Genomic DNA, 55,063 nt, shown 5'->3' on the forward strand with positions numbered 1-55,063 from the left:
CTGCGCGGCCGCCGGGGCGTGATCCGCTGGACGTACCAGGAGTCGTCGATCCGGTTCGCCCGGCCGTCGATCCATCCGAAGCAGAGCAGCACCTCGACCATCCCGGCCCAGTCGACCGAGGGCACGCCCGTGCCCTTCTTCGCGATCTTCACGTACAGGCCGGGCGCGGTGGCGTGGTGCTCCTCCAGCCAGGTCTCCAGGGCGGCCTGGTCGGCGAACGCGAGGACGGGCAGGTCCGTGGGCTCGGTCACGCCGGTGATCATCCGCTCGGGGTCCGACGGTTTGGCCGTCCCCGCGCGCGGCTACCGGCGTCCGGGTGAGTGATCGTGCCCCGGGGCCCTCCGTGCTGTGGTTGGTCCGGCACGGCGAGAGCACGGGCAACCTCGCCGACGCCCAGGCGCAGCTCGCCGGGGCGGGCCGGCTGGAGCTCGACGTCCGCGACCCCGACGTCCCGCTGTCGGCCACCGGCCGGGCGCAGGCCGTGGCGCTCGGTCGCCGTCTCAGCAGCCTGCCCGAGGACCGTCGCCCGACCGTCGCCCTCAGCTCGCCGTTCGCCCGGGCGCTGACGACCGCGCAGCTGGCCACCGCGGACCTCGGCGTCCCGGTGCGTACCGACGAGCGGCTGCGCGAGCGCGACTTCGGCGCCTTCGACGGGATGACCGGGGCCGGGATCCGGGAGCAGTTCCCCGACGAGGCGCGCCGGCGCGACCTGCTCGGGAAGTTCTACTACCGCCCGCCGGGCGGGGAGAGCTGGGCGGACGTCGCGCTGCGACTGCGCAGCCTGCTGGCGACCGAGGCGCTCCGGCACGACGGCGAGCGGCTGTTGGTCGTGGCCCACCAGGCAGTGATCATGGTGTTCCGCTACGTCCTGGAGGGGCTGACCGAGCAGGAGCTCCTGGCCGTCGACCGGGCGGAGCAGGTCGCCAACGCCTCGCTCACCCGCTACGAGCGGAGCGACGCGGGCGAGCTCGTGCTCGCCGAGTTCAACGCCGTCGACCACCTGGTCGCCGCCGACGAGGACATCACCGAGGAGCCCGATGCCGCGCGGTCGGCCTGACCCCACGCTCGTCACGCCCGAGGTGCTGCGCCACTGGCCGCTGCCCGAGCCGGGCGGCGACAAGAACACCCGCGGCTCGATCCTCGTCATCGGGGGCAGCACGGAGACCCTCGGCGCGGTGCTGCTCGCGGCCGAGGCAGCGATGCGGGCGGGTGCGGGCAAGCTGCAGGTGGCCACCGTGGCCTCGCTCGCCCCCTTCGCCGCCGCGGCGCTGCCCGAGGCGCTGGTCCGCGGCCTGCCCGAGACCGACGGCGGAGTGATCCACCCGGACGCCGCCGACGACGTCCAGGAACTGGCCGGGTCGGCCGGTGCCGTGCTCATCGGACCGGGGATGACCGACCAGGAGGCGGCCCGGGCGTTCGGCGAACGGTTGCTCCCGCACCTGGCCGGCCCCGTGGCCCTCGACGCCCTCGGGCTGGCCGCCGTCACGGCGGACCCCGCATGCCTGCACCACCTCGACGGACGCGCCGTCCTGACCCCGAACCCGACCGAGCTGGCGATCGCCCTGCACGTCGAGGACGACGAGGTCGACGCCGATCCCGCGCGGGCCACGGCTTCCCTCGCCGAGCGGGCACGGGCCGTGGTGGGGATGGGCGGGACGACGTCGTGGATCGCCACCCCCGACGGCCGCACGTGGCAGGACGAGAGCGGCAACGCCGGGCTGGGGGTGTCCGGCTCCGGTGACGTCCGTGCGGGCATCACCGGCGGACTGCTCGCCCGGGGCGCCGAACCCGCCCAGGCGGCGGTGTGGGCGGCCTGGCTGCACGGCCGGGCAGGGGAGCGGCTGGCGTCGTCGGTGGGTCGGGTCGGTTTCCTGGCCCGCGAGCTGCCGGCGGAGATCCCGCGTGCGCTCGCCGAGGTCGTCCCCTGATCCGGTAGGAAGGTCGCCGTGGACAGCTTCATCGGTGCCCTGGACTCCGGCAGCCCCCAGATCGCCGACTCGGCGTTCGTCGCGCCCACGGCGGTCGTGGTGGGCGCCGTGACGATGGGGCCGCGCTCGAGCATCTGGTACGGCGCGGTCGCCCGGGCCGACGCCGAGGCGATCTCGATCGGCGCCGACTCCAACATCCAGGACGGCTGCGCCCTGCACTCCGACCCGGGGTTCCCGCTGCTCGTGGGGGAGCGGGTGTCCGTCGGCCACCGCGTGGTCCTGCACGGCTGCCGCATCGACGACGACGTCCTGGTCGGCATGGGCAGCATCGTCATGAACGGCGCGCACATCGGCTCGGGGTCGATCATCGCGGCGGGCGCGGTGGTCACCCAGGGCAAGGTGTTCCCGCCCCGCTCCCTGATCGCCGGCGTGCCGGCCAAGGTGCTCCGAGAGGCGACCGACGACGACCAGCTGCACATCCAGGGCAACGCGATCAGCTACACCGGCCGGCTCGACTCGGCGCGGCAGGTGCGGCGCCTCTAGCCCGCCAGTGCCGCGACGGCCGCGCGGATCTCCTGCACGGTCAGCGCCAGCGTCGCGTCGCCCACCGGCAGCTCGACCCGCACCACGCCCGGGTCGCCGGTGCGCATCGGCTGCGGCCAGGTCCAGAGGCCCTCGTGGGCGGCCAGTCCACGGGCGGCGGCCGCGAAGGACTCGGGCGGGGTGCGCAGCAGCAGGTGCAGCATCGGCGTCTGCGGCGGGTCCGGGACGACGGTGACGCCGGGCAGGTCGCGCACCGCGCCCGCGATCTCGCGGGCGCGGTCCAGGTAGGCGGGCATGAGCGGCAGCCGGCGGCGCAGGCAGCCCAGTGCCGAGGCCGCGCCCGGCCACATGCCGAAGAGGGTGCCGCCCAGCCGACGCCGCCACTCGCGGACCTCGGCGACGACGTCCTCCGGGCCGGCCAGGCAGCAGCCGGCCAGCGCGCCCAGCCCCTTGTAGAAGCTGACGTACACGGTGTCGAACAGCCCGGCGATCTCGGCGGGTGTGCGGTCGTAGCCGGCCGACGCCTCCCACAGCCGGGCGCCGTCGAGGTGGGCGGCCGCCCCGCGCTGCCGTGCCCAGGTCGTCTGCTCGACCAGATCGGCCCAGGGCGGCAGCTGCCCGCCCAGGTCGCGCTGCGGCAGCTCCACCAGCAGCGCGGCGGGGTGCTCGGCGACGGCATCGAGGTCGGCGCGGAGCAGCAGCCGGTACCGGTCGCCGACCGGGCGCAGCACCATGGCGTGCAACCGCTCGAACGCCTGCTCCTCGTGCCGGATGAGGTGGCTCTCGGGGTGGCAGACGACCGTGCGGCGCGCCCGCCGGTCGGCGTGCACCCTCAGCGCCGCCTGCTGGGCCATGACCCCGCTGGGCAGGTACACGGCGGCGGGCAGGCCCAGGGACCCGGCGACCTCCGCCTCCAGCTCGGTGACAACACCCCCGGCGCCGTACCGGTCGGGCGCGGTGTCGGCGGGGACACCGGCCAGCAGCGTGTCCGCGCGCCACTCCCCGTGGCCGGTCAGGGAGCGGGTGCAGGCGGCCCGGAGCGCGAGGAGGTCGTCGTCCACGGGGGCAGTCTGCCTGCGCCCCCTTGACCTGGAGCGCGCTCCACGTCCTAGCGTCACCGGCGATGGATGACGACGAGGAGATGCCGCTCGCCGTGGTGACGGCTCGGACGGGCCTCTCCGCCGACACGCTCCGCTACTACGAGCGGGAAGGGCTGCTGCCCCCGGTCGCCCGCAACGGGGGCGGGCAGCGGCGCTACCGGCAGGTGGACCTGGACCGGCTGTCCTTCCTGCTCCGCCTCCGGGCCACCGGCATGCCCATCGCCACGATGCGCCGGTTCGCCGAACTGCGGATGCAGGGGGAGACGGGTCGGGCCGGCCGGCTGGCCGTGCTCCTGCAGCACCGTGCCGACGTGCGCCGTCGCGTGGCACTGCTCGTCGAGAACCTGTCTGCCATCGACCGGAAGGTCGACCGCCATCGGCGCATCCTGCGTCAGCGAGGAGAGAACCCCGTGCCCGACGCCTCCCCGGCCGCGTTCGAGCTCCTGCCCCTGCACCACGTCCAGCTGGCCATCCCGCCCGGCGGGGAGGACGCCTGCCGGGCCTTCTGGCGCGACGTCCTGGGGATGACCGAGCTGGAGAAGCCGCCGGTGCTCGCGGCGCGGGGCGGCTGCTGGTTCCGCGGCGGGGGCCTGGAGGTGCACCTGGGCGTCGAGGACCCGTTCGTGCCGGCGGAGAAGGCGCACCCGGGCCTGCTGGTCTCGGGGCTGCGGGAGCTGGCGGGGGTGCTCGAGCGCGCCGGTCACCCGGTCACCTGGGACGATGACTTCCCCGGCCACGACCGCTTCTACGCCGCCGACCCCTTCGGCAACCGCCTCGAGTTCCTGGAGCCCTCCGACCGGGGCTGAGCCGGGTCAGGCCCCCAGCAGCTCGCGGATCAGCCCGCCCACCGTGGCCGTCTCGATCAGGAAGCCGTCGTGGCCGTAGGGGGAGGAGATCAGCCGCAGGGGGACGCCGAGGGCGTCGGCGACCCGCTGCTGCTGCTCCGGCGGGTAGAGCCGGTCGGTGTCCACGCCCGCGACGAGGGCCCGGGCGGTGACCCGGCCCAGCGCCGCCTCCACGCCACCGCGGTGCCGGCCGACGTCCCAGCTGTTCATGGCCTCGGTGAGCACCAGGTAGCTGCCGGCGTCGAACCGGGCGGCCAGCTTCTCCGCGTGGTGGTCGAGGTAGGAGGCGACGGCGTAGCGCCCGTCCTCCTGCACGGAGCTGCCGAACCGCGCCTCGAGCTCCAGCCCGCTGCGGTAGGTGAGGTGTGCGATCCGGCGGGCCACCCCGAGCCCGGCGACCGGAGGATCGGCCGGGTCGGCGCGGATGGCGGCCTGCTGCGTGGTCTGGGTGCCGATCTGGTCGGCGGAGGCGACGGCGGCCGAGGCGAGGAAGAACAGCGCGTCCACGCGCTCCGGCTCGGCGACCGCCCACTCCAGCGCCCGCATGCCGCCCATCGACCCGCCGACGACGCACGCCCACCGGTCGACCCCGAGCGCATCGGCCAGCGCCGACTCCACCCGCACCTGGTCGCCGACGGTGATCTCGGGGAACCGGGACCCCCACGGGCGCCCGTCCGGTGCCGCGGAGGACGGGCCGGTCGTGCCCTGGCAGCCGCCGAGCACGTTGGCGCAGACGACGAACCAGCGGTCGGTGTCCAGCGGCGCGCCGGGGCCGACGATGCCGCTCCACCACCCGGCGGTCGGATGGCCGGGGCCGGCATCGCCCACCACGTGGCTGTCCCCGGTGAGCGCGTGCTCGACCAGCACGGCGTTCCCGCCGTCGGGTTCGAGCGTTCCCCAGGTCTCGTAGGCCACCCGCACCGCGGGCAGCTCCCCGCCCCGCTCGAGGGCGAGCGGGCCGGGCAGGTCGAGGAACCGGCGGTCGCCCGCCGGATCGCCCTCGGCCCACCCGGCCACCTGCTCAGCGCTCCCCGTACCTAGGCGGACTTGGCCGCGCGGAAGCCCGCCTCGAGGTCGGCGAGGATGTCCTCGATGCCCTCCAGGCCGACGGCCAGGCGCACCAGCCCCGGCGTGACGCCGGTGGTCAGCTGCTCCTCCGGGGTGAGCTGCGAGTGCGTCGTCGACGCGGGGTGGATGACCAGGCTGCGCACGTCGCCGATGTTGGCCACGTGGCTGTGCAGCTCGAGGGCCTCGACGAACTTCTGCCCGGCCTCGCGCCCGCCGTGCAGCTCGAAGGTGAGCACCGCACCGGCACCCCGCGGCGCGTACTTCTGCTGTGCCGCGTGCCAGGGGGAGGACTCCAGCGCCGGGTAGTTCACCCGGTCGACCGCGTCGTGCGCCTCGAGGAACTGCGCGACGCGGGTGGCGTTCTGCACGTGCCGCTCCATGCGCAGCGACAGTGTCTCGATCCCCTGCACCACCAGGAAGGCGTTGAACGGCGAGATGGCCGGGCCGAGGTCGCGCAGCAGCTGCACCCGGGCCTTGAGTGCGTAGGCGGGCGCACCGAGGTCCGTGTAGACGACGCCGTGGTAGGTCGGGTCCGGGACGGTGAAGCCGGGGAACTTCCCGCTGCCCCAGTCGAACGAGCCGCCGTCGACGATGATGCCGGCGATCGCGGTGCCGTGGCCGCCGAGGTACTTCGTCGCCGAGTGGACGACGACGTCCGCGCCGAACTCCAGCGGCCGGATCAGGAACGGCGTCGCGATGGTGTTGTCGACGATCAGCGGGACGCCGTTGCGGTGCGCGACGGCCGCGACCTGCTCGATGTCGAGGATGTCGCCCTTGGGGTTGCCGATGGTCTCGCCGAAGAACGCCTTGGTGTTGTCCCGGACCAGGGCCTGCCAGGCCTCCGGGTCGTCCGGGTCCTCGACGAAGGAGACGGTGATCCCGAGCTTGGGCAGCGAGTGGTGCAGCAGGTTGTACGTGCCGCCGTAGAGCGAGGCGGAGGCGACGACGTGGTCACCGGCCTCGGCGATGTTGAGGATCGCCAGCGTCGTCGCCGACTGGCCGCTGGCCACCGCGAGCGCGGCCACACCGCCCTCGAGAGAGGCCACGCGCTGCTCCAGCGCGTCCTGCGTCGGGTTCATGATCCGCGTGTAGATGTTGCCCAGCTCGGCGAGCGAGAACAGGTCCGCGGCGTGCTGGCTGTCGCGGAACTGGTACGCCGTCGTGGCGTAGATCGGCAGCGCGCGGGCGCCGGTCGTCGGGTCGGGGCTCGTGCCGGCGTGGATCTGCCGGGTCTCGAAGCTCCAGCTCTGCGGGTCGGTCATGCGCCGTCTCCTCTTCGCTCGCGGAGAGCCCGCGGCGCGCAGGAACTCCGTCCTTGCCGGTCGGCGGGCGCCGATCGGCCGGCTCTTCCCCTGGGAGCACCTCAGACGGAGTAGAGGTTGCCGGGCAGCAAGCCAGGTGCTTGTCGCTGCCTCTCGTGAGCCAGGGCGATCATAGAGGGGAGGTTGTCCCACGTGAAACATGCGTCCCGCGGAGTGGACGCGGGAGCTCAGCCGGGCGGGCTGACCGTCGTCGGTGCGGTGGCGCCGCCGGGCGCGTCGGTGCTCGTCGTCGTGGTGGGCAGCTCCGGCTCGATCGAGGGCTCCGGCTCGCTCGTGGGCGCCGAGGTCCGGGTCGGAGGGGGAGTGCTGGTCGGGCTCTCGTCCTCCTCCTCGGTCGTGGGCTCGGGCTCGGTGGTCGACGGCGGGGTGGTCGTGCTCGGTGCCGGCACCACCGGCTGGTCGACGCCGGTCTCCTCCGTGACCGAACCCTCGACCGGCGGCTTCACCTCGAGGTAGAGGAAGAAGATCCCCACGAAGAGGACGGCGAGCACGACCGTCGAGGTGCGGGCCCGGCCCAGGTGCGACGGGATGGCGGACCACCAGCGGTGCGTGGGCGGGGCCGCGGGCGCGGTGCTGACCGTGGGCTTCGCGACCTCCTCGGCGTGCCGGCCGCCGGCGTCCTGCTCCGGCGCGCTCATCGGGCGCTCTCCTGGACCTTCGTCGCGGCGTCGCCGTCGTGCGCCGTGGGGGCAGGCACCTGCACGCCCTGGGCGCGGAAGGCCAGCACCACGCGGGCCCGCAGGTCGCGGCCCACCTCGAACTGCTTGCCCGGCAGGGTGCGGGCGACCACCCGCACGTTCACCTCGTCCAGGCCGAGCGTCTCCACGCCCATGACGGTCGGCGGGTCCAGCAGCAGCGGGCGCATCCCCGGGTCGCGGAACGCCTCGCGGCCCACCTCGCGGAGGATCTCGTTCACCCGGTTGACGTCCACCGTCGACGGGACCGGCACGTCGACGACCGCCCGCGCCCAGTCGCGCGACAGGTTCACGACCTTGACGATCTGCCCGTTCGGCACCGTCACCACCTCGCCGTTGGGCGAGCGGACGCGGGTGACCCGCAGGGTCACGTCCTCGACGGTCCCGGTGGCCGGGTCCCCGCCGCCCACCACCTGGATGGAGACGACGTCGCCGAAGCCGTACTGCCGCTCGGTGATGATGAAGAAGCCGGCGAGCACGTCCCCCACGATCCGCTGCGCGCCGAAGCCCAGCCCGACGCCGAGCACCGTGGCCGGCGCGACCAGGCCGGTCACCGGGACGCCGAGCCGGTCGAGCACGAAGAAGACCGCGATCGAGTAGATGAGCACGATCGCGGCCCACTGCAGCACCTGGGTGAGCGAGTGCCGGTGCTTGGCCGCCTCCGAGCGCACCAGGGCGTCGCCGCCGGTCGCGTTGCGGTCGATCCGGTCGGTGATCCGGTTGCCGGCCCAGGAGACGAACCGGGCCAGCAGGACCGAGCCCAGGATGATGAGCACGACCTCGAGGCCCCTCCCGGACAGCCAGTCCAGCAGGTCGTCGAACGCGTCCACGGGTGCAGCACTCCGATCGTCGGGGGAAGGCGACCCCTCCACCCTCCCCGACGGCGGCCGGACCGTGCCAGCCGGATCGCCGGGTTCCGGGCGAGATGGATCACTCCGCCGCGCGCGGCTCCACGAACAGCGACTGGGTCGACCGGCCCACCGCGCCGTCGGCGTCGAACAGGACCGCGGAGCACTGGGCCGCGCCGGTGCCGCCCAGCACGGTGGTGGCGGCCATCCCCAGCCACTCGCCGCGCGGCGGGCGGTGCAGGGCCAGGGTCAGGTCGACGTTGGCGAACGTCGCCTCCGTCCAGTCCAGGGTGGCCGAGATGCCGCTGGCCGCGTCGGTCATCACCAGCAGGTGCTGCAGCGGGGTCATCGGCTCGCCGGCGACCAGCTCGCACTCCGGACGGGTCCACGCGGTGGCGGGCCCCGCGGCGTTGAAGGTGCCCTCGGCGAACCGCCAGTCCAGCGCGCGGTGGTAGGCGACGTCGGTGGTGAAGAACGCCGCCGTCTCCGGCCGGCTCCGCTCGGGGCCGCGCGGGCACGGGTGCGGCTGCTCGGTCGCCTCGGCGCCGTCGCGCACCCGCATCCGCCACGCGGACAGGCGCATCAGCGGCCGGCCGTCCCCGGCGTCGAGCACCGACTCGACCAGCTCCACCCGCCGTCCCGGGCGGACGACGGAGCTGCGCAGGCGCACCGGGCCCACCGGGACCGGGCCGAAGATGTCGTAGGCCAGCCGCACCGCCTGGCCGCCCTCGATGCCGCCGGCGCGCTCCACCTCGCGCAGCAGCAGCGCCGCCGGAGGGCCGGCGTGCTGGAGGCCGACGTCCCACGGGCCGATGGTCAGCGCGGTGGCGGTGAAGCTCGTGCCGGTCGGGTCGCCGTCGGGCAGGTAGAGGGCGGAGGGCAGCTCCATGCCCGGCAGTCTGACCGACCGCTCAGCCCTCGGTGCGCCGGGTCTCCCACACCGCGTAGGCCGTCCAGCCCCCGCGGCGACGGCCACCAGCGTCCAGACCCAGCGCAGCTCGGCGGAGTTCGACAGCACCAGCAGGACGGCGACGACGAACGCCGAACCGGCCACCGGCGCCGACCGGGCCAGCACGCCCGCGGTTCCGGGGCCCGGCACCGCGAGGAACACCACGATCGCCGCTCCCAGCAGGAAGGCGCACAGCGCGGCCAGGATCCCCGCGCCCACCCCGTACTGCGCGGGGAGGCCGACGGCGCCGAGGCCGCCGAGCACGATCCCCAGCGCCAGCACGAGCAGCGTGCGCCGGCGCCGGTCGGACCACGGTGGTCGGTGCGGCACGGGTCCTCCTCCCGATGGGCTCCTCCCGTTCTACCGCTCCGGGCTGGGAGGTAGGCGTCTCCGAGCTGTACGCCCGCTACCGTGCGGCGGTGTCCCGCAGCCCCCGGCCCGCCCTCGGATATGTCTTCACGCTCGCCTCGGCCGGGCTGTTCGGGATCAACGGCACGGTGTCCACGCTGGCGCTGGAGGCCGGCATCCCGCCGACGCGGCTGACCGCCCTGCGCTGCACCGGAGCGGCGCTCGTGCTGGTCGTGGCGCTCGCTGCTCTCTCGCCGTCCCGGCTGCGCGTCCGGCGCCGGGAGCTGCCGCTGCTGGCGGTCTTCGGCGTCGTCGGCGTCGCGCTGACGCAGTTCCTCTACTACGTGGCGATCGGCCGGCTGCCCGTCGGGATCGCGCTGGTCTTCGAGATGACCGCACCGGTGTTCATCGCGCTGTACGTGTGGCTGGTGCGGCGGGAGGCCGTGCGCAGCCTGCTGTGGGTGGCGCTGCTGCTCTCCCTCTCGGGACTGGTGCTGGTCGCACAGGTGTGGCAGGGCGGCGGTTCGCTCGACGCGGTCGGTGTGGCGGCCGCGCTGGCGGCGGCCCTCTGCCTGGCCACCTACTACCTGGTGGGGGAGCGCGGCACCGTCGGTCGTGACCCCGTCACGCTGACCTGCTGGAGCTTCGTGGCCGCGGCGCTGTTCTGGGCCGTCGCCGCGCCGTGGTGGGCGTTCGACGCGGGGGTGCTCGCGGAGTCGGTGCCGGTGTCGCTGGGTGAGGTGACCGCGCCGCTGTGGCTGCTGGTGGCGTGGATCGTGGTGCTGGGCGCGGTGGCGCCGTTCTGGCTGTCCATCGCCGCGCTGCCGCACCTGCCGCCGACGACCGCGGGGCTCGTCGCGACCGTGGAGCCGGTGTTCGCCTCGGTGGTCGCGTGGCTGTGGGTCGAGCAGGTCCTGACCGGCTGGCAGGTGGCCGGCGGCGTCGTCGTCCTCACCGGCATCGCGCTGGCGCAGACGGCCCGGGCCGCCTCGGCGGCGCCGCTGATGCCGGAGACCCCGGTCCCGCTGTCGAGCTGACAGCGGGACCGGGGCCCGGGTCTGACCGCGTCAGGCGGTGACGTCCTTCGAGCTGGTCAGGTAGCCGGCCAGCTCCTCCATGTACGCGGCCTGGGCGACGTAGTCCGGGCCGATGTACTTCCACGGGTGCAGCTGGCCGTTCTGGACGGCGGGCAGCAGCGCGGCCGTGGGCTGCGCGGCGATCTCCTCGGGGCTCATGCTGAAGCGGAGCGAGTAGAGCAGCACGTCGCTGGGGTGGTTGGGCACCTCTTCCCAGCCGACGGAGTTCCAGAAGTAGCCGTCGCCGCCCGGGTCGACGAAGTTGACGCCGAGGTCCTTGTAGAGCTTCAGCGCCGGGTCGTCGTCGGCCTTGGCCATCCACCAGCCGTCGGCCTGGGTGGCGTACACCGGCAGCACGCTGATGCCGCCGGCAGCGGCCTCCGTCAGCTTCTCCGAGGCGGCCTCGAAGTCGGCGCGGGCCTCGGCGACCTCGCCGCCCTCCGTGTCGACGCCGAGAGCGGCGGCCAGGTCGACGACCCGCTCGATGACGTCGGCGGCCGAGCCGGTGTAGGCGATGTGGATGACCGGCGCGATCTCGGCGACCTGCTCCTCCTGCGCCATGTCGTTGAAGCCGTAGCCGGCGGTGCCCTCGGGGATCTCGCCGGAGGAGTCGGTCGGGTAGATCGTGGTGACGATGACGTCGGGGTCGGCGGCGGCGAGGGCCTCCAGGTCGATCTCGCCGTAGGAGGTGCCGACGATGGCGACGTCGCCGAGGTCGCGGCCCTCGAAGGCGACGTCCTCCTCGGCGGAGGTCTGGCCGAAGGTGGCGACCGGCGCGATGCCGTAGTTCCACAGCGAGGCGGTGAGGTCGTTCAGGCCGGCGACGCGCTCGGGCGCCTCCGGGAGCTTCACGGTCTGGCCGATGTCGTCGGTGAACTCCCAGCCGCCCTCGGCGGCGCTGCTGCCGCCCTTGTCGTCGTCGTCGCTGCCGCAGGCGCTCACGCCGGCGGTCAGGCCCAGGGCCAGGAGGCCGCCGAGAAGGCGGCGAGTGGTGCGCTGCAACGGAACTCCCTCGGGTGAGGGGATGCATGATCATCCCCGGTCGAGCGAAGGTTAGCCTGCCCTAACCGACAGCTGTCCAGCGGGTCCCGGTCGACGTGACGGAACCGTGCCCTCCGGGTGCCCCGGGGGGTCAGCGCAGGCGGCGCACCGGGACGACCATCGGCGTCCCCGTCACCGGGTCGGGCACGACCCGCGCCTCGAGATCGAACACGTCGGCCAGCAGCTGCTCGGTGAGCACCTCGTGCGGGCTGCCCGAGGCGACCAGCGCGCCGTCCTTCATGGCCACCAGCCGCTGGGCGTACCGCGCGGCGAGGTTCAGGTCGTGCAGGACGACGACGACGGTGCGGCCGCGCTCGGCGTGCAGCCGGCCGACCAGCTCCAGGACGTCGATCTGGTGCGAGAGGTCGAGGTAGGTGGTCGGCTCGTCGAGCAGCAGCAGGTCGGTGCCCTGGGCCAGCGCCATCGAGATCCAGGCCCGCTGCCGCTGCCCGCCGGAGAGAGCGTCGACCGGCCGGTCGGCGAGGTCGGCCATGTCGGTCCAGGACAGCGCTTCGGCGACGACGGCCTCGTCGTCCCGCGACCACTGGCGCAGCCAGCTCTGGTGGGGGTGCCGGCCCCGGGCGACGAGGTCGCCGACGGTCAGCCCCTCCGGTGCGATCGGCGTCTGGGGGAGCAGGCCGAGCACCTGGGCGACCTCGCGGGTGGGCGTCCGGGCGATGGCCCGGCCGTCGAGCAGCACCTGCCCAGCGCTGGGGCGCAGCAGCCGGCCGAGCGCCCGCAGCAGCGTGGACTTGCCGCAGCCGTTCGGGCCGACGATCGCGGTGAACGAGCCCTCGGTGAGCTCGAGGTCCAGGTCGTCGACGACGACGCGCTCGTCGTAGGCCAGCCGCACGTGCTCGGCGGCCAGGCGCACCCGTCCGGTGGGGGCGGCCGTCGGCGCGAGATCGGTCTCGATGGTCACAGGGTGGATCGCCGCCTTCCGCGGACCAGGAGCCAGAGCAGGTAGGGCGCGCCGATGGCGGCGGTGAGGATGCCGACCGGCAGCGCCTCGGGCAGCACGGTGCGGGTGACGAGGTCGGAGCCGACGACCAGCAGCGCCCCCATCAGCCCCGAGGCCAGCAGCGGCGGGCGGGAGCCCCCGGTCAGCCGGACCGCGATCTGCGGGACGATCAGCGCCACGAACGCGATCGGCCCCGCGCCGGAGACCGCGAAGGCGACCAGCCCGACGGCCAGCAGGACGACGGCGGTCTGCGCACCCGCCAACCGCACGCCCAGCCCGCGGGCGGTGTTGTCGCCGAACTGCAGAGCGCCCAGCGTCCGGCTCGCGGCCAGGGAGAGCGGGAGCAGGACGGCGAGGGCGGTCGCGAGCGGAACGGCGTGGTCCCAGGTGCGGGCGTTGAGTGAGCCGGTGATCCAGACGTAGGCGGAGGCGGCGTCGTAGATCTCGGCGTTGGTGAGCAGCCAGTCGATGAGCGCGTTGCCGACCGACCACAGCGCGATGCCCACCAGCACCAGCCGGAACCCGTCGATGCCCGCCCGCCAGGTGAGCAGGAACAGCAGCAGCCCCGCGAGCAGGGCACCCACGAGGGCGGCGGCCGGGATGCCCAGGCCACCGAGGACGGCACCGGGGGAGGTTCCGCCGGTGAGCACGATCGCCGCCACCGCGCCGGCCGAGGCGCCGGTGGTGAGGCCCAGGGTGTCGGGGGAGGCCAGCGGGTTGCGGGCGAAGGTCTGGAAGAGCGCGCCGGCCACGCCGAGCGCGAGCCCGACCAGCACGCCGACGACGACCCGCGGCGCGCGCAGCTCGAGGACGATGAACTCCTGCGGACCGTCGCCGAGGCCGACCAGGGTGCGCAGCACGTCGCCGACGCCGATCGGGAAGTCGCCGCGGCCCATGCTCACCGCGGAGACCAGCACCAGGGCGGCGAGGGTCACCACGGGAACGGCGACGTCGCGCCAGCGCAGCGAGGCCGATCCCGGGCCGATCCGCACCGTCCGGCCGCTGCGCACGGGCCGCTGGTCCGGGCGGGGCGAGGCGGTGACGCTCACAGCCCGGCCGCCCGGGTGCGGCGCACGAGCCCGATGAAGAACGGGGCGCCGATGAAGGCCAGCACGATGCCGACCTGCAGCTCGGCCGGCCGGGCGACGACGCGGCCGAGCACGTCCGCGCCCAGCAGCAGCGCGGCGCCCAGCAGCCCGGAGCACGGCACGAGCCAGCGGTGGTCGGGGCCGGTCAGCGCCCGCACCACGTGCGGCACGACGAGCCCGACGAAGGAGATGGGGCCGCAGGCGGCGGTGGCCGCGCCGCAGAGCAGCGTGATCGCGGCCAGCCCGACCACCCGGGCGAGCCAGATGCGCTGGCCCAGCCCCCGGGCGACGTCCTCGCCCAGCCCGAGCAGGTTCAGCGCGGGCGCGTTGACCAGTGCGAGGACCAGGCCCAGGGCGATGAACGGCGCGACCTGCCAGGCGATGTCGCCGCCACGGCCGGCGAGCGAGCCCACCACCCAGAACCGGAAGCTGTCCAGCGTCTGCTCGTCGGAGACGAGGATCGCTCGCACCAGTGCGTAGAGCAGCGCCGAGAGCGCGGCGCCGGCCAGGGCGAGGGTGAGCGGTGTGGCGCCGCCGCGGCCGGCCGAACCGATGGCGTAGACCAGCACCGTGCCGGCCAGCGCTCCGCCGAAGGCGAACCAGACGTAGCCCGACGGGGAGGTCAGCCCGAGCAGGGAGATGGAGAGGACGACGGCGAGGCTCGCGCCCGCCGTGATGCCCAGCAGGCCGGGGTCGCCCAGCGGGTTGCGGGTGTGGCCCTGCATGAGCGTGCCGGCGACGCCCAGCGCCAGCCCGACCAGCAGGCCCAGCGCCGTCCGCGGCACCCGGAGCTGCCGGACGATCACCGCTTCCTCGGTGCCGAGATCGCCGTCGACGAGCGCCCGCCACACCTCGCCCAGGCCGATCGAGCGGGTCCCGATCGCGATGCTCGCGACCGCGACCGCGACGACCAGGGCGAGCAGGAGCGCGAGGGTGGCCAGCCGCCGGGCGCGCATCGAGCGCGGGCGTGCGGCGTCCCGGGCCGGGACGTCGACCGTGGTGGCCACGAGCAGCTCCCGGGACGGACGGTGGGTCAGATAAGGCTTACCTTAGCTGCGTCGTGCGGCCCGCGGCAGTGGCGTCCTCCGGACGAGCGGTGGCGCTGCAGCCGGGTCGGGCTCAGCGCTTCTGGCGCCGGCTGCCGCCGTGCCAGTCCTCCTCGACACCCTTCTCGCCGGTCTGCACACCGAAGGAGGGCAGCTGCGGGCGCTCGCGCAGGCTGCGCTTGAGCTCGGCGAACCCCGGGAACGAGGCCAGCCCGACCACGTGGTCCCACAGCTCGACGGCCTCGTCCGCGCTGGGCAGCCGGCTGATGACCGGACTGAAGAACGCGACCCCCTGACCTCGGCCGTCCGGGGGGCGGAACTGGAGGATCGGCGTCCCGACGTCCTTGCCGGTGAGGGCCAGCGCCTCGTCCGTCTCGGCCTGGATCTGCGCGTCCCAGGCGGTGTCGTCCAGCGCGGCGGCCAGCTCGGCCGGCAGCCCCGCCTCGACGAGGGCCGGCTCGACGAACTCCCGCGTGCCGCGGCGGGTCTCGTCCCCGCGCTGCGCCGCCACCTCGTGGATCCGGGCGCCGAGCGCCTCGTACAGCGGGCCCACGGCCTGCGGGCCGTGCTCGGCCCGCGCGCGGGCGGCCACCCGCAGCAGCCGCAGCCCCGAGGTGTGGCCGGCCTCGTACTCGGGCGGGAAGTGCGTGTCGTAGTCGATGTGCGCGTTGAGCAGCCGCAGCGAGATGAACCGCCACTCGACGGCGTACTCCCGCTGCGCCGCGACCTCGCGCACCCACTGGCCGGTGAGCCAGGCGAACGGGCAGACCGGGTCGAACCAGAAGCGCAGGTCGGCCGTCGTCGACACCGGAGCGCTCACGGGAGCACCGACTCGATCGCGGCGCGGACCTCGGGGGCATCGGGGAGCGTGCGCGGCCGGAAGCGGGCCACGACGTCGCCCGTTCCGGACACCACCCACTTCTCGAAGTTCCACTGCACGTCACCGGCGGCGCCGTCGAGGTCGGGCGTGGTGGTGAGCTGCTGGAACAGCGGATGCGCGGCCTCGCCGTTGACCTCCACCTTCTCGGTCATCGGGAAGGTGACGCCGTACGTCGCCGAGCAGAACTGCTCGATCTCCTCGGCGGTGCCGGGCTCCTGGCCCATGAACTGGTTGCACGGCACGCCGACGACGGTGAACCCGCGCGGGCCGTACTCCTCGTGCAGCGCCTCCAGCGCCGTGTACTGCGGGGTGAGCCCGCACCTGCTGGCCACGTTGACGACCAGCGCCGGGCGGCCGCCGGTGAGCGCGCCGAACGTCGTCGGCTCGCCCTGCAGCGTGGACACGGGCACGTCGAGGAGATCGCTCATGCCCGCGGCAGCACAAGTGGCCCGGCGTTCATTCCAGCTCGCTGATGTCGTCGGGGACGTCGACCGCGTACCGGCGCAGCGCCTCCAGCGGCACGATCTCCAGCGAGCGCGCGTTGGTGGCCGCCAGCACGACCCCCGATGCCGCTCCCGCCTGGTAGGCCTGCAGCCACCGGGTGGCGACGACGCACCAGCGGTCGCCCGGCTTCAGCCCGGGGAAGCCGTACTCCGGCCGCGGGGTGGAGAGGTCGTTGCCCAGCTCCCGCTGCATCGCCAGGAACTCGGTGGAGACGACGGCGCACACGGTGTGGCGGCCGAGGTCCTCCGGGCCCGTGGTGCAGTGCCCGTCGCGGTAGAAGCCGGTGACCGGATCGGTGCCGCACGGTTCGAGCGGGCCGCCGAGCACGTTCCGCTCGTCGTCGGGATCGGGCAGCACGAGCCCTCCTCGGGTGGCGTGGTCGGCGCGCGCACAGGATGGCATGGTCGGGACGTGACCGAGACCACCCGCGAGCTGTGGCGACCGACCCCGGAGAGCATCCGCGGCACCCGGATGGCGGCCTTCGCCCGCTGGGTGGAGGAACGGCGCGGGCTCTCCTTCGGGGATCCGACGGACTACGACGCGCTGTGGCGCTGGTCGGTCGAGCACCTCGACCAGTTCTGGGGCGACGTCGCGCGCTGGACCGGCGTGCTCGACGTCCCGGACCAGCAGGTGCTCACCGACCGGCGCATGCCCGGCGCCGTCTGGTTCCCCGGCACGACGGTCAACTACGCCGAGCAGGCGCTCCGGCACGCGACCGACGCCTACCCGGCGGTCGTCGCGGTCGGAGAGGACGGCGACCCGCGGGAGATCTCCTGGGCGGCGCTGCGGGGCCAGGTCGGCGCCTTCGCCGCCACCCTGCGCGGGCTGGGCGTGGGCCGCGGCGACCGGGTGGTCGGGTACCTGCCCAACGTGCCCGAGGCGATCGTCGCGTTCCTGGGCGCGGCCTCGATCGGCGCGGTGTGGTCGGCGTGCGCGCCCGACTTCGGCACCCGCGCCGTCCTCGACCGGTTCGCCCAGATCGAGCCCACGGTGCTCGTCGCCGTCGACGGCTACCGGTGGGGCGGGCGGTCGCACGACCGGCGGGACGTCGTCGCCGAGCTGCGGGCCGCGCTGCCCACCGTGCGGACGACGGTCGCCGTCCCGAGGCTCTTCCCGGACGAGCTGCCCGACGGCGCGCTGCCGTGGGCGGAGGCCGTGGCCGACGCGCAGGAGCCGGTCTTCGAGCCCACGCCGTTCGACGCCCCGCTGTGGATCCTCTACTCGTCGGGCACCACCGGGCTGCCGAAGGGGATCGTGCACGGGCACGGCGGGGTGGTGCTGGAGCAGCGGAAGTCCGGCACCCTGCACAGCGACCTGAACCCCGGCGACCGCTTCTACTGGTACACCTCGACCGCCTGGATGATGTGGAACGTCGTGGTCTCCTCGCTGCTCTCCGGCGCCACCGCGGTGGTGCACGACGGCGCACCGGCGTACCCGACCGTCGACGCGCAGTTCGCCCTCGCCGCGAAGATCGGCGTCACCCACCTCGGCACCAGCCCCGGGTACCTGGCCGCCTGCCAGAAGGCCGGCATCCGGCCGGGGGAGACCCACGACCTCTCCTCGGTGCGGGTGCTCGGCTGCACCGGTTCGCCGCTGCCGGCCGCGTCCTACGAGTGGGTCTACGACGCGGTCGGCACCGACCTGCAGCTGACCTCGGCCTCCGGCGGCACCGACGTCGCCACCGGGTTCATCGGCTCCAGCCCCCTGCTGCCGGTGACGGCGGGTGAGCTGCAGCGGCCCAACCTGGGCGTCGCCGTCGCCTCGTGGAACGACGCCGGGGAACCGGTGGTCGGCGAGCTGGGCGAGCTGGTGGTCACCGAGCCGATGCCGTCGATGCCGCTGTACTTCTGGAACGACCCTGACGGCGCCCGCTACCGCGCGGCCTACTTCGAGCCGTGGCCCGGGGTGTGGCGGCACGGCGACTGGCTGGAGATCACCGAGCGCGGCACCTGCATCATCACCGGCCGGTCGGACTCCACGCTCAACCGCGGCGGTGTGCGCATGGGCACCGCCGACATCTACGCCGCCGTCGAGTCCTTCCCCGAGGTGGTGGACTGCGTCGTCCTCGGCGTCGAGCTGGCCGACGGCGGCTACTGGATGCCGCTGTTCGTGCAGCTCGCGCCGGGGGAGGAGCTGACCGAGGAGCTGGTCGGCCGACTGAAGGCCGCGATCCGGGAGCAGGCCTCGCCCCGGCACGTGCCCGACGAGGTGCTCGCCGTCCCCGGGGTGCCGCACACCCGCACCGGCAAGCGGCTGGAGGTGCCGCTCAAGCGGCTGTTCCAGGGCGTGGACCCGGCCAAGGCGGTCAACACCGGCACGGTCGACGACGCCTCGCTGGTCGAGCACTACATCGGCCTGGCCCGGGCGCGCGGCTCGAGCCGCGCCACCTGACGTCGAGCCGCGCTGTGGCGCGGCTGAACGTCAGCCTCACCGGCTGATCCCCCGGTGAGGCTGCTCACCCGACGGGTGACGACGGCGTGCGGGGGGAAGGGTTCCCCGCCAAGGTGTACGTGATCATCCGCCGACCGAGGAGGTGCGACCGACGATGACGTCGAGCGCCAGCCAGACCGAGAACGAGATCTGGGAGCCGCAGCCGCCGGTCCTCCTCCCGCCGTGGCACACCCCGGAGCGGGAGGAGCTCCAGGAGCAGGCCCGCCGGTTCGCGATGGACGAGGTGCTCCCGGTCGCCGACGAGCTCGACCCGCAGAAGGGCGAGATCCCGGCGTCGCTGCTGTCCCGGCTGGCCGAGCTCGGCTACTTCGGCATCACCGTGCCCGCCGAGCAGGGCGGCCTCGGCCTCGGCGTCTTCGAGTACTGCATGGTCAGCGAGGAGCTGGCCCGCGCGTGGATGTCGACGGCCAGCATCCTGGCCCGCTCCCAGGGCCTCGGGACGGCCGTGCTCGACGCCGACCGCCGGCACGAGCTGATGGGCCGCAGCGCCCGCGGCGAGTGGATCGGCGCGATCGCGCTGTCCGAGCCCGACGCCGGCTCCGACCTCGCCGGGGTCTCCACCCGCGCCGTCCTCGACGGCGACGAGTGGGTCGTGACCGGGCACAAGCGCTGGTGCGGCAACGCCAAGGCGGCCGACTTCATCCAGGTGCTGGTGCGCGAGCGGGACCCGGAGGAGGGCGAGTCCCGCTCCGCCGGGCTGATCAACCTGCTGCTGGAGAAGAAGCGCGGCGAGTTCCCCGAGGGCCTGACCGGGCACCCGATCGACAAGATCGGCTACCACGGCTTCCTGACCTGGGACCTGCAGTTCGACGGCGTCCGCATCCCGCGCGAGAACGTGATCGACCAGGCCAAGGCCGCGCAGGAGGAGAGCGCCGAGGAGGGCAAGGCGGCCGAGCAGGCCGGGTTCGCCGAGGCGCAGAAGTTCCTCAACACCGCTCGCGTGCACACCGCCGCCCGCGCGGTCGGCCTGGCCCGGGCGGCCTTGGAGGACTCGATCCGCTACCTCCAGGAGCGCGAGCAGTTCGGCCACCCGATCGCCGACTTCCAGGCGCTGCGGTTCAACATCGCCGAGATGGCCGCGCAGATCGAGCAGTCGCGGGCGTTCTACCGGCAGGTCGCGCACCTGCTGGACCTCGGCCTCCCGGTGCACAAGGAGGCCTCGATGGTGAAGCTCGAGGCCACCGAGATGTCGGTGCGGGTGACCAACCAGGCCATGCAGCTGCACGGCGGCAACGGCTACACCACCGAGCGCCAGGTCGAGCGGCACTGGCGCGACGCCCGCCTGACCACGATCTTCGAGGGCACCAGCGAGATCCAGAAGCGGATCATCAGCGACCGCCTGCTGCCCCGATCCCCGCTGACCTGACCGTGGTCGTGCGCTGGTCCACCTCATCCCGCCGAGATGACGTGGACCAGCGCACGGTCACGCTGGCCGGGCCGACCGGATCGCGAGCGCTCTTCCCGGCATGCAGACGCAGGCGCGCTCAGCGTGCGCTCATCGGGGCCGTCGCGCTCCCGACGACCCCGATGAGCAAGATCATCCTGCCGTAAGCCGGATGGGCATCAGCAGGCTGACGTCGCCGGGCCGCTGGGGGTCGCGGAGGGCGAGCGGCGCGAGCGGGCCGTCGAGGTCGAGCAGGAGCTGGCCGGCTTCCCCCGCCTCGAGGGCCTGCAGCAGGAACTCGCGGTTCACGCCGAGCTCGACCTCGCCCAGGGTCAGCACCGTGGCTGTCTCCTCGGCGCCGTCGGGGCCGGTCGGCACCCGGCGGGTGGGTGCGGCCGCCAGCTCGTCCCGGAACCGGGCGACGTCGAGCTCCACCTGCGTGCTGCCCGGCTCCCGGATCAGCGAGCGGTAGGCCGGGTAGTCGGCGTCCACCCGCCGCCCCCGCACCGATCGCTCGCCGGCGGTCAGGACGACGTCGTCGCCGTCGACCTCCAGCGTGAGCGGGGCATCGCCGGTGAACGTGGCCAGCGCCTCGTCCACCAGCGCGACCGGGGCGATCGCGCTGACCGGCCCGCCGTCGAGGGAAGCCCCCGGCAGCGTCCGCACGACCAGCCGGTAGCGGTCGGTGGCCACGAGGCGGACGGCGTCGTCGTCGGCGTCGACGAGGACGCCGGTGAGCATGGGGAGCTCGGGGTCGGTGCCGACGGCGAAGCGGACGGCGCGCATGGCGTCGAGCAGGGCGGTGGTCGTGGTGCTGATCGAGGTCATCGGGCTCTCCGGTGCGAGTAGGGAACGGGCGCGGGAGAGCTCACGACGGGCGTCGGCCAGCCCGTCCTCGAGGCGCCGCAGGTGCGCCTCCAGGACGGCGTCGACGACGGCGAGGTCGTGCCGGTGCTCGAGCACCCGGCTGATCTCGGCGAGCGGCAGACCCACCCGCCGCAGCCGGGCCACGAGCCGGGCGACGACGACCTGCTCGTCGCTGTACCAGCGGTAGTTCGTCCACGGGTCCACGTGCGCTGGCACGAGCACACCGGCGCCGTCGTAGAACCGCAGCGCGCTTACCGTCAGGCCGCTCTCGCGCGCCAGCTGGCCGATCCCCCGCATGCGCTCCTCCACGAGCAGAACCTCCGGCCTCGACCGGGTCGAGGGTCAAGCATCGCCCGTGCGGCGGACATCCCGCGGGCCGGAACGGCGCGCCAGGGGGCAATGCCGCTCGGGCGTCAGGAGAGCCGCAGGACGCGGGCCTCCCAGGGGCGCAGCTCGGCCGGGTCGTCGTCGGGGAGGTTGCCGAGCACCAGCTCGGCGGCCGGTGCCTCGGGCAGCAGGTCGGCCAGCCGGTACGTGGTTCGCGACAGGTTGCAGACGACGAGCAGCTCGTCCTCGCCCATGCGGCGGGTGAACGCGTACACCTCGTCGTGGTCGGGCAGCAGCATCGTGAGGTCGCCCAGCGCCACGACGTCCGAGGAGTGCCGCAGCGCGATCAGCCGCCGGTAGTGGGCGAGCACCGACGTCGGGTCCTCCCGCTGCGCCGCCGCGTTCCACTCGGCGGAGTCGGGGTTGACCGGCAGCCACGGCGTCCCGGTGGTGAACCCGGCGTGCGGCGAGGCGTCCCACTGCACCGGCGTGCGGGCGTTGTCGCGGCTCATCGCCCGCAGCGCAGTCAGCACCTCGACCGGGTCCGCCCCCGCCGACACCGCCTGCACGTGGTGGTTGAGCGACTCGACGTCCCGGAACTGGTCGAGCGAGGTGAACGGGAAGTTCGCCATCCCGATCTCCTCGCCCTGGTACACGTAGGGCGTTCCGCGGTGCAGGTGCAGCAGCGTGGCCAGGCAGGTCGCGGAGTCCCGCCGGTAGCGGGGTGAGTCGTCGCCGAACCGGGAGACGGCGCGCGGCTGGTCGTGGTTGTCCCAGTAGAGGGAGTTCCAGCCGGTCTCGGCAAGCCCGGCCTGCCAGCGCCCGAACGACGCCTTGAGGTCGCGCATGCGCAGCGGCTTCAGGTCCCACTTCGACGTCCCGTGGTCCAGGCCGACGTGCTCGAACTGGAAGACCATGTCCACCTCGGCCCGCGCCGGGTCGGTGAACAGGCGTGCCTGCTCGACCGTCACCCCCGGCATCTCGCCCACGGTGAGGAACGTTCCGTCCCGGCCGGCGAAGACCTCGCGGTGCATCTCGGCCAGGAACTCGTGGATCCGCGGTCCGCAGAGGTAGGACGCCGACCCGTCGCCCAGCGACGTCCCCGGGATCGGCGGCCCGTCGTGCAGGTGCCCGTCCGGCGCGACGTCCTTGCTGATCATGTTGATCACGTCCATGCGGAAGCCGTCGACCCCGCGGTCGAGCCACCACCGCATCATCGCGTGGACCGCCTGCCGGACCTCGGGGTTCTCCCAGTTGAGGTCGGGCTGCTTCCGGTCGAACAGGTGCAGGTAGTACTCGCCGCTGGCGTCGTCGAGCTCCCACGTCGTGCCGGAGAAGAACGACTGCCAGTTGGTCGGCTCCGCGCCCGGTTCGCCGGCCGCGAGACCGGGCCGCGGCGGCCGCCACCAGTACCAGTCCCGCTTCGCCGACGTCGGGGACGACCGGGACTCGGCGAACCAGGGGTGCTCGTCGCTGGTGTGGTTGACGACGAGGTCCATCAGCAGCTTCATCCCGCGCGCGTGCAGGGCCCCGATCAGCTCGTCGAGCTGCTCGAGCGTGCCGAACAGCGGGTCGATCGCCTGGTAGTCGCTGATGTCGTACCCGTTGTCGGCCTGCGGTGAGGCGTAGATGGGCGAGAGCCACAGGACGTCGACGCCGAGGTCGGCGAGGTGGTCGATCCGCTGCAGGATCCCGCCCAGGTCGCCGATCCCGTCGCCGTCGGAGTCGGCGAACGAGCGCGGGTAGACCTGGTAGACGACGGCTCGCGTCCACCAGGCCTGCCCGCTGTGCTGGGGCGGGACGGTCACCGGCCCAGCCCAGCACGTCCCCCCGATCAGTGCCAGTCGCTGATGAGCAGGTCGCGCGGGTCCGGCGCGCCCGTCCCGGTCTCCAGCAGCTGCTTGAGGCTGACCAGGTACGTGGCCCACTTGGTGCTGCAGTGGGACATGAACTCGACCGGCTCCCGCCAGCCCTCGTGCCGGAACAGCACGACGGTCCAGTCGCCGTCCTGGCGGATGTCGAACTGCACGTGGGTGCCGATCCACTCCGCGGGGCCGTCCACGACCTCCCAGCGGACCAGCCTGCCCGGGTCGAGTTCGTCGACCTTCATGTCGATCCCGCCGGGGCCGAACCGGAACTCGATGATGCCGCCGGGTCCGGTGTCCCCGGTGGTCTTCTCGGCCCACCAGCCGGACAGGCCGTCCAGTGTGGTGAGCGCGTCGTACACCCGCTGGGGCGAGGAGTGCTCGACGCCGACGCGGTGCAGGATGTCTGCCATCTCCGTGGTCCTCTCTACTGCTCCTTCTCGGTGGACTGCTGTCCGTTCTCGTGCGCGCGGCGCTGGATCTGCTCGGCCATGCGCTTGATGCGGTGCAGGCGGGCGTCCCAGGCCGCGCCGACGTCGGCGAGCTGGGCGGCGGCCCGGGCGAGCTGCTCGGGGTCGACGCGGAACTGCCGCTCCCGTCCGATGGCGGTGGCGTGCACGAGCCCCACCCGGTCGAGCACGACGAGGTGCTTGGCCACGGCCTGACGCGTCACCGGCAGGCGCTCGCTCAGGCTGGTCGCCGTCCCGCCGCCCTCGCTCAGCAGCAGGTCGAGCATCCGCCGACGGGTTGGGTCCCCGATCGCCGACCAGAGGTCGTCGTCGACCGGCACGGCGCTCAGGCGCTCGCCCCGAGGCGGGCGGCGTACGCGGTGAGCCGGGGGAGGAAGTGGTCCCACCCGTTGACGTGGTCGGCGTGCTCGGCGGCGACCGTGGCCTCCGCCCAGCCGCGCTCGCGGAAGCCGCTCTCGGTCATCCGCAGCCGCGTTCCGCTCCCCGCCGGCTCGAGGGTGAAGACGACGAGCATCGAGTTCCCGGGGGCGGCGACCTCACCTTCGGCATGGGTCCACCGGAAGGAGAACAGCCGGTGCGGAACGGCGTCGACGACGGTGAACTGCACCCAGGAACCGCCGTGCGCGCAGTCGCCGAACCCGAGCCTGCCGGTGCCGCCGGGTGCGACCGGGTAGTCCGCCTCGTCCGACCACCACTCCCGCACGTGCCGGGGGTCGCTCACCACGTCGAAGACGACCTCGGGTGAGGCGTCGATGTGGAGCTCCCGCTCGATCGTCCCGTGTTCCATGCCGGCCCCTCTCGCAACTTCTGGTTGCACGAGACGGTAGACCCGGGCGACGGTGACCGCAACCATTTGTTGCGCAAACGGTGGCGGGTGCTCAGCCGGTGGGGAACCCGTGGTGGACCGCCTCGACGTTGTTGCCGTCGAGGTCGCGGAAGAAGACGCCGTAGTAGCCGGGGTGGTACTCCGGCCACTCGCGCGGCGCATGCAGGATCTCCGCGCCGGCCTCCTGCGCGGCGGCGAAGACGGCGTCGACCGCCTCTCGCGAGGGCGCCGCCAGGGCGAGGTGCACCGGACGGTGGCCGGTGTCCTCCTCCGGGCTGGTCCAGAGCTGCGGCATGCCATCGGGGCCGGCCAGGCCGATGACGGGCCCGCCCGGGGTGTCGATCCGCATGGCCTCGCGGACCCCGCAGGCGGCAAAGACGCGCACGTAGAACGCGGCCGCGGCCGAGCTGTCGACGGACTGCAGCCCCAGGTGGTCGATCATGGGGCGGAAGCTAGCGGTGCCCTACGACACCGTCGGCCCCTCGCGCCGCGAAATTCGGGTGCGATCCATCGCACCCGTCGCCCACCATGGGCGTCCACCCCGGGAGGAGAGCCATGGCGCTGCCGCGCGCGCTCGCGCCGCTCCGGCATCCCGCCTACCGGGTGCTGGCCGCCGCGCTGACGCTGTGCCTGCTCACCCAGGGGCTGTGGGCGATCGGCATGGTCTGGCAGGTGGTCGGTCTCGGTGGCGGCCCCGGGGCGCTCTCCCTGGTCGCCGCGATGAGCGCCGGCGGGATGCTGGCCACGGCGCTGCTCGGCGGCGTCCTGGCCGACCGCATCCCGCAGCGCCTGCTGCTGCTGGTCGTCACGCTGCTGCAGGGCTGCGCGGTCACCGTGGCGGCGACGCTCTCGCTGACCGGCGTCCTGGAGGTCTGGCACCTGGCGGTCGTGGCGCTGGTCGACGGTGTCGCGCTCGGGCTGTTCTACCCCGCCTACTCGGCGCTCGTCCCGTCCCTCGTCCCCGCCGAGGACCTGCTCGCGGTCAACGGGCTGGAGGGCGCGGTGCGGCCGATCCTCGGCCAGGCCGCGGGACCGGCCGCCGCCGGGTTCCTCGTGGCCGCGTACTCGCCGGGGGGCGCGCTGGCCGCCACCGCGGGCGTCGCCTTTGCCGCGGCGGCCTGCGTCCGCGCGCTGCCGCACACCCCCGTGCGCCGGGAGGCGGCGGAGGACGGCTCCCGCCCGGGCCTGGTCGCCGACGTGCGTGAGGGCTTCCGGTACATGGTGGCGACGCCGTGGCTGCTGGCCACCCTGCTGTTCGCGGCCTTCATGATCCTGGCCTTCATCGGCCCGTTCGAGGTGCTCGTCCCCTTCGCGATCGAGGACGCCGGCGGAGGACCGAGCCAGCACGCCTGGGTGCTCGCCGTCTACGGCATCGGCGGGGCGCTGGGCTCGCTGCTGGTCGCCTCCTGGCGGTTGCCGCGCCGGTACCTGACGGTGATGAACCTGCTGTGGGGGCTGGGGTGCATCCCGCTGGTGGCCTTCGGCTTCACCACCGACCTCGGCGTCATGCTCGTCGCCGCGTCGGTCGTCGGTGGGACGTCGCAGGCCGGGATGGTCATCTGGGGAACGCTCCTGCAGCGGCGGGTCCCGCCGGCCCTGCTCGGCCGCGTGTCCAGCCTCGACTTCTTCGTCTCGCTGAGCCTCATGCCGCTGTCGATGGCCCTCGCGGGACCGCTGAGCGAGCTGGTCGGCCTCACGGGCGCCTTCCTGGTGGCGGGGCTGGCGCCGCCGGTGCTCGCCGTCGTCGCGATCCTCGCGGCCCGGCTGCCCGCCGACGAGCTGGCCCATCCCCTCGACGTCCCCGCCGAGGAGACCCCGGCCCCGGCCGCTGCTTGGATGGGGGCAGACGGCGCCGGGACCGCCCCGGCGCGGGAGGGAGAACCGTGGCCGAGCTGAGCCGACCGGACGTCGAGCCGCCGACCGGGCCTGCGCCCGACGACCTGGTGATCGAGGACCTCGTCGTGGGCGAGGGCCAGGAGGCCAAGGCCGGCGACCTGGTGAGCGCGCACTACGTGGGCGTCACCCACGACGGCGGCGAGCAGTTCGACGCCTCCTGGGACCGGGGCGACCCGCTGGAGTTCCGCGTGGGCGTCGGCATGGTCATCCAGGGCTGGGACGAGGGCATCGTCGGCATGAAGGTCGGCGGCCGCCGTCGGCTCACCATCCCCGCGCACAAGGCCTACGGCGACCGAGGGGCCGGCGGCGTCATCAAGCCCGGCGCCACGCTGGTCTTCGTCGTCGACCTCGTCGGCATCCGCTGACCTGATCGCGCGGCCGGACGCCGTTCAGGCAGCGGACTCGACGACGGTCACCGTGTCGAGGTACTGCCGGACGGCGTCCCGGCTGCGGGCCAGGCAGCTCAGCTGCTCCTCGAGCCGGTCGAGCTCGGTCCGCAGCATCCCGGCGAACGTCGCCGTGCAGGTGGGCGTCCAGCCCGGGATCGGCGGTTCGTCGGTCGCCAGGCCCATGTCCAGCACGGCGCGGGCGAACCGCGTCGGCAGTCCGGCGTCCAGCAGAGCGCGGATCTCCCGCACGCGGTCGACGTCGCTCGGCCGGTAGCTGCGGTAGCCGTTGGCCGAGCGTTCCGCGGTGAGCAGGTGCTGCTGCTCGTAGTAGCGGAGCATGCGGGCGCTCACCCCGGTCCGCTCGGCCAGCTCGCCGATCTTCACGTGCGCTCCTCCGGGTGCCGGTTCGCGGTGGGGGAAGTTTCTGCTTGACCTTGACACCGGTGTCAATCCTTAGCGTCCTCGCATGCCGTCCGAGACCGCTCCCGCACCCGGTCCGATCCCCGCCGTCGACCCCCCGACGCGACCGCACTGGCGGCTGCTCGGCGCCCTGACCGCAGCGGCCTTCGCCACCGTGACGGTGGAGCTCTCGCCGGCCGGCCTGCTCCCTGGTATCGCCGCCGACCTGCAGGTCAGCACGTCGGCCGCCGGCGTCCTGGTCGCCGTCTGGGCGGTCACGCTGGCCACCACCAGCCTGTTCCTCGTGCGCCTGACCCGGCGGGTGGCGCGGCAGCGGGTCATCGGTCTCGCGCTCCTGGTCTTCGGGCTGGCGACCGTCGCGACCGCGGCCGCCCCGTCGCTCGCGACGGCGATGGTCGCGCGTGTGGTGGGCGCCGCTGCGCACGGGCTGGTGTGGGCGCTGCTCGTGCCGCACGCCGCGAGCCTGGTGCCGCCGGAGCGCCTCGGGCGGGCAGTCTCGGTCGTCCTGGCCGGACCCGCTGCGGCCACGGTGCTCGGGGTTCCTGCCGCCACTGCGCTGGGGAGCGCGGTCGGCTGGCGGGCCGCATTCGTCGTCCTCGCCCTGCTCGTGCTGCCGCCGGCCTGGCTGCTGCTGGGCGGGCGTAGCGCGCAGCGACCGGAGGAGACCGGAGGGGCGGGCGCGTGGTGGCGCGACGCGAGCATGCGCGTCGTCGCGCGCAACGCCGTCGCCACTGCCGCGGTGCTGGCCGGCCACTTCGCCGCGGCCACCTACGTGGCGGTGCTGGTCACCGACGCCGGCGGGCTGTCGGTCGGTGCCGTGCCGGTGGTGCTCTTCGTCTTCGGCGCAGCCGGGGTTGCGGGGCTCGCGGTGTCGGGGCCGCTCGCGGACCGGCGTCCCCGCTCCGCTCTCACGGGAACGGCCGTCGCCTTCGCCGTCGCGCTGGCCGGCCTCGGGCTGCTCGGCCTGCATCCGGCAGTGGCCTTCGTCGTCGTCGTGGTGTGGGGGTTCCTGATCGGCCTGCTGCCGCCGGTGTTCCAGACCCGCATCGCGCGGCTGGCCTCGCCGGAGGTGCGCGACGTCGCCGGTGCGGTGGCCATCTCGGCGCTGAACGTCGGGATCGCCGCCGGCGCGCTCGTCGGGGGAGTGATCCTGGCCCGTGCCGGTACCTCGGGTCTCGTGGTCGCGGCGGCGGTGCTGGCGGCGGCCGGAGCGGGTGGGCTCCTGCTCGACCGCGCGACGCGGCGGTGAGTGCATGCCCCGGCGCCCCGCGGGGCACCGGGGCTGCCATGACCCAGCCCGCGCCCGCGCCCGACCACGAACTCGCCAAGGACGCCGGCGGTGGCGGCGAGAGCGAGTCCACCGGCACCGTCGTCGTCGCGGGCCTGGCCAACCTGGGCATCGCGATCGCGAAGCTGATCGGCGGTCTGCTCAGCCATTCCTCGGCGATGCTGTCGGAGGCGGCGCACTCGCTGGCCGACACGATCACCGAGGTCCTGCTGTTCATCGCGCTCAAGCGCGGCACGAAGGCCCCTGACGCCAAGCACCCGGTCGGCTACGGGCGGGAGACCTACTTCTGGGCGCTGCTGGCCTGCCTGGCGACCTTCACCCTCGGTGCCGGCTTCTCCATCTGGCAGGGCGTAAGCACGATCCGCGGTGGCGAGGAGCAGGGCTCGCCCCTGGTCTCCTACATCGTGCTGGCGGTCTCGTTCGTGCTGGAGGGCTCCTCGCTGATCAAGGCGATCCGCCAGGTGCGCAGCGAGGCCCGCAAGTGGGGGACGACGTCGCGCCGGTACCTCGCGCAGACCACCGACACCACGGTCAAGGCGGTCACCTTCGAGGACAGTGCCGCGCTGGTGGGGCTCGTGCTCGCCGCGCTGGGGCTCACCCTGGAGCACCTCACCGGCGACCCCGTCTGGGACGGCGTGGCCGCGATCGCCATCGGCATCCTGCTGCTCTTCGTGGCCGGCGCGCTCGGGCGGGCGAACGTCTCGCTGCTGATCGGGCAGTCGATCTCGCCGCGGCTCCAGGCCGAGCTCAAGGCCGAGATCATGGCGCTGCCGCAGGTCACCGACGTGCCGTTCATGCTGACCACTGTCATCGGCCCCGGTCAGCTCATCGTCTCGGCCAAGGTGGACTTCGAGGACACCGTCACGGTGGCAGATGTGGAGCGCGCGTCCGACGAGGCAGAGCGCCGGCTGGTCGCCCGCCATGAGGGCGTGCGCTACGTCTTCCTCGACCCGACGCCGGGCGACGGTCGCGCCCGCGCGGAGGTGCACCCTGCGGACGGATAAGCAGGGCTCGCGACGGTGGGCAACGAGCTGATGCGACCGGTTCAGATCCGCAACACGCGGTTCAACTGCGCAAATACACCCTGAGCTAGAGGAATGGCAAGTTCCGTAACGACTCGGTGACGGGACTCCGCGATCAGTTGGTGGCGCTAACCATGTGGGACAGGCTGCCGACCGGTCGCCCACGGCAGGTACGGCTCCGAGCGCAATTGGCTAGTGAAGAAATCGCTGGTGGGCATGCCTTCAACAAGCATGTCGTGCAGCTTGGCGAGTTCTCCGGGGTCACGACTCGCGCTGAGTTTGCCAGCGTGATCGAGAACACCATCATGAAGGGCGAATCGCGCAGCTTGTCAGGCGGGCGAGTGGCGTACTGGAACCAGGGGGTGGTCGTTATTCGAAACCCGAACGCGGTTGATGGTGGAACCGCCTTTCGGCCGACAGATGGGTATGACTACTACACTGGCCTGCACTAGAGGACTGGAGTGGACTTGGAGCTGATAGAAGGAGTTGGGCGCATAATCTTGTCGCTCACCCGTGACGAACTGCTGCTCATTGCCGGGGCGGTGAATGAAGCGATCGAGGCAGTCGATGATTGGGAATTCGCCACCAGGCTAGGCGTGGACAAGGAGGCTGCTAGGACAATGCGGGCCGAGCTGCGCAGGGTTGTCTCTGACCTGCCCCCCGATGGGCACTGATCGGGCTTCCTCGTGTGCGGTGGTCTCGTGGGCGGGGCCTCTTGGTGCCTCCGAATGGGACGACATCGGGAGCACAAATTCATGCACCGGGAATGCTTGAAGCTGCAACGAGGTTGAGGGGGGCATGCAGGTAGAGGTCTGGTCCGACGTCGTGTGTCCGTGGTGCTACATCGGTAAGCGCCGGTTGGAGAGCGCCCTCGAGCAGTTCCCGCATCGGGACCAGGTCGAGGTGATCTGGCGGTCGTTCCAGCTCGACCCGTCCGTTACCGAGGGCGAGACGCACCCGACGCTGCCGGCATTGGCCGCCAAGTACGGCGCCTCGGTCGAGCAGATGCGCGCCAACATGGCGCACGTCGAGGAGCTCGCCGCCGCCGAGGGGCTGGAGTACCACCTGGCCGACGGCATCAGTGGCAACACCCTGCTCGCCCACGAACTGCTGCACCTGGCCGCCGAGCACGGCAAGCGCAACGAGCTCAAGGAGCGCCTGCTGCACGCCTACTTCGAGGAGCAGCGCTCGGTCTTCGACATCGAGTCGCTGGTGCCCTTCGCGGTCGAGGTGGGTCTCGACGAGACCGAGGTCCGCGCGGCGCTGACCGATCGGCGGTACCTGTCCGCCGTCCGCCAGGACGGCGCCACAGCGCAGGCGCTCGGTGCAACCGGTGTTCCGTTCTTCGTCGTCGACCGCAAGTACGGCGCGGCCGGCGCCCAGCCCGCCGAGCTGCTCCTGCAGATCCTCGAGCGCGCCTGGGCCGACGCGAACCCGCTGATCACCGTCCCTGCGGCCGAGGGCTGCGACGACGGCAGCTGCGCCGTCTAACCCAGGAGCTTCGGCATCGCGCGCAGCGCCTTCTCCGCGTCGGCGGTCAGCTCGCGAACCACGTCGGTCGCCGATCGTTCGGTCGTCACCAGGCCCACCGCCTCGCCCGCGTAGAGCGGGGCATTGGCCGGGTCGCCGCCGCGGCGGCCCTCGACGACCCGCTGGCGCGCGACGGCGTCGTCCACCAGGGCCTCCTCGCGGCCGTGCCGCTCGCGGCTGAAGTCGTTGACCAGCGCCCGCCCGGGCCACCGCGAGGGCCAGGCGATGCCCTCGGCGACGTCGAACGCGCGGGTCAGCACCGTCTCGTCGCCGGTGGCCGTGCGGATCCGTGCGCGCGCGGCCGGCTTGTTCAGCCCCTCCGTGCACGAGAGCAGTGCTGTCCCGATCCACACCCCGGCCGCCCCTGCGACCAGGGCGGCGGCCATGGCCCGGCCGGTCGCGATGCCGCCGGCCGCGATCACCGGGCGGTCGGTGAGCGCCAGCACCTCCTGCAGCAGCGGCAGCATCGACCGCTGCCCGGTGTGCCCCCCGGCCTCGGTGCCCTGCGCCACCAGGACGTCGACCCCCGCATCGAGGGCCCGCCGCGCATCGGCCACCGTGTTGACCTGCGCGCAGACAGCGATCCCCGCGTCGTGCAGCGGGCCGACGTAGGGTGCCGGGTCGCCGAAGGAGACCGACACCAGGCTCGGGGCAGCCGCCACGGTCGCCTCGAACAGCTCGGGCTTCGATTCGAGCACCCAGATCATCAGCCCGACGCCGAACGGGGCGTTCCCCACCAGAGCGCACTGCTCGCTCACGACATCTGCTGTGTGGGCGCCGCTGACGCCGATCATGCCGAGCCCACCAGCACGGGAGACGGCGGCAGCCAGCGCACCGCCGGCGACGCCGGCCATCGGCGCACCGATGACCGGCGTCGCGAGGTCGAACCGGCGAGTCAGTGCAGTCCTGATCACGCCGGCCATCCTGCCCGCTACTGCGCGGTGGGGCCGCCCTGCTCGGTGCCCTGCAGGCGGCCGAGGAACTCGTGGCACTTCGCGGCGCGCTTGGAGTCCTGCTCCATCACCTTGCGGAAGAACTTCGCGACGTCGTCCAGGCCCGCGTTCTCGGCGTCCCGGACGTACTGGCCGTAGTCGTGCCCGGCCTTGAGCGAGTGGTACTGGACGGAGATGAGGTCGTAGTAGACGTCCTCGAACCCGGTCTCACCGGTGGCCATCGGTCCTCCTCGGGGATGCAACGTGTGGTGGCCGCCACATACCCGGGAGGACCGGTCCGTCACACCGTCAGGTGGTGGGCCCGTCGGAGAACGCGCCACCGGTGACGTCGCCGCCGCCGGCCTCGTCCGACAGCGTCTGGCTGGTCGCGAGCTCGTCCTCGCCCGTGGCCTCGGGGGTGTCCTCGCCGGAGGCCAGGTTCTCGCCCTCGCCGAGAGCGCCGGGGTCGGCCTGCGTGGTGCGGGGGTCGTTGAGCGGGTCCGGGGTGTCGGGATCGGTCACGGTCATGCCGACCTCCTATCCCGATGCAGCGCGCACGAACCCCTCGACCAACGCGTAACCGCTGTGTTACGCATTCCAGCGTGGAAGCACTGCAGGCGCTCGCCGACCCGACGCGGCGCGAGCTGCTGGCCCTCCTGGCCCGCGGCGAGCGCACCGCGGGCGAGCTCGCGGCCCCCTTCGCGGTCAGCCGCCCGGCCATCAGCCGCCACCTGCGCGTGCTGCGGGAGACCGGGCTGGTCCGCGTGCGGGCCGACGGTCGGGAGCGCCGCTACGCCCTGGACCCGGCGCCGTTGCGGCAGCTGGACCAGTGGCTGGAGCCCTACCGAGACCTCTGGGCGCAGCGCCTCGACGCCCTGGACACCGAGATCGCCCGCGGCCGGCGGGCACCGAGGAACGGAGACCCGGCATGACCGACCTGGAGACCCGGCGCGGCGTCGTCACCACCGAGCCGGACGGCCGGCAGCGGCTGGAGTTCCGGCGCAGCTGGCCCGACCCGATCGAGGACGTGTGGTCCGCGCTCACCGAGCCCGACCGGCTGGCCCGCTGGATCGGCACCTTCGAGGGCGAGCGGGCGCCCGGTGCGATCGGCACCTTCACGATGACCCACGAGGAGGAGCCTGCCGGGGACGCGATGCAGATCGTGGAGTGCTCGCCGCCGCACCGGCTGGTCGTGCAGTGGGTCGAGGAGCAGGAGGGCTCGGGCGTCTGGCGGATCGACCTGGACCTCTCGGTCGAGGAGGGGCGCACGGTCCTGCGCTTCGTCCAGTTCTTCCCGGCCGAGACCACGGTGACCGACTACGCCGGCGGCTGGCACTGGTACCTCGACAAGCTGGACGCCGTGGTCACCGGCGGCCCGGCCCCCGCCGCGTGGGAGCAGTTCTGGACGGAGGTCGGGCCGGGCTATGCGCGCTGAGGGCTCAGGAGGGCTGCACGACCTGCACCGGGTCCGGGCCGGTCCACGGCCCGAGGCGGTCCAGCAGCCGGTCGCGGGAGGCCAGCCGGGGGCCGGCCTGCACCGGGTAGGTCTCGTGGCCGCCGGTCAGCTCCCGTTCCGCGTGGACGGCGAAGTTCGGGTCGTCCTGCGCCTCGCGGGCCAGCGCGACCAGGTCCGCCGCGCCGGAGGCGACGATCGCCTCGGCCTGTCGGGCGTCGACCACCAGCCCGACCGCCATCGTGGCGATGTCGGCCTGCTCGCGGACGGCGGCCGCGTAGGGCACCTGGTACCCGTAGCCGATCGGGTGCTCCCAGCCGCCGCCGATGCCGCCGCCGGACACGTCGACGACGTCGACCCCGCGGGCGCGCAGCTCCCGGGCGAAGGCCACCGTGTCCTCGACGGTCAGTCCCTCGCTGGTGCCGTCCACCGCCGAGACCCGGACGAGCAGCGGCTTCTCCTGCGACCACTCGGCCCGCACCGCCTCGACGACCTCCAGCGGGAAGCGCATCCGCGCCTCGCGCGAGCCGCCGTAGCCGTCCTCCCGCCGGTTGGTGAGCGGGGAGAGGAACTGGTGCAGCAGGTAACCGTGCGCGGCGTGCACCTCGACGACGTCGAAGCCGGCGGCCTCGGCGCGGCGGGTGGCGGCGACGAAGGCCTCCCGCACCTCAGCCATCTCCTCGACGGTCAGCGCGTGGGGCACCGGCCACCCCTCGCCCGCGGGCACCGGCGAGGCGGAGACCGTGGGCCACGGCGCCTCGCCCGGGCGCGCGTTCTGCTCGGTCACCGGACCGCTGCCGTCCCAGGGGCGCAGGCTGCTGGCCTTGGCGCCGGCGTGCGCCAGCTGGATGCCGGCCGCGGCGCCCTCGGCGTGCAGGAAGTCCACGACCCGAGCGAGTCCCGGCACGTGCCCGTCGGACCACAGGCCGACGTCCCCGGGGCTGATCCGCCCCTCGGGCGTGACGCCCGAGGCCTCGACGACCACCAGCCCGAAGCCACCGAGGGCGAACCGGCCCAGGTGCACGAGGTGGTAGTCGCCGACGAAGCCGTCGGTGACCGAGTACTGGCACATCGGTGCCACCGCGAGCCGATTGCGGAGAGTGACGTTCCGGAGGCGAAGCGGCGCAAGCAGGCTGGGGGAGTTCACGGAATGTGGCCAACAACGCCTCCGACCAGGCTCTTCCGAGCTGAGGAGTAGACGTCCTATACGTAACATTCATCGCAGTTACAGCGGGGTGTCCGCGCTTGTACCCTGTCCCGATCCGGGACGGCCGCAGGCGCGGCCGCAGCTGGTACAGCAGGACCGCCGGAGCAGGACTCCGCCCCGGCTACGCAGAGGATGGAGACGCCGTGACTTCCGTGGCCACCCCCGGTCTCGAGAACGCCCCCACGACCCACGCCCGGCTGCTCGCCTGGGTGCGGGAGATGGCCGAGCTGACGACGCCGGACCAGGTGGTCTGGATCGACGGCAGCGAGGAGGAGAACGAGCGGCTCACCCAGAAGCTGGTCGCCGCCGGCACCTTCCGCCCCCTGGAGAAGAAGCCCAACTCCTACTGGTGCGCCTCCGACCCCAGCGACGTGGCGCGCGTCGAGGACCGCACCTTCATCTGCTCGGTCGACGAGGCCGACGCGGGTCCCACCAACAACTGGATGGACCCCAACGAGATGAAGTCGATCATGACGGAGCTGTACCGCGGCTCCATGCGTGGTCGCACCATGTACGTCATCCCGTTCTGCATGGGCCCGATCGAGGCCGAGCACCCGATGTTCGGCGTCGAGATCACCGACTCCGAGTACGTCGTCGTCTCCATGCGCGTCATGGCCCGCATCGGCAGCCGCGTGCTCGAGGCCCTGGGCACCGACCGCCCGTTCGTGCCGGCCATGCACTCCCTCGGCGCCCCGCTGGACGAGGGTCAGGCCGACGTCCCCTGGCCGTGCAGCCAGACCAAGTACATCGTGCAGTTCCCCGAGGAGCGCATGATCTGGTCCTACGGCTCCGGCTACGGCGGCAACGCCCTCCTCGGCAAGAAGGCCTACGCGCTGCGCATCGCCTCCGCCATGGCCCGCGACGAGGGCTGGCTGGCCGAGCACATGCTGATCCTCAAGCTGACCAGCCCGCAGCAGAAGACCTACTACGTCGCCGGTGCCTTCCCCTCGGCGTGCGGCAAGACGAACCTGGCCATGCTCGAGCCCACCATCCCGGGCTGGAAGGTCGAGACCATCGGCGACGACATCGCCTGGATGCGTTTCGGCGAGGACGGCCGGCTCTACGCCACCAACCCCGAGTACGGCCTGTTCGGTGTCGCCCCCGGCACGGGCTGGGACACCAACCCGAACGCCATGCGCACGATCGACAAGGGCAACTCGGTCTTCACCAACGTCGCGCTGACCGACGACGGCGACGTCTGGTGGGAGGGCATGACCGAGGAGCCGCCGGCGCACCTCACCGACTGGAAGGGCCGGGACTGGACGCCGGACAGCGACGAGCTGTCCAGCCACCCGAACAGCCGCTTCTGCACCCCGATCACCCAGTGCCCGATCCTGGCGCCGGAGTACGAGGACCCGAAGGGCGTGCCGATCTCGGCGATCCTCTTCGGCGGCCGCCGCAAGACCACGATCCCGCTGGTCAGCGAGGCCCGGGACTGGAACCACGGCGTGTTCATGGGCGCGACGCTCTCCTCGGAGACCACCGCCGCCGCCACCGGCGCCGTCGGCGTCATCCGTCGCGACCCGTTCGCGATGCTGCCGTTCATCGGCTACAACGCCGCCGACTACTTCGGCCACTGGGTGGAGACCGGCAAGCAGGCCGACGCCGCCAAGCTGCCGAAGATCTTCTACGTCAACTGGTTCCGCCGCGACGAGGACGGCGGCTTCCTGTGGCCGGGCTTCGGCGAGAACAGCCGCGTCCTCAAGTGGGTCATCGAGCGCCTCGAGGGCACCGCTGCCGCCGTCGAGACGCCCGTCGGCCACGTGCCGACGGTCGACTCCCTCGACGTCTCCGGGCTGGACATGACGCCCGAGCAGATCGAGGCCGCGCTCGCCGTCAAGCCCGAGGAGTGGCAGGCGGAGATCCCGCAGATCACCGAGTGGTTCGAGAAGTTCGGCGACAAGCTGCCCACCACGATGTGGGACGAGCTGGAGATCCTCAAGAGCCGTCTGAGCTGAGCCCGGCCCCGCACGGGGCGGCACACGAGGCCCGGAACCGCGCCGGTTCCGGGCCTCGTGCGTCTGGCGCGCGTGCGGCGTCGTCGGGGCAGGAGCCCCGCTGGTCGGTTAGCGTGGCTCTCACCCCCTCCCACGTCCCGGAGGCATCCCCGCTCGTGGCCAATCCGTACCTGCAGGTCCTCCGGACCCCGCATGCCCTGCCGATGGTGATGGCGGCATTCGTCGGCCGCCTGCCCCTCTCGATGGTGGGGCTCGGCTGCGTCCTGCTGGTCGCCTCGGAGACCGGCTCCTACGGCCTGGGCGGCGCCGTCGCGGCCGTCGGGGCCGTGACCACCGCCGTCTCCGGCCCGGTCCTCGGTCGCTGGGCCGATACCCACGGCCAGCGGAAGGTGCTGCTGCCGGTCCTGCTCGTCTTCGTGGTCTCCGGCGTGGGCTTCCTCTTCTCGGTGCGGGAGGACTGGCCGCTCTGGGTCGTCTTCGTCACCGCCGGTCTCGCCGGGGCGTGCATCCCCCCGGTCTCCTCGATGATCCGGGTGCGCTGGACCCATCTGCTGCGCGGCAGCCACCGACTGCCGACCGCACTCGCCATGGAGTCCGTCGTCGACGAGTTCGTGTTCATCGTCGGACCGGTGCTCGTCACCTTCCTCTCCACCACCGGGCACGCCACCTCCGGCGTCGTCACCGCGTTCGCCCTGGCCACGGTGGGCAGCCTGCTGTTCGCCGCCCAGCGGAAGACCGAGCCGGAGCCGCACGGGCACGTGAGCCGGCAGGGCCCGTCGGCGATCCGCACGCGCGGGCTGCGGGTGCTGTTCGTCGTCGGCGCGGCCGTCGGGGCGATCCTCGGCACGCTGGAGATCGCGCTGGTCGCCTTCGCCGAGCAGGTCGGCGCGAAGTCCATGTCCGGGGTCCTCATCGCCGGTCTCGCCCTCGGGTCGATGGCCAGCGGGATCGGCTGGGGCACCGTGCACTGGCGCACCCCACTGCGCCGGCGACTGGCCGTCGTCCTCGTGGTGCTGACCGTGCTGACGGTTCCGCTGCTGGTCGTGCACGACCTCTGGGTCATGCTGCCGTTCGTCGTGGTCGCCGGGGTCGCCGTCTCGCCCTCGCTGATCAGCTCGTTCACCCTCGCCGAGCTGCTCGTGCCCCGCTCGGCGGTCACCGAGGCCTTCACCTGGATCGGCACCGCGCTGGGGCTGGGCGTGGCCCTGGGCGCCTCCGTGGCCGGCAAGATCGTCGACGTCTGGGGGGCGAACGCCGCGTTCGCCGTCGCCACGGTGTCGGCCGGGGTCGCCGCGCTGGTCGTCCTGGCCTTCCAGCGTCTGATGCACGTGCCGGCCGAGCGCGCTCCCGAGCCGGCGCTGGCCGGCTGACCCGGTGGCCCGGCCCCGCCCGGCCGCCGGCGGCGGTCGGCAGCTGGGCGTCGCCCCCGACCGGCTCGGCCGCTGGCTGGACGGCGTGGCCACCCGGCACGGCGCGTTCGACGACGTGCGCGCCGTCGACGACGGCCTGGTGATCACCTGCGCCGACAGCACCGCCGTCACGCTGCGGGCACCGTTCGGCTGGACCCCGGAGCCGCCCCTGCTCGCCGGGTTCACCGCCGCCGTGCAGCGGCCCGCCCGCGCCGCGGTGCTCCTCGTCCGCCGCGGTCGCTGGGCGGTCGCGGTGTTCGACGGGGACCGGCTGGTCGTCTCCAAGGTCGACGCGCGCCAGGTGCAGGGCCGCACCGCGGCCGGCGGCTGGTCCCAGCAGCGGTTCGCCCGGAGGCGGGCGAACCAGACCGACGCGGTCGTCGACCACGCGGTCGAGACCGCCGTCCGGGTCCTCCTGCCGCACCAGGACGGACTGGCGGCCCTGTTCACCGGCGGGGACCGGGGCCTCGTCGACGACGTGCTCGCCGACCCGCGGCTGCGGCCGCTCGCCGCGCTGCGCCGGGATGCGTTCCTCGAGGTCGGGGAGCCCACCAAGGCGGTCCTGCTGGAGACGCCGAAGCAGTTCCGTGCGGTCGCCGTGCACATCGTGGAGCCCGGCGACCGCTCCTGACCGACCGGGTCAGGGGGTGATGACCAGCCGGATGGGATCGCCCTGCTTCTGCGCCAGCCGCTCCACGCCCTCGGCGGCCTCGGTCAACGGCAGCGTGCCGGAGATCGACCTCGAGAGGTCCAGCCGGCCGTGCCGGACCAGGTTCACCAGCTCCACCACGTGGGCCGGCTCCGAGCCGTAGTGGCCGAGGATCCGCTGCCCGAAGTAGCTGAACTGGGTGCCGTTGCGGATCGTCAGCGGCTGGTCGGTCAACCCGACGAGCACGAGGGCGCCGTCCCGTTCCAGGCACCGCACGGCCTGCTCGCGCACCGGGGCGACCCCGGCGAAGTCGAAGGCGACGGCCAGGCCGGCGCCCCCGGTCAGCTCGCGCACGCGGGTGGCGATGTCGTCGGAGGGGTCCAGCGCGAGGTCCGCGCCGAAGTCCAGCGCGCGCTGCCGAGCGGCGGGCACCGGGTCGACGGCGACGATCGGCGCGGCCCCGGCCAGGCGCAGCAGCTGCACCGCGTGCGCCCCCAGCCCCCCGATGCCCCAGACGCCGACCGGCTGCGCCGCGCGGACCTGCGCGGTGCGCACGATCGAGGCCCACGGTGTCGAGACGGCGTCGGGCACGATGCAGGCCTGTTCCAGCGGCAGGTCGTCGGGCACCGGCACGAGCGTGTCGACGGTCGCCAGCGCGTACTCGGCCCAGCCGCCGTCGTAGTCGACGCCCCGGGTGTGCACCCAGTCGCCCTTCTGCTCCCCGGCCTGCAGGAGCACGCGGGCACCCTCGGCCCAGCCGGTGACGCCGTCCCCCGGCTCGGCCACGGTCCCCGCCACCTCGTGCCCCAGGGTGACCTCGTCACCCGCGAGGAAGAGCGGGGAGAGCTGGCCCTCGATGAGGTGCACGTCGGACAGGCAGATCCCTGCGGCGGCCACCTTGACCAGCACCTCGCCGGGGCCGGGGGTGGGCTTGGGCACCTCCTTGACGACGAACTCGCGGGTGCGCACGTTGAGCCGGCCGGCCAGCATCGAGTCAGGCATGCGTCGTTCCTACCGCCCGACGGCCCCGGCCACATCACGCGGGCGACGCAGGAGGTCGTCGAGGGCCCGGGTGGCCAGCCAGCCGACCACCACGACGAGGTGCAGCACGAACAGCCAGAGCCCGATGGCGACGACGCCGCCGACGACGTCCAGGCCGCCGAACGGCGCGCCCAGGTCCAGCGGCAGCGACAGGAAGAGCACGAACCCCTGCAGGAAGCCCGAGAGGCAGGCTGCGGTGAACAGGGAGCCGGTCCCGAGCGCCCGGAGGCCGACCCGTCCACCGGCGACGACGCGGAAGCCGAAGGCCAGGGGCAGCGTGAGCGCGGCGAGCACCGCGTAGAAGCCGAGCGCCACCCGCCCGAGGTCGGCCGCGAACCCGCCGTCCCGCGCCAGGTCGGCCATCACCGAGGCGACGAGCAGGAGCGGGTACAGCACCACCGGCGCGAGGAGCAGCAGGGGCAGCGACGCCAGCCGCCCCCGCCAGCCGGTGAGCCCCTCCTCGCGGGTGCTGAAGCGCAGCAGCGCGCGGCGGAACCCCTCCCCGTAGAGCGACATGGGGACGAGGGCCAGCAGCGCGCCGAGCGGGCTGAGCCCGAGGCCGGCGTCGACGAGCCGGGCCACCGCCTCGGGGGCGCCCAGCTCTGCGGGCAGCAGATCGGCCAGCCGTCCGCCGAGCTCGTGCACGCGCTCCGGCGACGTCAGGAGGCCGGTCAGGGCGAAGGCGAGCAGCAGCAGCGGGACGACGGCGATGCCCGCGTAGAAGGTCAGGCCTGCGGCGAGGAGCGCGAGGTCACGGCCGACCAGTCCCTCGCGGACCCCCGCGACCACGCCGGCGAGGACGGACCGCGGTCGGACGCCGGTCGGGCGGGCGGGTGCGGCGTCGCCGGGAGCGCGCCTCACCGCGCCTCGGTCACGGGTTGCTGTTGCCTTCGTTCTTGCCGGTCTCCTCGCAGCTCGCGTCGTGCGGGTTGCTGGCCTGGTCGGAGGTCGAGTCGCAGTTGGTCTCGCCCCGCCCGACGTCGGTGTTGTCGCCGCAGGCGACGAGGGAGCCGACGACGGCCAGCAGCAGCAGCGGCTTGCGGAGGTCCATGGAGAGGTAGTGGTCCCCGGGTGCCGCGCCGAAACCGACAGCACGCCGGTGGCGCGGGATCCGCCGGCGTTGTGACTCAGCGCGCACGAAGAATTACACAAATGTCGTTCGGGGGATTGTCACGGCACGGTCACGGCCCCTACGGTGAGTGCGTCCGCCGGGGCGTTCAGTCACTTCCTTCCCGAGTGACACCGGTCGGGCACCGTCAGCCGAGCAGCCGCACCCGCGGAGGCCAGGCCGGGCGCACCACAGCACGCGGAAGGACTGAGACGGACCCGTCCGCCTCGCCCCCGCGTGCGTCCCCGGCAGGCGGATCCTGGAAGAGAACGGAGAGTCGCCGCACGATGGCGTCCCCCCTGCGCACGTCCGCCCGCCGCGCCACCCTGCGCCGGGCCGGCATCGCTCTCGTCGGCACCGCCGGCATCCTGCTCGCCTCGGCGCCGGCCTCCGCCGCCCCCGGAGCGCCGGCCACCTCGGCCGACGCCGCCCGCATGGTCGCCGAGCGCGGCCACCAGCTCGAGGCGGTCACCGAGGAGTTCAACGAGGCCCGCGACGCGCTGGCCGCCCAGCAGGCCGCCGCGGTCGCCGCCAACGCCGAGCTCGAGCGGGCCACCGCACAGCTGGCGGCCGCCCAGGCCTCGGTGCGCAGCGTCGCCCGCAGCGCCTACACCGGCGAGTCCATGAGCTCCTTCCAGGCGATGCTGACCAGCGCGTCCGCCGACGAGTTCGTCTCTCGTGTGACCACGCTGCACACCATCGCCGGTCACCAGACCGGGCTCGTGGAGCAGGCGGCCGCGGCCAACGTCGTCGCCGCGCAGGCCCAGGCCACCGCCCAGAAGGCGGCCACCGAGGCGCAGGCCACCTACGACGCCGTCGCCGCCCAGCAGGCCGATCTGCAGAAGCAGATCGACGACTTCAAGGCGCAGTTCGAGCGGCTGAGCGCGGAGGAGCGGCAGGCCGCCGTCGCCCAGGCGTCGCACCCGGCCGAGGAGCGCAGCGGCGAGACCCGCGCCAGCCGCGACGAGCGCGAGGCGCCCGGCGGGGGCCCGGTCGTCGCCAACAGCCAGGCCGCGCAGATCGCCGTCAACACCGCGCTGGCCCAGCGCGGCAAGCCCTACGTGTGGGCGGCCGGCGGCCCCGGCAGCTTCGACTGCTCGGGCCTCACCCAGTACGCCTACCGCGCGGCCGGCATCAGCCTCCCGCACTCCAGCCGCGGTCAGTCGGGCATGGGGCAGGCGGTCTCCCGCGACCAGCTCCAGCCCGGTGACCTGGTGTTCTTCTACCGGCCCGTGAGCCACGTCGGCATCTACATCGGCAACGGCCAGATGGTGCACGCCCCGACGTCCGGTGACGTCGTCAAGATCGCCAGCGTCGACTCGGTCGGCGGCTACAGCGGAGCCCGCCGCATCGCCGGCTGACCGACCGCACCACCACACCGCAGCCCCGGACCCACCCGTCCGGGGCTGCGGTGCGTCTCGCGGGGCGGCGCGTCCCAGGGCCTGGCGCTCCGGCCGGCCCAGGGGCAGGCTTCGGCGCCGTGGTCACCGGATCCGGCGGCTGGACGGCGGTCCGGCTCACCCTCGCCTTCCTGTCCGAGATCGCGGCCCTCGTGACGCTGTCCGCCTGGGGTGGGCGCACCGGGGGATGGGGGCTCGCCGTCGCCCTGCCTCTGGTCGCGGCCGTCCTCTGGGGCGCCTTCGCCGCGCCACGGGCGCGGTTCCGGGTGCCCGCCGCGGCCCTCGCGGTCACCGTCGGCGTCCTCGGTGGCGGGGTGCTGGCGCTCGCCGCGCTCGGGCACCCGTGGTGGGCGCTGGTCCTCGGTGCCGCGGCCGTGCTCGGGGCCACGGCGACGGCGCCGCCGGTGCTCACGGAGACGGGCTGACCGGCTGCAGCAGCCCCGACACGAAGGTCGCGCGCACTCCGGGCAGGCGCACCTCCGAACGGGTCGTCGTCGAGCACGTGCAGCCGGACCAGCAGCCGGCCGGCCGCCGGCGGTGGCACCGGGGAACCGGGTGCCCGAGCACGACCGCGACCCTGCCTCCCCTCGCGACGCGTGAGCGGGCCCACCCGCGCCGGTGCGCGAGGATCGGGGACCATGGGGGCGTGAAGCCCAGCGCCGTCGCCCTGCTCTTCCGAGCCGTCGCCCTCGCCGAGGCCTGCTCGTGGGTCCTCCTGCTCGGCGGCATGTTCGTGAAGTGGGTGCTGCAGGACTCCGAGCGCGGCGTGCAGATGTTCGGCCCGGTGCACGGCGCCGTCTTCGTGGCCTACCTCGTGGTCACCGTCCTGGCCTGGCGGGTGCTGCGCTGGGACCTGCCGACCACGTTCCGCGCCCTCGTGGCCTCGGTCCCGCCGCTGGCCACCATCTGGTTCGACCGGTGGGCCACCCGTACCGGCCGGCTGCCGGTCCCCGAGCCGGTGCCCACCGCCTGACCCGCGCGGCCGGTCGATACGGTCGGCGGCGTGCCCGAACCCGTGCTGCCCTCGACCGCCCGGCTCCTGCTCGCCCGCACCGCGCGCACCCAGCGCGACGGACGTGCCCCGAGCCTGGTCGCGGGCGTCGTCCGCGACGGCGGTCTGGCGTGGTCGGCCGGACGCGGGACGGTCGCCGAACCGCACACCGACGTCCAGTACCGGCTGGGCTCGATCAGCAAGACGGTGACCGCCGTCGTCGTGATGCGGTTGCGCGACGAGGGGCGGCTGGGCCTGGACGACCCGCTGGAGCAGCACCTGCCCGGCACCCCGTTCGGTGACCGCACGATCGGCCAGCTGCTCTCGCACCTCGCCGGTGCCTCGGCGGAGAGCCCGGGCGGCTGGTGGGAGCGCACCCCGGGCGGCTCGCTGGCGGAGCTGGGTCTGGGCAGCGACGACGTCGTCCTCGGCGCGGCCCGCCGGTTCCACTACTCCAACCTGGGTTTCGGTCTGCTCGGTGAGCTCGTCGCCCGCCTGCGGGGCGCCTCCTGGGAGGACGCGGTCACCACCGAGGTGCTCGCCCCGCTCGGCATGGGCCGCACCACACCGCGGCCGGTCGCGCCCGCCGCCCAGGGCTTCGCCGTCCACCCGTGGGCCGACGTCGTCCTGCCCGAGCCCGAGCACCACGCCGGGGTCATGGCCGCCGCCGGCCAGCTGTGGGCGACGCTGACCGACCTCGGCCGCTTCGCCGCGTTCCTGCTGGGCGACACCGCCGACGTGCTCGACCCCGGCACGCTCGAGGAGATGACCGTGCCCGCCGGGGTGGACCCCTCCGCGCCCGGCTGGTCGGCCTACGGGCTGGGGCTGCAGGTGATGCGGCTGGACGGGCGCACGCTCGTCGGGCACGGCGGCTCGATGCCGGGCTTCCTGGCCGGTGTCTTCGTCGACCGCGAGGAGCAGACCGGCGCGGTCTCGCTGGCCAATGCGACCAGCGGCGTGGACCCGCTGGTGTTCGGCCTGCTGGCCGACCTGCGCACCGCCGAGCCGCGGATCGTCGAGCCCTGGTCGCCCTCGCCGTCCCCGGTGCCGCTGGAGGCGCTCGGCGTCTGGTTCTGGGGCCCCTCGCCGCTGCTGCTGCGGGCGGTGCCCGGCGGGCTGCTGCACCTGGGGCCGATGCCGGGGCGCAGCGGGCGGGCCAGCCGGTTCGCCCGAGCGCAGGACGGCCGGTGGGTCGGCCTGGACGGCTACTACGCCGGGGAGACGCTGCGGATCGAGGCCGACCACCTGGACCTGGACACGTTCATCCTCACCCGCACGCCGTACGACCCCGCGGCACCGGTGCCCGGCGGGGTCGACGAGCGCGGCTGGCGGTAGCGCTCAGCCGGTGGGGTAGAGGCCGGCCGTGTAGGCGGCGCTCGAGTAGTAGCGCTCCAGCTCCTCGAGCGGCTCGTCCTTCCGCTCGAGCGCGTGCGCGATGCGTGCGCGCGTGGGCACCGCGTCGGGGTCCCAGCTCTCCGGGTCCCAGAGCTGCGAGCGCAGGAACGCCTTGCCGCAGTGGTGGAACACCTGCTCGATGTCGACGACGACGGCGAGCACCGGGCGGTGTCCCTTCACCACCATGCGGTCCAGCAGCTGCGGGTCGGTGGTGAGCCGCGCCCGCCCGTTGATCCGCAGCGTGTCGGTGCGGCCGGGCAGCAGGTGGACCAGGCCGACGTGCGGGTTGGCCAGGATGTTGCGGTAGCCGTCGGCGCGGCGGTTGCCGGCCCGCTCGGGGATCGCGATCGTGTGCTCGTCGAGGACCAGCGTGAAGCCGGGCGGATCGCCCTTCGGGGAGACGTCGCAGCTGCCGTCGGCGCCGCTGGTGGCGACCAGGCAGAACGGGGAGGCGGCGAGCCACTGCCGGTCGACGTCCGCCAGCGCCGTGCGCTCCTTCCGCAGGGCGGCCGGCACCGGCTCGCCCAGCAACGCCCGGAGCTCGTCCTCGCTGGTGATCTCGTGCATGACCAGACCCTGTCAGGGGCGGTCGAAGGCGTCGATGGTGTTCTTGACGACCAGGCCGTAGACCAGGTGCGGCACCAGGTCGCTGATCCAGTCGGTTCCCGACCAGGTGCGCGGGTCGGTGACGCCCAGCGCCGTCATCGGCCCGTTCGCCGCCACCATGGCGCCGAGCCCGGTCAGCGCGACGCCGACGGGTTTGGCCGAGAGGTAGCCCTGGGAGCGGGCGAGGCCGCCGAGGGTGCCGACGCCGATCCCGGCCACCAGCCCGATCAGCGGACCGAGCCCCTGCACCCGGTTCTCCCGCGTCTCGTCGTCCCCGGGGATGGGGACGTGCGCCGCGGCGGCGAGCTTCTCGACGGTGTCCTCCGGCGTGGAGCTGCTGCCGCGCCCGCGCACGGCCATGTCCAGGTAGGTCACCGCGTTCAGGGCGGTGCTGCCGGCCGCGCCGGCGGCCGCTCCCCGCAGTGCCCAGCCCAGCGTGCTGATGCCGCGCTTGCCCTTGCCGCTGATGCCGAGAGGGGTCCGCTTCACGGCCGGTGGCTACCCGTGGGCCGGCGCAGGTACTCCGCGACCAGCCGGGACACCCGCCCGACGGTGTCGCGGTGCTGCACCTCGTACCCGTGGGTGCTCAGCGTCGGCAGCGAGATCAGCGCGGCGCGGGCCGTCTGCCCGTGGCTCTTCGCCTGCGAGCCGTCGGAGTCGTAGGACTCCCACACCGCGGCCCGTGGCGAGAGCCCCAGCTCGCGCCCCAGGGCGAGCAGGTGGTCGGAGATCGCCTTGTCGTAGACGACGGCGTCGTCGGCGTAGGCGATGACCGGCCCGGAGTCGGCGCCCACCTGGTACTCGGCCTCGGCCGGGCCGACGTCCAGGGCGAGGGTGATGTCGCCCGGCAGCGCACGGCTGGCCCAGGTCGCGCCGATGCCGCCCATCTCCTCTCCGGTGGTGCACACGAGGTAGGTGTCCCCGGCCGGGCCGTCACCGTCGCGCAGCAGCCGCGCGGCGCCGAGCAACGCGGTGAGGGCGGCGCGGTCGTCGAGGAAGTAGCCGGCCACGAAGACGCCGACGTCCACCAGCTGCCGACGGTCGCGGTGGACGCACACCCGGGTGCCCGGGTGCACGCCGGCAGCCTCCAGGTCCTCCGCGGAACGACCGGTGAAGGCGCGGACGTCGCTCCACTGCATGGCGCGGTCACCGCCGTCCGGCTTGGTCTGCCAGACCTGCGAGGTCTCGGGGGTGGTGTGCTCCGAGCCGAGGAGCAGCACGGCGGTGAGCGCCTCGGCGTCACCGAGCACGGTGAGCGGCCCCAGGCCGAAGTTGGCCGGGTACATCGTGCCCAGCTGGGAGAGCCGGAGCATGCCGTCGGGCTCGACCCGCTTCACGATCATGGACAGCTCGTCCATGTGGGCCATCACGCGCACGACGGGGCCGTCCCCGCCCGCGCGGCCGCGGACCAGCCCGACGAGGTTGCCCGCCGGGTCCACGGTGAGCTCGTCCACCAGCGGTTCGAGCACGCGCCGGCAGATGGCGCGGACGTCGTCCTCCTGACCGCCGGGGCCGTAGGCGTGGAGCAGCTCCTGCAGCAGGTCTCGCTCGGCGGGGGACACGGAACTCCTCGGGGTGGGCGGCACGGACCGCGGGCCCCCTACCCGGGTGGCCAGTGGTCGCTAACCGCGCAGGTGCGGAGTCCACCCGTCAGGCTGGAGGTGTGGACGACGTCGGGGAACGGCTGGAGCGGGCCATCGGGGCACTGCTCGACCGACGCGCGCCCACGGCCTCGATCTGCCCCTCCGAGGCCGCCCGCGCGGTCGACCCCGAGAACTGGCGGGACCTCATGCCCGACGCCCGTGCCGCGGCCGGCCGGCTCGCGGCGGCCGGTTCGGTCGAGGTCACCCAGGGCGGCGCGGTCGTCGACGTGAGCAGTGCCCGGGGTCCGGTGCGGGTGCGGCGCCCGCGCTGAGGATCAGTCGACCGGGCGGCCGCGGAAGGTGCCGTCGACGTCGCCGTCGGCCTCCAGCTGGAGCTCGGCGAAGGGCAGCGTGACGTCCATGGTCAGGTCACCGGACCCGGCGTCGGTCACCTCGACGGTGCCGTGGACCGACACGTCCTGCGTCCACTCGCAGCCGTCCAGCGCGACCTCCACGGTCCCGCGGCGGTCGAGCGAGTACTCGAGCGACCCGCCCCACCGGCAGGCGAGCTCGAGCGGCTCGATCGCGGGCCAGGACTCGAAGGAGGCGCCGAGCACCTCGGTCACGATCAGGCCCACGGTCTCGTACGGGTCCTGGTAGCCCACGTCGGAGTCGGGCGGCAACGGGACGTACGGCATGCGGACCGGGTCGTCGTCGCACGTGGTCTCGGGTCGGCTGGGCAGCCGGCCGTCGCTCAGCAGTCGCAGCACCGCCCGGTCGACGCACGGGTATCCCCAGCCGAACAGCACGTGCGGCCCGCCCGGGAGGGTGACCAGCGCCGAGCCGAGGTCCCGGGCGTGCACGCGCAGCGCGTTGGCCGTGGGGGTGTTCGGGTCGGTGTCGGCGGTCAGCAGCAGCACGGGGTAGGGCGGGTCGGCCGGCGGGGCGGGCAGGGGCGTGGGCTCCTCCTCGTGCGGCCAGAACAGGCACGGGAGGTCGCCGTAGTAGGGGTCGTCGAGGCGCAGGTCCTCGATGCCGGCGGCGGCGGCGCCGTCCAGCCAGGCGTCCAGCTCCGCCCGGCCGGTTCTCCCCGCGGGGACGAACGGGTAGTCCTGGCACTCGACGGCCAGGAACAGCGCGGGCGAGAAGGAGGGGTCGGGCAGGACCTCGCCGGTGTTCGGGTCGGCCCCCGCGGTGGCGGCGGCCAGCCGGGCGAGGGGCACCTCGTCGCCCTCGACGGCGGCGTTGACCGCGCGGGCGAACCGGATCCGCTGGTCGGGCACGCTCATCGAGCCGGCTGCCGCGGCCTCCAGCTCCTCGAGGGTGAGCTCCCGCTCGTCCAGCTCCCCGTCGGGCAGCGGGTACTTGTACGGCCGGGGGGAGTCGGCCAGCTCCTCGGCCAGCTCGTCGTAGGCCGGCAGGGAGTCCCCCGGGGCGTCGTCGGCGCAGACGGGGTCGGCGTCGCAGGCGGTGAGGCTCCCGGTCAGGACGTCGCTGTAGGCCGTGGCGCTCTCCGCGGCGAAGGCGCGGATGGGGGTCTGCACGTCCACGACGCCGTCGAGGACCAGGGCCTGGACCCGGTCGGGGTGCGCGGCGGCGTACGCCTGCTGGAACTGGGTGCCGTAGCTCTCGCCGTAGAGGGTGAGGCGCTCGGCGCCGTACCACTCGCGGAACACCTCGAGGTCCTCCGCCGCCTGCCGGGTGGCGAACAGCGGCGCCTCGGCGGGGGAGAAGCCGGCCTCCTCGAAGCAGTCCTCGGCGAAGTCGCCGGCCCGGCGGGCGTAGCGGTCGCGCTCCCGCTCGTCGGCGGAGGCATCGATCGTGGAGTCGAAGCTCCACAGGATGTCGTCGCAGCCGAACGGCTCGGAGCGGCCGATGCCCCGCTGGTCGAAGAACACGAGGTCGTAGGAGTCGGTGATGGTCGGGTCCATCGCGGCCACGTAGTGCTCGGCGAGCAGGATGCCGCTGGACCCGGGGCCCCCGGTCGCGGTGACGAGGACGCCGCGGGACTCACCGTCGGCCTTCCGCACGGCGAAGGTGACCTCCCACTCGCGCGACGCGGCGGCGAAGTGGTCCGACGGCACGGTCAGGGTGACGCAGTCGAAGTCGCCGCCCGCGCACGGCCTCTCGGCGACCACCTCGCCCCCCGTGCTGGTGAAGGGCTCGATCGCCCCGTCGACCATCTCCGGTCGGCAGCCGGCCAGCACCAGCGGGGCGCCGAGCAGGGCGACGAGCAGGAGGGCGGGACGACGCGACCGAGCACTGGGCACGGCGCACCCTAGGACGGTCGGACGACGCCGTGCGGTGACGGCCCGGTGACGCGCCGGAACCGATCAGTCCGGCGAGCCGCCGGTGGCCCGCTCCAGCAGCGGCGTCACGCGACGGTCGACGAAGCGGCGCATCGCCAGGGCGGTGTCCAGCCGCTGCACGCCGGGGATCGCGAGGACCGCCTCGGTGATCCGCCACAGGTGATCGGCGTCGACGGCGACCACGTGCACGAGCAGGTCGGTGACGCCGGAGAGCCCGGTCACCTCGAGCACCTCGGGCAGGAGGGCCAGCGCGTCGCTGACCTCGGCCAGGCTGCGCTGGGCGACCTGCACCGACATGTACGCGCCGAGCCGGTAGCCGAGCGCCTCGGGCCGGATGCGCTGGTCGAGCGGGGCGAGCGCGCCGTTGCTCTCCAGCCGGGCGAGGCGGGTCTGCACGGTGTTGCGGGCCAGGCCGAGTCGCTGGGACAGCGCCATCACACTCGCACGGGGGTCCTCGGTCAGGGCGAGGAGGATCCGGGCATCGGTGGCGTCCACCTCGGTCATGGTGAGCACTCTGGCACCTGGTTCCCCTGTGCGGAAGGCGTTCTGCTCAGGCACCGCACGGACCGCTGCTCAGATCGGCCGCTCCGGGGGCTGTTGCCCGCCCCTGCCCGCATGTCAGGATGTGTGAGGACCGCCACACCCGGCGGGACGTCGAGCACCACCGTCGCCCGGAGACCCCGGCGACGGTGGCCGAGGCCAGGAGCGACCGTGACAGCGTTGCCCGAGTTCACCGAGGTGGTCGACCCCGTCCCGGGCGCCGCCGCGCCCCACCTGCCGCCGTCGTGCGACAGCGGCACCGTCCAGCTGCTCACCCCCGAGGGCGACCGGGTCGAGCACCCCGAGTACTCCCTCGACATCGGTGACGACGAGCTCCGCGGCCTCTACCGCGACCTGGTCCTCGTCCGGCGGTGGGACGCCGAGGCCACCGCCCTGCAGCGTCAGGGTGAGCTGGGCCTCTGGGCGTCGCTGCTCGGGCAGGAGGCCGCGCAGGTCGGTGCCGGCCGGGCCCTCCAGGACGGCGACATGGCCTTTCCCACCTACCGCGAGCACGGTGTGGCCTGGACGCGGGGCGTCGACCCGCTGCACGTCATGAGCCTGTTCCGCGGCGTCGACAACGGCGGCTGGGATCCGGCCGCTCGGGGTTTCAACCTGTACACGATCGTCATCGGCGCCCAGTGCCTGCACGCCACCGGCTACGCCATGGGGGTGCAGCGCGACGGCGCCGAGCAGGCAGTGCTGGCCTTCCTGGGCGACGGCGCCACCAGCCAGGGCGAGGTGAACGAGGCGATGATCTTCGCCGCCAGCTTCTCCGCCCCGGTGGTCTTCTTCTGCCAGAACAACCAGTACGCGATCAGCGTCCCGCTGGAGCGCCAGACGCGGATCCCGCTGTACCAGCGGGCCGCAGGGTTCGGTTTCCCCGGCGTCCGGGTCGACGGGAACGACGTCCTCGCCGTCCTCGCGGTGACCCGTCAGGCGCTGCAGGCCGCCCGGGAGGGTCAGGGACCCACGTTCATCGAGGCGTTCACCTACCGCATGGGGGCGCACACCACGTCGGACGACCCCACCCGCTACCGCCTGGCCAGCGAGCTGGAGGAGTGGAAGCTGCGCGACCCGATCGCCCGGCTCAAGGCCCATCTGTCGCGCAGCGGCATCGCCGACGCGACCTTCTTCGAGTCCGTCGAGGCGGACGCCGACGAGCTGGCCGCCCGCATCCGCTCGGGCACCGTCGGCATGCCCGAGCCGGAGCCCAGCTCGATGTTCGAGCACGTCTACGCGGAGAAGCCCGCCCCGCTCGCTGCCCAGCAGGCCGAGTTCGACGCCTACCACGCGTCCTTCGAGGGGGAGCGATGAGCACCGAGACCCTCACGATCGGCAAGGCGCTCAACCTCGGCCTGCGCCGCGCCATGGAGGACGACGCGAAGGTCGTCCTCATGGGCGAGGACATCGGCCGGCTGGGCGGGGTCTTCCGGATCACCGACGGCCTGCAGAAGGACTTCGGCGAGGCGCGCGTCGTCGACACCCCGCTCGCCGAGGCCGGGATCCTCGGCACCGCCGTCGGCCTCGCCATGCGCGGCTACCGGCCGGTCTGCGAGATCCAGTTCGACGGCTTCGTCTTCCCGGCCGTCAACGAGATCATCACCCAGGTCGCGAAGATCCACGCCCGCTCGCAGGGTCGGATCCCCATGCCGGTCGTCATCCGGATCCCGTTCGGCGGCGGCATCGGCGCGGTGGAGCACCACAGCGAGAGCCCGGAGGCCTACTTCGCGCACACCGCCGGGCTCCGGGTCGTCGCGGTCAGCAACCCGGCCGACGCCTACTGGGGGATCCAGCAGGCGATCGCCCACCCCGACCCGGTCGTCTTCCTCGAGCCGAAGCGCCGGTACTGGGAGAAGGCGGAGGTCGACCTCGACGCGACCCCCGACCCGCTGTTCGCCTCGCGGGTGGTCCGCGGGGGCGACGACGTCACCGTGCTCGCCTACGGCCCGATGGTGAAGACGGCGCTGCAGGCGGCCGAGGCGGCGCAGGAGGAGGGGCGCTCGCTCGAGGTCATCGACCTGCGGACCGTCTCGCCGCTGGACCTCGACCCGGTGATGGAGTCGGTGCGCCGGACCGGCCGGTGCGTGGTCGTCCACGAGGCCCCGACGAGCCTCGGTCTGGGGGCGGAGATCGCCGCCCGGATCACCGAGAGCTGCTTCCACTCCCTGGAGGCGCCGGTCCTGCGGGTCGGCGGGTACGACACCCCGTACCCGCCGTCGAAGCTGGAGGAGGAGTACCTCCCCGACCTCGACCGCGTGCTCGACGCCGTCGACCGCTCGATGGGGTTCTGAGCCATGACGCAGACATCCACGCTCCGCTCCTTCCCGCTGCCCGACGTCGGCGAGGGCCTCACCGAGGGCGAGATCCTGCAGTGGCTGGTCGCCGTCGGTGACACCGTCACCGTGAACCAGCCGCTGTGCGAGGTGGAGACGGCGAAGGCCGCCGTCGAGCTGCCCTCGCCGTGGGCCGGCACCGTCGTCGAGCTGCTGCACGAGGCCGGGACGACGGTCGACGTCGGCTCCCCGATCATCACCATCGACGTCGGGGGCGGCGCGGAACCGAACGGGCGCACCGCCGTCCTGGTGGGTTACGGCCCCCGCACGACCGAGGCGCGGCGCCGACCCCGGCGGGCGGCGGCCGAGCCGGCCGGCAGCCCCGTGGTGCCGCCGGTGAGCGACGACGCCCCGCCGCTGCTGGCCACCGCGCCGGACATGCGGACCAAGCCGGTGCGCCACGGTGGGCTGGAGGTCGGCCGCCAGGCGGAGGCGGCGGCACTGAGCGCGGCCGCAGCGCCTGCCCGCGAGGCGGTCCCCGGCCGCCGCGGCCCGCGCCCGCTGGCCAAGCCCCCGGTGCGCAAGTACGCCAAGGGGCTCGGGATCGACCTCACCACGCTCACCGGGTCGGGGGCCGGCGGGTGCATCACCCGGGCCGACGTCGACGCCGCGCTCGCCGCCCGCTCGACCGCTGCCGCCCCGCCGGCCGTCGACGACGCGGCCGGGCAGCGGATCCCCATCAAGGGCGTCCGCCGGGCGACCGCCGCCGCGATGGTGTCCAGCGCCTTCACCGCGCCGCACGTCACCGAGTTCCTGACCGTCGACGTCACCCGGATGATGAAGCTGCGGAGCCGGCTCGCCGCCCGCCCGGAGCTGGCGGGGGTGAAGGTCAGCCCGCTGCTGTTCGTCGCCAAGGCGCTCCTGCTGGTGGCGAAGCGGTATCCCATGCTGAACAGCAGCTGGGACGAGGCCGCGCAGGAGATCGTGGTGCACGGCCAGGTGAACCTCGGCATCGCGGCGGCGACGCCGCGGGGGCTGGTCGTCCCGAACATCAAGGACGCCGGCCGGCTGTCGCTGGCCGAGCTGGGCGCGGCGCTCGGCGAGCTCACCTCGACGGCCCGGGCCGGGAGGACGTCACCCGCGGACATGGCCGGCGGCACGCTGACCATCACGAACGTCGGCGTCTTCGGAGTGGACACCGGCACTCCCATCCTGAACCCCGGGGAGGCGGCGATCCTGGCCTTCGGGACGGTCCGCGAGATGCCGTGGGTGCACAAGGGCGAGGTCAGGCCGCGACAGGTCACCACGCTGGCGCTCTCCTTCGATCACCGGATCGTGGACGGTGAACTCGGGTCGAAGGCCCTTGCCGATCTTGGTTCGCTCCTTCACGATCCAGCCACCGCGATCGCCTACTGAGGCGTTCCGATACCCAGGAGGTCCTCGTGGCCCGCAAGACATCTGCGCTGGTGGCACTGCTGCTGTTCGTCGTCCTCACCGGGGCGGCGATCGTGGTGAGCGGGTCCCGGCCCGCCTCCGACCCGGGGGCGGTGCCGGCGGTCCTCCAGATCGCCGGCTACCTCTGCGCTCTCGCGGCGGGGGTGCTGCTCCTGACCGAGCAGGAACCCGCCACCCGGCGCATCGGGATGGTGGTGACCGGCGCCGTGGTGCTGCTCGGGCTGCTCGACGCCCTGGTGTCCGACGACGGCGGCGCCGACATCGGCGCCGGTCTCGTCCGTCTCCTGCTGCTGGTCGTGATGGCGGTGGTCACCGTGCGGCTGTCGCTGGCGGTCTCGGCGGGCCGGCGGTCGACCTCCTAGCCTCGGGCGTGTGACCGACCTCGACCGGCTCCTCGACTTCGCCGCCCGGTCCCGGGTGGCCGACGGCTTCGGGTACCTGGGACCGGACGGCGCCGTGCTGCCCGATCGGCCGCTCGAGACCTGGATCGTCGCCCGGATGACGCACGTCTTCGGGCTCGCCCATCTGCTGGGCAGGCCCGGCGCCGAGGAGCTGGCGCGGCACGGTGTCGCCACGCTGACCGGCGGCCCGCTGCACGACCACCGGCACGGCGGCTGGCGGTCGAGCACCGAGGACGACGCCAAGGCCGCATACGTGCACGCGTTCGTGGTCCTCGCCGGGTCCACGGCCCGGTTGGCCGGGCTGGGCGACGAGCTCCTGGGGGAGGCCCTCGCCGTCTGGCAGGAACGGTTCTGGGACGACGACGCCGGGCTGGCCGTGGGGGAGTGGGACCGCTCCTGGTCGCGGCTGGACGGCTACCGGGGCGCCAACGCCAACATGCACGGCGTCGAGGCGACGCTGGCGGCGGCCGACGCCGTCGAGGACCCGGTCCTCACCGAGCGGTTGCGCGGCCAGGCGCTGCGCAGCGTCGAGCGGGTCGTGCACGGCTGGGCGCGCGAACGGGGGTGGCGCCTCCCCGAGCACTTCGACGCCTCGTGGACGCCCCAGCCCGAGTTCAACCGCGACGCCCCGGCCGATCCGTTCCGGCCCTTCGGCGTGACCGTCGGGCACCAGTTCGAGTGGGCGCGCCTCGCCCTGCACGTGCGCGCGGTGCTCGTCGAGCCACCGGCCTGGCTGCTGGCCGACGCGCTGGACCTCTTCGATGCCGCGACCACCCGCGGCTGGGCCGCCGACGGCGAGGACGGCTTCCCCTACACCCTCGACTGGTCGGACCGTCCGGTGGTCCGTGCCCGGGTGCACTGGGTGCTCTGCGAGGCGGTGGCCGCAGCCGCGGTGCTCCACCGGGTCACCGGCGAGGCGCGGTTCGCGGAGCTGGCCGATCGCTGGTGGGCGCACGGTGAGGCCCGCTTCGCCGATCCGCTCACCGGCAGCTGGCACCACGAGCTGACGCCGACCGGAGAGGTCGCGACAGGTACCTGGGTCGGGCAGCCCGACGCCTACCACCTCGCCCAGGCACTGCTCCTGCGGAACTCCACGGTCCGGGGTAGTCTGGCGGCCGCGGTGCGCTGACCTGCTGGTTCGACGTGTCGGCCGGGCTCTGCCCGGGTAGGTCGCACACGACCGAAACAAGCGACACGAGGAGCTGAGCAGCAGTGGCCACCGTGCAGGAGTCCGTCGACGTCGACGTCCCCATCCGCGCCGTGTACGACCAGTGGACGCAGTTCGAGTCCTTCCCCCAGTTCATGGGTGGCGTCGAGAGCATCACGCAGATCGACGAGACCCACACCCACTGGGTCACGAACATCGACGGGGTGAA

General features: G+C 73.7%; 63 protein-coding genes and 1 riboswitch (2 of these 64 running past the window's edge). Of the genes, 30 read left to right on the top strand and 33 right to left on the bottom strand.

Annotated elements, in window-relative coordinates:
* Window positions 1–251: the 5' end (the start) of a YdeI family protein gene (locus tag DQ237_RS05160; protein WP_240619424.1), read on the bottom strand. 334 nt of this gene lie to the left of the window's left edge; 251 of the gene's 585 nt are visible here — the first part of the coding sequence; its start codon is at window positions 249–251; the stop codon falls past the left edge of the window.
* Window positions 252–316: 65 nt separating this feature from the next.
* Here DQ237_RS05160 and DQ237_RS05165 point away from each other — a divergent pair, with 65 nt between their 5' ends.
* Genes DQ237_RS05165 through DQ237_RS05175 form a run of 3 tightly spaced genes read left to right on the top strand, consistent with a single transcriptional unit; the run spans window position 317 to window position 2,471 of the window.
* Entirely contained in the window at window positions 317–1,057 is a 741-nt protein-coding gene (locus tag DQ237_RS05165; RefSeq protein WP_113797848.1) for a histidine phosphatase family protein, read from the top strand.
* On the top strand, window positions 1,038–1,928 hold the full coding sequence (locus tag DQ237_RS05170) for an NAD(P)H-hydrate dehydratase (RefSeq protein ID WP_113797850.1): 891 nt from the start codon (window positions 1,038–1,040) through the stop codon (window positions 1,926–1,928). The genes DQ237_RS05165 and DQ237_RS05170 overlap by 20 nt, the downstream gene beginning before the upstream one ends.
* Window positions 1,929–1,946: 18 nt before the next feature.
* A complete protein-coding gene (locus tag DQ237_RS05175) occupies window positions 1,947–2,471 on the top strand; it encodes a gamma carbonic anhydrase family protein (RefSeq protein ID WP_113797852.1) in 525 nt (174 codons plus the stop codon).
* Here DQ237_RS05175 and DQ237_RS05180 read toward each other — a convergent pair.
* Window positions 2,468–3,532: a low specificity L-threonine aldolase gene (locus DQ237_RS05180; RefSeq protein ID WP_113797854.1), complete on the bottom strand. Its 1,065-nt coding sequence runs from the start codon at window positions 3,530–3,532 to the stop codon at window positions 2,468–2,470. The genes DQ237_RS05175 and DQ237_RS05180 overlap by 4 nt on opposite strands.
* A 62-nt stretch (window positions 3,533–3,594) precedes the next feature.
* On the opposite strand from DQ237_RS05180, the gene DQ237_RS19885 reads away from it, so the two are divergent.
* On the top strand, window positions 3,595–4,377 hold the full coding sequence (locus DQ237_RS19885; RefSeq protein WP_113797856.1) for a MerR family transcriptional regulator: 783 nt from the start codon (window positions 3,595–3,597) through the stop codon (window positions 4,375–4,377).
* A 6-nt stretch (window positions 4,378–4,383) separates the two neighbouring features.
* Here DQ237_RS19885 and DQ237_RS05190 read toward each other — a convergent pair whose 3' ends face one another.
* The 5 genes from DQ237_RS05190 to DQ237_RS05210 form a co-directional block, all read right to left on the bottom strand.
* Window positions 4,384–5,433, bottom strand: a complete 1,050-nt coding sequence (locus DQ237_RS05190; protein WP_113797858.1) for a homoserine O-acetyltransferase — start codon at window positions 5,431–5,433, stop codon at window positions 4,384–4,386.
* Window positions 5,434–5,453: 20 nt separating this feature from the next.
* A complete protein-coding gene (locus tag DQ237_RS05195) occupies window positions 5,454–6,746 on the bottom strand; it encodes a bifunctional o-acetylhomoserine/o-acetylserine sulfhydrylase (protein ID WP_113797860.1) in 1,293 nt (430 codons plus the stop codon).
* A gap of 44 nt (window positions 6,747–6,790) precedes the next feature.
* A riboswitch (SAM riboswitch) is annotated at window positions 6,791–6,907 on the bottom strand.
* A gap of 66 nt (window positions 6,908–6,973) precedes the next feature.
* On the bottom strand, window positions 6,974–7,444 hold the full coding sequence (locus DQ237_RS05200; RefSeq protein ID WP_113797862.1) for a hypothetical protein: 471 nt from the start codon (window positions 7,442–7,444) through the stop codon (window positions 6,974–6,976).
* The gene (locus tag DQ237_RS05205; RefSeq protein WP_113797864.1) at window positions 7,441–8,331 is read right to left on the bottom strand and encodes a mechanosensitive ion channel family protein; all 891 of its coding nucleotides are present in this window, start codon (window positions 8,329–8,331) and stop codon (window positions 7,441–7,443) included. Before DQ237_RS05205 ends, DQ237_RS05200 begins: the two co-directional genes overlap by 4 nt.
* Window positions 8,332–8,431: 100 nt before the next feature.
* Entirely contained in the window at window positions 8,432–9,628 is a 1,197-nt protein-coding gene (locus tag DQ237_RS05210) for a thioesterase family protein (RefSeq protein WP_240619425.1), read from the bottom strand.
* A gap of 89 nt (window positions 9,629–9,717) precedes the next feature.
* Here DQ237_RS05210 and DQ237_RS05215 point away from each other — a divergent pair, with 89 nt between their 5' ends.
* A complete protein-coding gene (locus DQ237_RS05215) occupies window positions 9,718–10,683 on the top strand; it encodes a DMT family transporter (protein ID WP_240619426.1) in 966 nt (321 codons plus the stop codon).
* Window positions 10,684–10,713: 30 nt separating this feature from the next.
* Here the strand turns inward: DQ237_RS05215 and DQ237_RS05220 are convergent, their stop codons facing one another.
* The 7 genes from DQ237_RS05220 to DQ237_RS05250 all read right to left on the bottom strand — a co-directional run bounded on the left by DQ237_RS05220 (window position 10,714) and on the right by DQ237_RS05250 (window position 16,599).
* On the bottom strand, window positions 10,714–11,724 hold the full coding sequence (locus DQ237_RS05220; RefSeq protein ID WP_113797868.1) for an ABC transporter substrate-binding protein: 1,011 nt from the start codon (window positions 11,722–11,724) through the stop codon (window positions 10,714–10,716).
* Window positions 11,725–11,854: 130 nt separating this feature from the next.
* Window positions 11,855–12,685 (bottom strand): ABC transporter ATP-binding protein, encoded by an 831-nt coding sequence (locus DQ237_RS05225; RefSeq protein ID WP_113797870.1) that lies wholly within the window; start codon window positions 12,683–12,685, stop codon window positions 11,855–11,857.
* Window positions 12,682–13,773, bottom strand: coding sequence for an iron chelate uptake ABC transporter family permease subunit (locus DQ237_RS05230; RefSeq protein WP_113797872.1), 1,092 nt, complete (start codon window positions 13,771–13,773; stop codon window positions 12,682–12,684). Before DQ237_RS05230 ends, DQ237_RS05225 begins: the two co-directional genes overlap by 4 nt.
* Entirely contained in the window at window positions 13,770–14,819 is a 1,050-nt protein-coding gene (locus DQ237_RS05235) for an iron ABC transporter permease (protein ID WP_240619427.1), read from the bottom strand. The genes DQ237_RS05230 and DQ237_RS05235 overlap by 4 nt, the downstream gene beginning before the upstream one ends.
* A gap of 112 nt (window positions 14,820–14,931) precedes the next feature.
* A complete protein-coding gene (locus DQ237_RS05240; protein ID WP_113797874.1) occupies window positions 14,932–15,678 on the bottom strand; it encodes a hypothetical protein in 747 nt (248 codons plus the stop codon).
* Entirely contained in the window at window positions 15,675–16,166 is a 492-nt protein-coding gene (locus DQ237_RS05245; RefSeq protein ID WP_113797876.1) for a glutathione peroxidase, read from the bottom strand. The genes DQ237_RS05240 and DQ237_RS05245 overlap by 4 nt, the downstream gene beginning before the upstream one ends.
* 28 nt (window positions 16,167–16,194) lie before the next feature.
* Window positions 16,195–16,599, bottom strand: a complete 405-nt coding sequence (locus tag DQ237_RS05250) for a DUF2237 family protein (protein ID WP_113797878.1) — start codon at window positions 16,597–16,599, stop codon at window positions 16,195–16,197.
* A 54-nt stretch (window positions 16,600–16,653) separates the two neighbouring features.
* Here DQ237_RS05250 and DQ237_RS05255 point away from each other — a divergent pair, with 54 nt between their 5' ends.
* Both DQ237_RS05255 and DQ237_RS05260 read left to right on the top strand, forming a co-directional pair.
* Window positions 16,654–18,633 (top strand): acetoacetate--CoA ligase, encoded by a 1,980-nt coding sequence (locus DQ237_RS05255; protein WP_113797880.1) that lies wholly within the window; start codon window positions 16,654–16,656, stop codon window positions 18,631–18,633.
* A 154-nt stretch (window positions 18,634–18,787) separates the two neighbouring features.
* A complete protein-coding gene (locus DQ237_RS05260) occupies window positions 18,788–20,059 on the top strand; it encodes an acyl-CoA dehydrogenase family protein (protein WP_113797882.1) in 1,272 nt (423 codons plus the stop codon).
* A 171-nt stretch (window positions 20,060–20,230) separates the two neighbouring features.
* Here DQ237_RS05260 and DQ237_RS05265 read toward each other — a convergent pair whose 3' ends face one another.
* The 6 genes from DQ237_RS05265 to DQ237_RS05290 form a co-directional block, all read right to left on the bottom strand.
* Window positions 20,231–21,253, bottom strand: coding sequence for a MerR family transcriptional regulator (locus DQ237_RS05265; protein ID WP_205730081.1), 1,023 nt, complete (start codon window positions 21,251–21,253; stop codon window positions 20,231–20,233).
* Between the two features lie 104 nt (window positions 21,254–21,357).
* Window positions 21,358–23,079, bottom strand: coding sequence for an alpha-glucosidase (locus tag DQ237_RS05270; protein ID WP_113797884.1), 1,722 nt, complete (start codon window positions 23,077–23,079; stop codon window positions 21,358–21,360).
* 26 nt (window positions 23,080–23,105) lie between these two features.
* Entirely contained in the window at window positions 23,106–23,549 is a 444-nt protein-coding gene (locus DQ237_RS05275; RefSeq protein WP_113797887.1) for an SRPBCC domain-containing protein, read from the bottom strand.
* A gap of 14 nt (window positions 23,550–23,563) precedes the next feature.
* Window positions 23,564–23,926: a winged helix-turn-helix domain-containing protein gene (locus DQ237_RS05280; protein ID WP_113797889.1), complete on the bottom strand. Its 363-nt coding sequence runs from the start codon at window positions 23,924–23,926 to the stop codon at window positions 23,564–23,566.
* 5 nt (window positions 23,927–23,931) lie between these two features.
* Window positions 23,932–24,393, bottom strand: a complete 462-nt coding sequence (locus DQ237_RS05285; protein ID WP_113797891.1) for an SRPBCC domain-containing protein — start codon at window positions 24,391–24,393, stop codon at window positions 23,932–23,934.
* Window positions 24,394–24,484: 91 nt separating this feature from the next.
* Window positions 24,485–24,874: a VOC family protein gene (locus DQ237_RS05290; RefSeq protein ID WP_113797893.1), complete on the bottom strand. Its 390-nt coding sequence runs from the start codon at window positions 24,872–24,874 to the stop codon at window positions 24,485–24,487.
* Window positions 24,875–24,987: 113 nt separating this feature from the next.
* Here DQ237_RS05290 and DQ237_RS05295 point away from each other — a divergent pair, with 113 nt between their 5' ends.
* Both DQ237_RS05295 and DQ237_RS05300 read left to right on the top strand, forming a co-directional pair.
* Window positions 24,988–26,328 (top strand): MFS transporter, encoded by a 1,341-nt coding sequence (locus DQ237_RS05295; RefSeq protein WP_113797895.1) that lies wholly within the window; start codon window positions 24,988–24,990, stop codon window positions 26,326–26,328.
* Entirely contained in the window at window positions 26,316–26,693 is a 378-nt protein-coding gene (locus tag DQ237_RS05300; protein ID WP_113797897.1) for an FKBP-type peptidyl-prolyl cis-trans isomerase, read from the top strand. Before DQ237_RS05295 ends, DQ237_RS05300 begins: the two co-directional genes overlap by 13 nt.
* Window positions 26,694–26,717: 24 nt before the next feature.
* Here the strand turns inward: DQ237_RS05300 and DQ237_RS05305 are convergent, their stop codons facing one another.
* Window positions 26,718–27,101 carry a MerR family transcriptional regulator gene (locus DQ237_RS05305; protein ID WP_113797899.1) on the bottom strand — a complete coding sequence of 128 codons (384 nt, stop codon included), beginning with the start codon at window positions 27,099–27,101 and terminating at the stop codon, window positions 26,718–26,720.
* A gap of 82 nt (window positions 27,102–27,183) precedes the next feature.
* Here DQ237_RS05305 and DQ237_RS05310 point away from each other — a divergent pair, with 82 nt between their 5' ends.
* The 5 genes from DQ237_RS05310 to DQ237_RS05325 all read left to right on the top strand — a co-directional run bounded on the left by DQ237_RS05310 (window position 27,184) and on the right by DQ237_RS05325 (window position 30,938).
* On the top strand, window positions 27,184–28,386 hold the full coding sequence (locus DQ237_RS05310; protein WP_113797901.1) for an MFS transporter: 1,203 nt from the start codon (window positions 27,184–27,186) through the stop codon (window positions 28,384–28,386).
* A gap of 38 nt (window positions 28,387–28,424) precedes the next feature.
* Window positions 28,425–29,429, top strand: a complete 1,005-nt coding sequence (locus tag DQ237_RS05315) for a cation diffusion facilitator family transporter (protein ID WP_113797903.1) — start codon at window positions 28,425–28,427, stop codon at window positions 29,427–29,429.
* A 116-nt stretch (window positions 29,430–29,545) separates the two neighbouring features.
* A complete protein-coding gene (locus DQ237_RS19405) occupies window positions 29,546–29,899 on the top strand; it encodes an mAFB alternative (protein WP_147251745.1) in 354 nt (117 codons plus the stop codon).
* Window positions 29,900–29,908: 9 nt separating this feature from the next.
* Complete coding sequence (locus tag DQ237_RS05320) at window positions 29,909–30,121, top strand: hypothetical protein (RefSeq protein ID WP_113797904.1); 213 nt, start codon at window positions 29,909–29,911, stop codon at window positions 30,119–30,121.
* A gap of 124 nt (window positions 30,122–30,245) precedes the next feature.
* Entirely contained in the window at window positions 30,246–30,938 is a 693-nt protein-coding gene (locus DQ237_RS05325; RefSeq protein ID WP_113797907.1) for a DsbA family oxidoreductase, read from the top strand.
* Here DQ237_RS05325 and DQ237_RS05330 read toward each other — a convergent pair.
* The 3 genes from DQ237_RS05330 to DQ237_RS05340 form a co-directional block, all read right to left on the bottom strand.
* Complete coding sequence (locus DQ237_RS05330) at window positions 30,935–31,891, bottom strand: nitronate monooxygenase family protein (protein ID WP_205730082.1); 957 nt, start codon at window positions 31,889–31,891, stop codon at window positions 30,935–30,937. The genes DQ237_RS05325 and DQ237_RS05330 overlap by 4 nt on opposite strands.
* Before the next feature lie 17 nt (window positions 31,892–31,908).
* Entirely contained in the window at window positions 31,909–32,151 is a 243-nt protein-coding gene (locus DQ237_RS05335; protein ID WP_113797911.1) for an acyl carrier protein, read from the bottom strand.
* A 67-nt stretch (window positions 32,152–32,218) separates the two neighbouring features.
* Window positions 32,219–32,437, bottom strand: coding sequence for a hypothetical protein (locus tag DQ237_RS05340; RefSeq protein WP_113797913.1), 219 nt, complete (start codon window positions 32,435–32,437; stop codon window positions 32,219–32,221).
* Between the two features lie 74 nt (window positions 32,438–32,511).
* On the opposite strand from DQ237_RS05340, the gene DQ237_RS05345 reads away from it, so the two are divergent.
* Window positions 32,512–32,841 (top strand): helix-turn-helix transcriptional regulator, encoded by a 330-nt coding sequence (locus tag DQ237_RS05345; RefSeq protein WP_205730083.1) that lies wholly within the window; start codon window positions 32,512–32,514, stop codon window positions 32,839–32,841.
* A complete protein-coding gene (locus DQ237_RS05350) occupies window positions 32,838–33,344 on the top strand; it encodes an SRPBCC family protein (RefSeq protein WP_113797917.1) in 507 nt (168 codons plus the stop codon). The genes DQ237_RS05345 and DQ237_RS05350 overlap by 4 nt, the downstream gene beginning before the upstream one ends.
* Window positions 33,345–33,348: 4 nt before the next feature.
* Here DQ237_RS05350 and DQ237_RS05355 read toward each other — a convergent pair whose 3' ends face one another.
* Window positions 33,349–34,509 carry an NADH:flavin oxidoreductase/NADH oxidase gene (locus DQ237_RS05355; RefSeq protein ID WP_113797919.1) on the bottom strand — a complete coding sequence of 387 codons (1,161 nt, stop codon included), beginning with the start codon at window positions 34,507–34,509 and terminating at the stop codon, window positions 33,349–33,351.
* A gap of 203 nt (window positions 34,510–34,712) precedes the next feature.
* Between DQ237_RS05355 and DQ237_RS05360 the strand changes: the two genes are divergently transcribed.
* The 3 genes from DQ237_RS05360 (at window position 34,713) to DQ237_RS05370 (ending at window position 38,567) form a co-directional block, all read left to right on the top strand.
* The gene (locus tag DQ237_RS05360) at window positions 34,713–36,527 is read left to right on the top strand and encodes a phosphoenolpyruvate carboxykinase (GTP) (RefSeq protein WP_113797921.1); all 1,815 of its coding nucleotides are present in this window, start codon (window positions 34,713–34,715) and stop codon (window positions 36,525–36,527) included.
* Window positions 36,528–36,640: 113 nt separating this feature from the next.
* Window positions 36,641–37,897: an MFS transporter gene (locus DQ237_RS05365; RefSeq protein WP_240619429.1), complete on the top strand. Its 1,257-nt coding sequence runs from the start codon at window positions 36,641–36,643 to the stop codon at window positions 37,895–37,897.
* A 4-nt stretch (window positions 37,898–37,901) separates the two neighbouring features.
* On the top strand, window positions 37,902–38,567 hold the full coding sequence (locus DQ237_RS05370; RefSeq protein ID WP_113797923.1) for an acVLRF1 family peptidyl-tRNA hydrolase: 666 nt from the start codon (window positions 37,902–37,904) through the stop codon (window positions 38,565–38,567).
* Window positions 38,568–38,576: 9 nt separating this feature from the next.
* Here the strand turns inward: DQ237_RS05370 and DQ237_RS05375 are convergent, their stop codons facing one another.
* Genes DQ237_RS05375 through DQ237_RS05385 form a run of 3 tightly spaced genes read right to left on the bottom strand, consistent with a single transcriptional unit; the run spans window position 38,577 to window position 40,764 of the window.
* Window positions 38,577–39,587: a zinc-binding dehydrogenase gene (locus tag DQ237_RS05375; protein WP_166509506.1), complete on the bottom strand. Its 1,011-nt coding sequence runs from the start codon at window positions 39,585–39,587 to the stop codon at window positions 38,577–38,579.
* 9 nt (window positions 39,588–39,596) lie between these two features.
* On the bottom strand, window positions 39,597–40,487 hold the full coding sequence (locus DQ237_RS05380; protein WP_113797927.1) for a YhjD/YihY/BrkB family envelope integrity protein: 891 nt from the start codon (window positions 40,485–40,487) through the stop codon (window positions 39,597–39,599).
* 10 nt (window positions 40,488–40,497) lie between these two features.
* Window positions 40,498–40,764 carry a hypothetical protein gene (locus DQ237_RS05385; RefSeq protein WP_147251746.1) on the bottom strand — a complete coding sequence of 89 codons (267 nt, stop codon included), beginning with the start codon at window positions 40,762–40,764 and terminating at the stop codon, window positions 40,498–40,500.
* A gap of 257 nt (window positions 40,765–41,021) precedes the next feature.
* Here DQ237_RS05385 and DQ237_RS05390 point away from each other — a divergent pair, with 257 nt between their 5' ends.
* From DQ237_RS05390 to DQ237_RS05405, 4 genes are all read left to right on the top strand, one after another.
* Entirely contained in the window at window positions 41,022–42,095 is a 1,074-nt protein-coding gene (locus DQ237_RS05390; RefSeq protein WP_113797930.1) for a C40 family peptidase, read from the top strand.
* Window positions 42,096–42,214: 119 nt separating this feature from the next.
* Window positions 42,215–42,559, top strand: coding sequence for a YrdB family protein (locus DQ237_RS05395; RefSeq protein WP_113797931.1), 345 nt, complete (start codon window positions 42,215–42,217; stop codon window positions 42,557–42,559).
* Between the two features lie 221 nt (window positions 42,560–42,780).
* Complete coding sequence (locus DQ237_RS05400) at window positions 42,781–43,107, top strand: DUF3817 domain-containing protein (protein WP_113797933.1); 327 nt, start codon at window positions 42,781–42,783, stop codon at window positions 43,105–43,107.
* A 30-nt stretch (window positions 43,108–43,137) separates the two neighbouring features.
* Window positions 43,138–44,460 carry a serine hydrolase gene (locus tag DQ237_RS05405; protein ID WP_113797935.1) on the top strand — a complete coding sequence of 441 codons (1,323 nt, stop codon included), beginning with the start codon at window positions 43,138–43,140 and terminating at the stop codon, window positions 44,458–44,460.
* Window positions 44,461–44,463: 3 nt separating this feature from the next.
* Here the strand turns inward: DQ237_RS05405 and DQ237_RS05410 are convergent, their stop codons facing one another.
* The 3 genes from DQ237_RS05410 to DQ237_RS05420 are packed head-to-tail and all read right to left on the bottom strand — an operon-like array spanning window position 44,464 to window position 46,688.
* On the bottom strand, window positions 44,464–45,087 hold the full coding sequence (locus DQ237_RS05410) for a pyridoxamine 5'-phosphate oxidase family protein (protein WP_205730084.1): 624 nt from the start codon (window positions 45,085–45,087) through the stop codon (window positions 44,464–44,466).
* Between the two features lie 12 nt (window positions 45,088–45,099).
* Window positions 45,100–45,615, bottom strand: coding sequence for a hypothetical protein (locus tag DQ237_RS05415; protein ID WP_113797939.1), 516 nt, complete (start codon window positions 45,613–45,615; stop codon window positions 45,100–45,102).
* Window positions 45,612–46,688, bottom strand: coding sequence for a peptidase M42 (locus DQ237_RS05420; RefSeq protein WP_113797941.1), 1,077 nt, complete (start codon window positions 46,686–46,688; stop codon window positions 45,612–45,614). The genes DQ237_RS05415 and DQ237_RS05420 overlap by 4 nt, the downstream gene beginning before the upstream one ends.
* 101 nt (window positions 46,689–46,789) lie before the next feature.
* On the opposite strand from DQ237_RS05420, the gene DQ237_RS05425 reads away from it, so the two are divergent.
* On the top strand, window positions 46,790–47,041 hold the full coding sequence (locus tag DQ237_RS05425) for a DUF3253 domain-containing protein (RefSeq protein WP_113797943.1): 252 nt from the start codon (window positions 46,790–46,792) through the stop codon (window positions 47,039–47,041).
* Window positions 47,042–47,044: 3 nt separating this feature from the next.
* Here DQ237_RS05425 and DQ237_RS05430 read toward each other — a convergent pair whose 3' ends face one another.
* A complete protein-coding gene (locus DQ237_RS05430; RefSeq protein WP_113797945.1) occupies window positions 47,045–48,979 on the bottom strand; it encodes an alpha/beta fold hydrolase in 1,935 nt (644 codons plus the stop codon).
* A gap of 63 nt (window positions 48,980–49,042) precedes the next feature.
* The gene (locus DQ237_RS05435; protein WP_113798534.1) at window positions 49,043–49,522 is read right to left on the bottom strand and encodes an Lrp/AsnC family transcriptional regulator; all 480 of its coding nucleotides are present in this window, start codon (window positions 49,520–49,522) and stop codon (window positions 49,043–49,045) included.
* 207 nt (window positions 49,523–49,729) lie between these two features.
* Here DQ237_RS05435 and pdhA point away from each other — a divergent pair, with 207 nt between their 5' ends.
* The 6 genes from pdhA to DQ237_RS05465 form a co-directional block, all read left to right on the top strand.
* Window positions 49,730–50,872, top strand: a complete 1,143-nt coding sequence (gene pdhA, locus DQ237_RS05440; protein ID WP_113797947.1) for a pyruvate dehydrogenase (acetyl-transferring) E1 component subunit alpha — start codon at window positions 49,730–49,732, stop codon at window positions 50,870–50,872.
* The gene (locus tag DQ237_RS05445; RefSeq protein WP_113797949.1) at window positions 50,869–51,849 is read left to right on the top strand and encodes an alpha-ketoacid dehydrogenase subunit beta; all 981 of its coding nucleotides are present in this window, start codon (window positions 50,869–50,871) and stop codon (window positions 51,847–51,849) included. The genes pdhA and DQ237_RS05445 overlap by 4 nt, the downstream gene beginning before the upstream one ends.
* A 3-nt stretch (window positions 51,850–51,852) precedes the next feature.
* Window positions 51,853–53,247, top strand: coding sequence for a dihydrolipoamide acetyltransferase family protein (locus DQ237_RS05450; RefSeq protein ID WP_113797951.1), 1,395 nt, complete (start codon window positions 51,853–51,855; stop codon window positions 53,245–53,247).
* A gap of 26 nt (window positions 53,248–53,273) precedes the next feature.
* The gene (locus tag DQ237_RS05455) at window positions 53,274–53,648 is read left to right on the top strand and encodes a hypothetical protein (protein WP_147251747.1); all 375 of its coding nucleotides are present in this window, start codon (window positions 53,274–53,276) and stop codon (window positions 53,646–53,648) included.
* 10 nt (window positions 53,649–53,658) lie between these two features.
* The gene (locus tag DQ237_RS05460) at window positions 53,659–54,816 is read left to right on the top strand and encodes an AGE family epimerase/isomerase (RefSeq protein WP_113797955.1); all 1,158 of its coding nucleotides are present in this window, start codon (window positions 53,659–53,661) and stop codon (window positions 54,814–54,816) included.
* 83 nt (window positions 54,817–54,899) lie between these two features.
* Window positions 54,900–55,063 carry the beginning of an SRPBCC family protein gene (locus DQ237_RS05465; RefSeq protein WP_113797956.1) on the top strand. Its footprint extends 304 nt past the window's final position, so only the first 164 of its 468 coding nucleotides appear in the window; its start codon is at window positions 54,900–54,902; its stop codon lies off the right edge, out of view.

The organism is Blastococcus sp. TF02-8 (assembly GCF_003319175.1).
Classification (GTDB): Bacteria; Actinomycetota; Actinomycetes; order Mycobacteriales; family Geodermatophilaceae; genus Blastococcus.

Bases quoted from the DNA above. Each gene is read 5' to 3' on its own strand.
- DQ237_RS05170 (WP_113797850.1), top strand. From the start codon at position 1,038: ATGCCGCGCGGTCGGCCTGACCCCACGCTCGTCACGCCCGAGGTGCTG.
- DQ237_RS19885 (WP_113797856.1), top strand. From the start codon at position 3,595: ATGGATGACGACGAGGAGATGCCGCTCGCCGTGGTGACGGCTCGGACG.
- DQ237_RS05195 (WP_113797860.1), bottom strand. From the start codon at position 6,746: ATGACCGACCCGCAGAGCTGGAGCTTCGAGACCCGGCAGATCCACGCC.
- DQ237_RS05200 (WP_113797862.1), bottom strand. From the start codon at position 7,444: ATGAGCGCGCCGGAGCAGGACGCCGGCGGCCGGCACGCCGAGGAGGTC.
- DQ237_RS05245 (WP_113797876.1), bottom strand. From the start codon at position 16,166: ATGAGCGATCTCCTCGACGTGCCCGTGTCCACGCTGCAGGGCGAGCCG.
- DQ237_RS05260 (WP_113797882.1), top strand. From the start codon at position 18,788: ATGACGTCGAGCGCCAGCCAGACCGAGAACGAGATCTGGGAGCCGCAG.
- DQ237_RS05275 (WP_113797887.1), bottom strand. From the start codon at position 23,549: ATGGCAGACATCCTGCACCGCGTCGGCGTCGAGCACTCCTCGCCCCAG.
- DQ237_RS05285 (WP_113797891.1), bottom strand. From the start codon at position 24,393: ATGGAACACGGGACGATCGAGCGGGAGCTCCACATCGACGCCTCACCC.
- DQ237_RS05290 (WP_113797893.1), bottom strand. From the start codon at position 24,874: ATGATCGACCACCTGGGGCTGCAGTCCGTCGACAGCTCGGCCGCGGCC.
- DQ237_RS05295 (WP_113797895.1), top strand. From the start codon at position 24,988: ATGGCGCTGCCGCGCGCGCTCGCGCCGCTCCGGCATCCCGCCTACCGG.
- DQ237_RS05310 (WP_113797901.1), top strand. From the start codon at position 27,184: ATGCCGTCCGAGACCGCTCCCGCACCCGGTCCGATCCCCGCCGTCGAC.
- DQ237_RS05315 (WP_113797903.1), top strand. From the start codon at position 28,425: ATGACCCAGCCCGCGCCCGCGCCCGACCACGAACTCGCCAAGGACGCC.
- DQ237_RS05325 (WP_113797907.1), top strand. From the start codon at position 30,246: ATGCAGGTAGAGGTCTGGTCCGACGTCGTGTGTCCGTGGTGCTACATC.
- DQ237_RS05335 (WP_113797911.1), bottom strand. From the start codon at position 32,151: ATGGCCACCGGTGAGACCGGGTTCGAGGACGTCTACTACGACCTCATC.
- DQ237_RS05340 (WP_113797913.1), bottom strand. From the start codon at position 32,437: ATGACCGTGACCGATCCCGACACCCCGGACCCGCTCAACGACCCCCGC.
- DQ237_RS05350 (WP_113797917.1), top strand. From the start codon at position 32,838: ATGACCGACCTGGAGACCCGGCGCGGCGTCGTCACCACCGAGCCGGAC.
- DQ237_RS05375 (WP_166509506.1), bottom strand. From the start codon at position 39,587: ATGCCTGACTCGATGCTGGCCGGCCGGCTCAACGTGCGCACCCGCGAG.
- DQ237_RS05390 (WP_113797930.1), top strand. From the start codon at position 41,022: ATGGCGTCCCCCCTGCGCACGTCCGCCCGCCGCGCCACCCTGCGCCGG.
- DQ237_RS05410 (WP_205730084.1), bottom strand. From the start codon at position 45,087: ATGCACGAGATCACCAGCGAGGACGAGCTCCGGGCGTTGCTGGGCGAG.
- DQ237_RS05435 (WP_113798534.1), bottom strand. From the start codon at position 49,522: ATGACCGAGGTGGACGCCACCGATGCCCGGATCCTCCTCGCCCTGACC.
- DQ237_RS05445 (WP_113797949.1), top strand. From the start codon at position 50,869: ATGAGCACCGAGACCCTCACGATCGGCAAGGCGCTCAACCTCGGCCTG.
- DQ237_RS05450 (WP_113797951.1), top strand. From the start codon at position 51,853: ATGACGCAGACATCCACGCTCCGCTCCTTCCCGCTGCCCGACGTCGGC.